Origin of the sequence: Chitinophaga sp. GbtcB8, from assembly GCF_019091455.1 — a bacterium.
GTDB lineage: Bacteria > Bacteroidota > Bacteroidia > Chitinophagales > Chitinophagaceae > Chitinophaga.
On the sequence record NZ_JAGXJN010000005.1, the window covers coordinates 115,343 to 173,013 of the forward strand.

The 57,671-nt window shown below is 47.0% G+C and carries 43 protein-coding genes (2 of these 43 running past the window's edge); 18 read left to right on the plus strand and 25 right to left on the minus strand.

Translation table 11 applies throughout. The features are described from left to right. Positions 1 to 810, plus strand: partial view of an FtsX-like permease family protein gene (locus KVT36_RS07985; RefSeq protein WP_217602963.1) — the final stretch only. 1,551 nt of this gene lie to the left of the window's left edge; the window shows 810 of its 2,361 coding nt (coding positions 1,552-2,361); its start codon lies off the left edge, out of view; its stop codon occupies positions 808 to 810. 108 nt (positions 811 to 918) lie between these two features. Here KVT36_RS07985 and KVT36_RS07990 read toward each other — a convergent pair whose 3' ends face one another. From KVT36_RS07990 to KVT36_RS08015, 6 genes are all read right to left on the minus strand, one after another. Continuing rightward, complete coding sequence (locus KVT36_RS07990) at positions 919 to 2,469, minus strand: RagB/SusD family nutrient uptake outer membrane protein (RefSeq protein WP_217602964.1); 1,551 nt, start codon at positions 2,467 to 2,469, stop codon at positions 919 to 921. 18 nt (positions 2,470 to 2,487) lie between these two features. Beyond that, complete coding sequence (locus KVT36_RS07995) at positions 2,488 to 5,532, minus strand: SusC/RagA family TonB-linked outer membrane protein (protein WP_217602965.1); 3,045 nt, start codon at positions 5,530 to 5,532, stop codon at positions 2,488 to 2,490. 530 nt (positions 5,533 to 6,062) lie between these two features. Beyond that, on the minus strand, positions 6,063 to 8,477 hold the full coding sequence (locus KVT36_RS08000) for a T9SS type A sorting domain-containing protein (RefSeq protein ID WP_217602966.1): 2,415 nt from the start codon (positions 8,475 to 8,477) through the stop codon (positions 6,063 to 6,065). 265 nt (positions 8,478 to 8,742) lie between these two features. After that, positions 8,743 to 10,299, minus strand: a complete 1,557-nt coding sequence (locus KVT36_RS08005; RefSeq protein WP_217602967.1) for a DUF6770 family protein — start codon at positions 10,297 to 10,299, stop codon at positions 8,743 to 8,745. Between the two features lie 36 nt (positions 10,300 to 10,335). Further along, complete coding sequence (locus KVT36_RS08010) at positions 10,336 to 11,739, minus strand: M48 family metalloprotease (RefSeq protein WP_217602968.1); 1,404 nt, start codon at positions 11,737 to 11,739, stop codon at positions 10,336 to 10,338. 331 nt (positions 11,740 to 12,070) lie between these two features. After that, positions 12,071 to 12,367: a hypothetical protein gene (locus KVT36_RS08015; RefSeq protein WP_217602969.1), complete on the minus strand. Its 297-nt coding sequence runs from the start codon at positions 12,365 to 12,367 to the stop codon at positions 12,071 to 12,073. A gap of 337 nt (positions 12,368 to 12,704) precedes the next feature. On the opposite strand from KVT36_RS08015, the gene KVT36_RS08020 reads away from it, so the two are divergent. After that, complete coding sequence (locus KVT36_RS08020) at positions 12,705 to 15,200, plus strand: family 43 glycosylhydrolase (protein ID WP_217602970.1); 2,496 nt, start codon at positions 12,705 to 12,707, stop codon at positions 15,198 to 15,200. Positions 15,201 to 15,248: 48 nt separating this feature from the next. Here the strand turns inward: KVT36_RS08020 and KVT36_RS08025 are convergent, their stop codons facing one another. Further along, positions 15,249 to 15,806: a hypothetical protein gene (locus KVT36_RS08025; RefSeq protein WP_217602971.1), complete on the minus strand. Its 558-nt coding sequence runs from the start codon at positions 15,804 to 15,806 to the stop codon at positions 15,249 to 15,251. A 104-nt stretch (positions 15,807 to 15,910) separates the two neighbouring features. Here KVT36_RS08025 and KVT36_RS08030 point away from each other — a divergent pair, with 104 nt between their 5' ends. The 6 genes from KVT36_RS08030 (at position 15,911) to KVT36_RS08055 (ending at position 20,365) form a co-directional block, all read left to right on the plus strand. Next, entirely contained in the window at positions 15,911 to 16,675 is a 765-nt protein-coding gene (locus KVT36_RS08030) for an NAD(P)-binding domain-containing protein (protein WP_217602972.1), read from the plus strand. 98 nt (positions 16,676 to 16,773) lie between these two features. Next, positions 16,774 to 17,106: a helix-turn-helix transcriptional regulator gene (locus KVT36_RS08035; protein WP_217602973.1), complete on the plus strand. Its 333-nt coding sequence runs from the start codon at positions 16,774 to 16,776 to the stop codon at positions 17,104 to 17,106. A gap of 60 nt (positions 17,107 to 17,166) precedes the next feature. After that, on the plus strand, positions 17,167 to 18,009 hold the full coding sequence (locus tag KVT36_RS08040; RefSeq protein WP_217602974.1) for an arsenite methyltransferase: 843 nt from the start codon (positions 17,167 to 17,169) through the stop codon (positions 18,007 to 18,009). Positions 18,010 to 18,016: 7 nt separating this feature from the next. After that, on the plus strand, positions 18,017 to 18,505 hold the full coding sequence (locus KVT36_RS08045; protein WP_217602975.1) for a GNAT family N-acetyltransferase: 489 nt from the start codon (positions 18,017 to 18,019) through the stop codon (positions 18,503 to 18,505). A 10-nt stretch (positions 18,506 to 18,515) separates the two neighbouring features. Further along, positions 18,516 to 19,595, plus strand: a complete 1,080-nt coding sequence (gene arsB, locus KVT36_RS08050; RefSeq protein WP_217602976.1) for an ACR3 family arsenite efflux transporter — start codon at positions 18,516 to 18,518, stop codon at positions 19,593 to 19,595. A 5-nt stretch (positions 19,596 to 19,600) separates the two neighbouring features. Next, entirely contained in the window at positions 19,601 to 20,365 is a 765-nt protein-coding gene (locus KVT36_RS08055; RefSeq protein WP_217602977.1) for a metallophosphoesterase, read from the plus strand. A 2-nt stretch (positions 20,366 to 20,367) separates the two neighbouring features. Here the strand turns inward: KVT36_RS08055 and KVT36_RS08060 are convergent, their stop codons facing one another. The 3 genes from KVT36_RS08060 to KVT36_RS08070 form a co-directional block, all read right to left on the minus strand. Next, on the minus strand, positions 20,368 to 21,075 hold the full coding sequence (locus tag KVT36_RS08060) for a DsbA family protein (protein ID WP_217602978.1): 708 nt from the start codon (positions 21,073 to 21,075) through the stop codon (positions 20,368 to 20,370). Further along, on the minus strand, positions 21,041 to 22,039 hold the full coding sequence (locus tag KVT36_RS08065; RefSeq protein WP_217602979.1) for a manganese catalase family protein: 999 nt from the start codon (positions 22,037 to 22,039) through the stop codon (positions 21,041 to 21,043). The genes KVT36_RS08060 and KVT36_RS08065 overlap by 35 nt, the downstream gene beginning before the upstream one ends. Positions 22,040 to 22,218: 179 nt before the next feature. Next, positions 22,219 to 24,288: a PAS domain-containing sensor histidine kinase gene (locus KVT36_RS08070; protein WP_217602980.1), complete on the minus strand. Its 2,070-nt coding sequence runs from the start codon at positions 24,286 to 24,288 to the stop codon at positions 22,219 to 22,221. Positions 24,289 to 24,534: 246 nt separating this feature from the next. Here KVT36_RS08070 and KVT36_RS08075 point away from each other — a divergent pair, with 246 nt between their 5' ends. From KVT36_RS08075 to KVT36_RS08085, 3 genes are all read left to right on the plus strand, one after another. After that, positions 24,535 to 24,732: a hypothetical protein gene (locus KVT36_RS08075; protein WP_217602981.1), complete on the plus strand. Its 198-nt coding sequence runs from the start codon at positions 24,535 to 24,537 to the stop codon at positions 24,730 to 24,732. A gap of 100 nt (positions 24,733 to 24,832) precedes the next feature. Next, positions 24,833 to 25,690, plus strand: a complete 858-nt coding sequence (locus KVT36_RS08080; protein ID WP_217602982.1) for an AraC family transcriptional regulator — start codon at positions 24,833 to 24,835, stop codon at positions 25,688 to 25,690. A gap of 265 nt (positions 25,691 to 25,955) precedes the next feature. Continuing rightward, positions 25,956 to 26,936, plus strand: a complete 981-nt coding sequence (locus KVT36_RS08085; protein ID WP_217602983.1) for an aldo/keto reductase — start codon at positions 25,956 to 25,958, stop codon at positions 26,934 to 26,936. Between the two features lie 267 nt (positions 26,937 to 27,203). Here KVT36_RS08085 and KVT36_RS08090 read toward each other — a convergent pair whose 3' ends face one another. The 11 genes from KVT36_RS08090 to KVT36_RS08140 all read right to left on the minus strand — a co-directional run bounded on the left by KVT36_RS08090 (position 27,204) and on the right by KVT36_RS08140 (position 47,422). After that, the gene (locus tag KVT36_RS08090; protein WP_217602984.1) at positions 27,204 to 28,934 is read right to left on the minus strand and encodes an alpha-L-arabinofuranosidase; all 1,731 of its coding nucleotides are present in this window, start codon (positions 28,932 to 28,934) and stop codon (positions 27,204 to 27,206) included. 38 nt (positions 28,935 to 28,972) lie between these two features. Further along, on the minus strand, positions 28,973 to 30,232 hold the full coding sequence (locus KVT36_RS08095) for a glycan-binding surface protein (protein WP_217602985.1): 1,260 nt from the start codon (positions 30,230 to 30,232) through the stop codon (positions 28,973 to 28,975). Positions 30,233 to 30,252: 20 nt separating this feature from the next. Beyond that, positions 30,253 to 31,905: a RagB/SusD family nutrient uptake outer membrane protein gene (locus KVT36_RS08100; RefSeq protein ID WP_217602986.1), complete on the minus strand. Its 1,653-nt coding sequence runs from the start codon at positions 31,903 to 31,905 to the stop codon at positions 30,253 to 30,255. 21 nt (positions 31,906 to 31,926) lie between these two features. After that, on the minus strand, positions 31,927 to 35,121 hold the full coding sequence (locus KVT36_RS08105) for a TonB-dependent receptor (RefSeq protein ID WP_217602987.1): 3,195 nt from the start codon (positions 35,119 to 35,121) through the stop codon (positions 31,927 to 31,929). A 288-nt stretch (positions 35,122 to 35,409) separates the two neighbouring features. Then, positions 35,410 to 39,498, minus strand: coding sequence for a two-component regulator propeller domain-containing protein (locus KVT36_RS08110; protein WP_217602988.1), 4,089 nt, complete (start codon positions 39,496 to 39,498; stop codon positions 35,410 to 35,412). Positions 39,499 to 39,707: 209 nt separating this feature from the next. Continuing rightward, entirely contained in the window at positions 39,708 to 40,280 is a 573-nt protein-coding gene (locus KVT36_RS08115; protein ID WP_217602989.1) for a toxin-antitoxin system YwqK family antitoxin, read from the minus strand. Between the two features lie 123 nt (positions 40,281 to 40,403). Continuing rightward, positions 40,404 to 41,228 (minus strand): AraC family transcriptional regulator, encoded by an 825-nt coding sequence (locus KVT36_RS08120; RefSeq protein ID WP_217602990.1) that lies wholly within the window; start codon positions 41,226 to 41,228, stop codon positions 40,404 to 40,406. A 62-nt stretch (positions 41,229 to 41,290) separates the two neighbouring features. Further along, on the minus strand, positions 41,291 to 42,322 hold the full coding sequence (locus tag KVT36_RS08125) for an SDR family NAD(P)-dependent oxidoreductase (protein ID WP_217602991.1): 1,032 nt from the start codon (positions 42,320 to 42,322) through the stop codon (positions 41,291 to 41,293). Positions 42,323 to 42,481: 159 nt separating this feature from the next. After that, on the minus strand, positions 42,482 to 44,893 hold the full coding sequence (locus KVT36_RS08130) for a discoidin domain-containing protein (protein WP_217602992.1): 2,412 nt from the start codon (positions 44,891 to 44,893) through the stop codon (positions 42,482 to 42,484). A gap of 551 nt (positions 44,894 to 45,444) precedes the next feature. Continuing rightward, positions 45,445 to 46,359 carry an AraC family transcriptional regulator gene (locus KVT36_RS08135; protein ID WP_217602993.1) on the minus strand — a complete coding sequence of 305 codons (915 nt, stop codon included), beginning with the start codon at positions 46,357 to 46,359 and terminating at the stop codon, positions 45,445 to 45,447. Between the two features lie 19 nt (positions 46,360 to 46,378). Next, on the minus strand, positions 46,379 to 47,422 hold the full coding sequence (locus KVT36_RS08140; protein WP_217602994.1) for an NAD(P)-dependent alcohol dehydrogenase: 1,044 nt from the start codon (positions 47,420 to 47,422) through the stop codon (positions 46,379 to 46,381). A 289-nt stretch (positions 47,423 to 47,711) separates the two neighbouring features. Between KVT36_RS08140 and KVT36_RS08145 the strand changes: the two genes are divergently transcribed. The 5 genes from KVT36_RS08145 to KVT36_RS08165 all read left to right on the plus strand — a co-directional run bounded on the left by KVT36_RS08145 (position 47,712) and on the right by KVT36_RS08165 (position 51,160). Continuing rightward, entirely contained in the window at positions 47,712 to 48,050 is a 339-nt protein-coding gene (locus KVT36_RS08145) for a helix-turn-helix transcriptional regulator (RefSeq protein WP_217602995.1), read from the plus strand. After that, complete coding sequence (locus KVT36_RS08150) at positions 48,044 to 48,553, plus strand: SRPBCC domain-containing protein (protein WP_217602996.1); 510 nt, start codon at positions 48,044 to 48,046, stop codon at positions 48,551 to 48,553. Before KVT36_RS08145 ends, KVT36_RS08150 begins: the two co-directional genes overlap by 7 nt. Positions 48,554 to 48,647: 94 nt before the next feature. Next, positions 48,648 to 49,691: an aldehyde reductase gene (locus KVT36_RS08155; RefSeq protein ID WP_217602997.1), complete on the plus strand. Its 1,044-nt coding sequence runs from the start codon at positions 48,648 to 48,650 to the stop codon at positions 49,689 to 49,691. Between the two features lie 128 nt (positions 49,692 to 49,819). Next, positions 49,820 to 50,641, plus strand: coding sequence for an AraC family transcriptional regulator (locus KVT36_RS08160; protein ID WP_217602998.1), 822 nt, complete (start codon positions 49,820 to 49,822; stop codon positions 50,639 to 50,641). Positions 50,642 to 50,809: 168 nt separating this feature from the next. Then, the gene (locus KVT36_RS08165; protein ID WP_217602999.1) at positions 50,810 to 51,160 is read left to right on the plus strand and encodes a hypothetical protein; all 351 of its coding nucleotides are present in this window, start codon (positions 50,810 to 50,812) and stop codon (positions 51,158 to 51,160) included. Positions 51,161 to 51,235: 75 nt separating this feature from the next. Here KVT36_RS08165 and KVT36_RS08170 read toward each other — a convergent pair whose 3' ends face one another. Continuing rightward, on the minus strand, positions 51,236 to 51,535 hold the full coding sequence (locus KVT36_RS08170; RefSeq protein WP_217603000.1) for a DUF1905 domain-containing protein: 300 nt from the start codon (positions 51,533 to 51,535) through the stop codon (positions 51,236 to 51,238). 238 nt (positions 51,536 to 51,773) lie between these two features. Between KVT36_RS08170 and KVT36_RS08175 the strand changes: the two genes are divergently transcribed. Further along, positions 51,774 to 52,196: a hypothetical protein gene (locus tag KVT36_RS08175; RefSeq protein ID WP_217603001.1), complete on the plus strand. Its 423-nt coding sequence runs from the start codon at positions 51,774 to 51,776 to the stop codon at positions 52,194 to 52,196. 211 nt (positions 52,197 to 52,407) lie between these two features. Here KVT36_RS08175 and KVT36_RS08180 read toward each other — a convergent pair whose 3' ends face one another. The 3 genes from KVT36_RS08180 to KVT36_RS08190 form a co-directional block, all read right to left on the minus strand. Further along, a complete protein-coding gene (locus KVT36_RS08180; protein WP_217603002.1) occupies positions 52,408 to 55,833 on the minus strand; it encodes a HEAT repeat domain-containing protein in 3,426 nt (1,141 codons plus the stop codon). Positions 55,834 to 56,038: 205 nt separating this feature from the next. Next, on the minus strand, positions 56,039 to 56,599 hold the full coding sequence (locus KVT36_RS08185) for a dihydrofolate reductase family protein (RefSeq protein WP_217603003.1): 561 nt from the start codon (positions 56,597 to 56,599) through the stop codon (positions 56,039 to 56,041). An 86-nt stretch (positions 56,600 to 56,685) separates the two neighbouring features. Continuing rightward, positions 56,686 to 57,459 carry a helix-turn-helix transcriptional regulator gene (locus tag KVT36_RS08190; protein ID WP_217603004.1) on the minus strand — a complete coding sequence of 258 codons (774 nt, stop codon included), beginning with the start codon at positions 57,457 to 57,459 and terminating at the stop codon, positions 56,686 to 56,688. A gap of 59 nt (positions 57,460 to 57,518) precedes the next feature. Here KVT36_RS08190 and KVT36_RS08195 point away from each other — a divergent pair, with 59 nt between their 5' ends. Beyond that, positions 57,519 to 57,671, plus strand: the 5' end (the start) of a protein-coding gene (locus KVT36_RS08195) for a Crp/Fnr family transcriptional regulator (RefSeq protein WP_217603005.1). The gene runs 432 nt beyond the window's last position; only the first 153 of its 585 coding nucleotides appear in the window; the start codon lies at positions 57,519 to 57,521; its stop codon lies off the right edge, out of view.

Genomic DNA, 57,671 nt, shown 5'->3' on the forward strand with positions numbered 1-57,671 from the left:
TTTAAATATTCGGTGGATGCTGCTTTTATTCAGAATATGCAGCTGCAATTTATTGCCGGTAATAATTTACCGGCGGCACAGGCAGATCATTTTGTAGTGATCAATGAAAAAGCCGTACTGGCATTGAGGTTAGGCCACCCTAAAGATGCGATCGGACAAATCATTTTACTGGACAGCACAGAGGTAACTGTCAGCGGCGTGGTAAAGAACTTCAGCTTTATGGCGTATGAGCTGCCGGTATCTCCACTGGTGCTGGCTTATGAGCCATCTGCCTTTAAGATGATGTCTGTTAAGGTAGCTGCCGGCGTAACACCAGATAAATTAACAACCTCGCTCACGCATACCTGGAAACGCTTTTACCCTGGCGAGGTCTTTGTATACTCATGGTACGCCCGGGAGCTGTATGAAGATTATCTTGAAAATGAGGACCTGAAACTATTTGCTGTGATCGTGTTCATTGTTTTTGTAATTGCCGCCCTGGGTTTGCTGGGCATGGTGAATTACAGCACGGGAAAACGTACCAGAGAAGTGGGCGTTCGCAAGGTAATGGGCGCCAATGTGCTGCAGATCATGACCCTGTTATCCTGGAGCTTTTTAAAACTAATATTGATAGCGGCTGCCATTGCCCTGCCCTTAGGCTATTTCCTGGGCGCACTGTTTCTGAACATTTTCACTTATCATCCGCGCCTGGGCCCCGGCCTGTTCCTGTTATGTGCAGGCCTGCTTTTCCTGGTAGGTATTTTAACTATTGGCATTCAGACTTACAGAACCGCCCTTACCAATCCGGCCCGCACCTTACGAACGGAATAGTTGTATGTGCCGCTCATAAATTATTTTATGCTGCTTAAAATTGAAAGAGGGCGCCACTTTTGCTGTGGCGCCCTCTTTTTACGTTTAATAACTGACATCCCTTAATATCTAATATCCAGGATTCTTTTTCAGATTTGAATTAACCGCCAGCTGTTGGCTGGGAATGGGGAAGATCAGGTTCCTTGGATCATCCGTAGGTTTCTCCTGCCAGGGTTGCAGGAACTTACCAAAGCGGATGAGGTCCAGCCGGCGTGAGCTCTCCCAGTAAAATTCCCTTCCTCTTTCATCCAGCAGCTGATCCAGTGTTACTGCAACCATGGGAGCTGCACCGCGGGCTGCGCGTACCTGGTTCACCAGCGGCAAGGCAGCACCTGCATTGCTCTGGCGCAGCAGGGCTTCGGCTTTCATCAGCAGCACATCCGGATAACGGTAGTATACAAAGTCATTATCTACTTTGCCGTTCCCGTCGTTCACATAATCAGGGCTGTATTTCAGCACCCTGATACCGGTTACTTCCAGGTTGGCGCCGGTTTCAATGCTGTTCACCTCCGGCGTAAATACCAGGGGAGCGCCGGTTCTGTCATCCAGGGGCGCATCGGTGGTAAGATTATACTGCTGTCCTATCAGGAAGCCCACGTTTACACGTTTGCCCGGGTTAGCAGGACCGCCGGTACCGGTAGGGTAAGCAACGCCTCTTCTCACATCGCCGGCTGTAAATTTGCCATAGAAATCTGAGAGTGTGGTCCATCCGTTCCAGCCGGGAGGCGACTGGTTGTAATGCATTACGGTATGCCAGATGGAGTTTAAACCGCCGGCATCCACCCCGCCCTGGTTCTCTGCAGTGAAAATATTTTCTTTGGATAAGCTGCCATTATTGGGCGAGAAATTATCAAAGTAATTAGTGCTGAATGTATAGCGGCCGCTGTTAATGATCTCGTCGGCCAGGGTTACTACCTTCGCCAGGTCTGCATTATCAAACGTAGGGGCGGCCCTGTTGGCAAATACGCCTTTGTTCAGGTAACACTTCATCAGCAACATTCTCGCCGCATCTTTATTAGCCTTGGTAATGTTATTCTTTGCAGTGGCTACATCCGGCAGGTTGGTCATTACATCATTCACTTCCGTGATAATATAATCCAGCGCTTCTGTACCTACTCTTACTCTTGCAGCCTGGGTTACTTTTTCCCCGGGATCGCGGTAAGGTACCTGGTCAAAAAGATCCAGCACGCTGAACATGGCAAAGGCCCGCAGGAACCTTGCTTCAGCTGCCTGTTGGGCAGATGGGTTAAACTGCAGGATGTTGGTAGCGGTATACACTACCCCGCCCAGGTTATTGAATGCATCACGAATGTGAATGTTATCGCCATCCCATTGGTGTGAATGTATTACACGCCATACACCATTATCGTCCCAGTCGCCGCCACGGGTGGGTGCTATCAGTTCATCGGTACTCATTTCAGAGAGGGCAAATACCTGGTCGTTACTCTGGTAAGGCAGGCGCATGGAATTATATACCCCTTTCAGCAAGGCATCTGCAGAGCCGCCGCTGCCGCCTACCTGCGAATCTGTTGCCTCACCCTTTAGTTTTTCATCCAGTTTGGTACATCCCGTCCATAACAGGATACCGGAAACCAGGAATAATATTTTGATATGTTTCATATAAGCCAGTTTTTTTGATTAAAGGGAAAAGTTAACACCAAGCGTAAACGTACGGGCAGAAGGATAAGGTTGATACTCGATACCTGCAGAGGGTACCCCTCCGGAAGTAGACATCCCGGTTTTGGAATCTGCGCCGGGCGCGCCACTGCTCTTATCTACGTTCACTTCAGGATCAAATCCTTTGAACTTGGTAATTACAAACAGGTTCTGCCCTGTTACATAAATATTCAGTCCCTTTACCACATGGCCAATATCGCCTAAGGCATAAGTAAGGGTAACGTTGGCCAGCTTCATATAATTCCCACTCTCAATAAAACGGGAGGAAGAAGTAACGCGGTTTGACAGGGATTCCTGCGGCGTTGCAGTAAAGAACTCTTCTGCAATGTTACGTGCGCCCCTGAGGTTACTTATATTCACTACGTTGTTAAAGGTATTGTTATAGATCTTATGCCCAAAAGCGCCGTTCATGTTGGCAGTGAGCGTTAATTTCTTATATGCAAGCGTAGTGCTGATACCCAGCAGCTTCGTGGGGTTCGGATTTCCCTGGTAGCTTAAGCTGTCGCCATTGGGGTAGATGGATTGTCCGTCTTTATCCATACCACCATAAGCCCTGGTGTAAAATCCGTTAATGGGCATATCATTGTAAATGATCTCTACCAGTGTTCCTGATACGCCCTGCCCGTTCAGCTGACCGGTGTAAATAGGCGCGGCCATCCCGGTAACATTATTCTTCAGGAAGGTAACATTCGCACCCAGATCCCAGCTGAAATCCTTACCCTGAACAATGCTGGCATTCACCATGGCTTCAAAACCTTTGTTCACGATCTTGCCATCCAGGTTCTTCCAGGTTACTACAGACTGTGATGCAGCCGGTTGTATGGCAGTAGTAGGATACAACAGGTCGGAGGTTGTTTTATGGAAATAGTCTACGGAACCTGTGATCCGGTCGTGTACCAAAGCAAAGTCAAGCCCTATATTATATTGCTTGTCTGACTGCCATTTGAGATCCGGGTTTGCATTGGACTGCTGCGATATAGCGCCATTGTTCTGGAAAGCCCACCTGGACTGTGAAGCGCCGGAAGGAAATTCCTGGTTACCGGTTTTACCCCAGCCGCCACGCAGCTTCAGGTTGGTAACCACTCCCTTGGTGAAGAAGCTTTCGTTGCTGATATTCCAGGCAGCTGCAAATGAAGGGAATACACCATAGCGGTTATTAGAACCGAATTTGGTGGAGCCATCTGTTCTGACAGTACCGGTTAACATGTAACGATCTTTGAGGTTCAGCGTTAACCTGCCGAAATAAGACTGCAATTCTGAAACCGGATCCGCAAATGAAGTAATGTTACGGCCTGCTGCGTTGGAGAACTGTATATAGTCTGTGAGATCCAGCCCATAGTTACCGAAACCGCCTGCCTGTGCAGGGCCCAGGCCGTTCATATAAGCGCCCTTGTTCGTGAACTTCAGGTATTCATAACCTACCAGCGCATTCAGGTGCAGGTCTTTGCTGATCTCTTTATTATAGGTCAGTGTATTGGTGAACTGCTGGGTGGCCAGCTCATTCTGACCAATGTTGGCCCAGCCCAATCCTGAAGGCGGGTTGGCATTTATACCGAAAGTGTTCAGATTAATATTGCCATCCACGGCTGTTCTCCTGATACCGCTGCTGTAGTTGATGCTGTATTGCATGCGGAATTCCAGGTCATCTGTGATCTTGTAATAAGGAGAGATGCTTCCCAGGATAGTGGTTACTCTTGACTTATCGTGATACACCTGTGACATGGCCACCGGGTTCACCGCAGCGCTTCCCTGTTTAATGTTCAGGGAACCATCTGCATTATACAATGATTCCGTAGGGTTCCATTGTAATGCCTGGCCTAAAAGGCTGTTGCCAAAACCGGCATCGTTGGTGATGGGCGGAATATTTTCCTGGTACTGGTTGGAGATCACATTCAGATCAACCCCCAGTCTTTTATTGTTCAGGAATTTAAACCCTGCGTTCAGGCCTACGGTGTATTTCTTAAAATCAGATTTTTTAACAATACCCTGCTGGTCCAGCATACCAGCTGATAAGCGGTATTTGGCATTATCGCTACCACCGCTAACGCCTATATTATAGTTCTGGGTTACAGCAGTACGCAATATGGCATCCAGCGCATTTACATTGGAGCCTTTATCGTTGGTATTACCCAGGTCCCATTTCTGTAATGCCTGGCGGTACTGGTCGCCATCCAGCACGTTAATGCGCCGCATAATATTGCTGACACCAACGGAAGCGCCTATATCCAGCTTAGGCTCGCCTGCCGTCCCTCTTTTGGTGGTGATGAGCACTACGCCGTAAGCCGCCCTGGAACCATAAATGGCGGTGGCGGATGCATCCTTCAATACATCAACGGAAGCGATGTCAAAGGGGTTAATAAAGTTCAGTGCATTACCTCCGGGAACGTTCCCAAGCTCAGGCACATTTAAGCCGGGCCGGGCGGAACGTCCATCCAGGGGTACCCCATCCACTACATACAGTGGCTGGCCGGTGCCTGTTAATGCGGCATTTCCCCTGATGCGTACCGTAGTGGCTGCGCCGGGCTGGCCGCTGTTTGAAACGATCTGTACGCCGGCTACCTTACCCTGGATAAGCTGGTCAGGAGCGGTGAATGTACCTTTATTAAAATCCTTGGCCTGAATGGAGGCAACGGAGCCGGTGAGATCTTTTTTACGAACGGTTCCATAACCCACTACCACTACATCTGTTAGCTGGGTGCTGCTTGTTTGTAAAATAACGCTTACGTTCGTTTTGCCGCTGATGCTCACTTCCTGGCTGGCAAACCCCACGTAGGTGATAACCAGCGTGGTGGCATTTTCAGGGGCATTTACTTTAAATGTACCATCCGGACCTGCTGCTGTGCCGCTATTGGTGCCCTTTATCTGAATGGTGGCGCCTGGTATTGGATCACCTTTTTCATCTGTTACCTTGCCGGTAACAGCTCGTGTCTGTGCGTTGGCCATACCTGTTATCAGCAATAATAACAAGCACAACGTACGCGCCCTGCGAAATAGATCTTTGTTCATAAGATGGATTTTATTTGTTTGTGGAATATTGACGTGTAAAGCAATAAGCTCAGAAGCTGCTTGCCTGTGATGAGGAAACCTTTTCCAAACGTGAATGACTATACCTTAACGGATATTTGTTTTAGTTTAAAAATGGATAAAGCGGCACTAATAAACATACGTGTATTTTCATAACGGATTATTTAAATTTAGCACTCAGATTTTGGTAAAACAACTTTTGCTATTGGTTCAAAATAAAATAGGTTTAAGCACGGTGGCAATTTATATCGTTAATATATAGAAAATATTGACAAAATCGCTGATTCATTATAAAAATTAATTCCTGACAATCAATATATAAATATTAATATTAACGATTTCCATATACAACGGCGATCAGGGCTAAGTATTGTTTGAGCCGGGCAGAACAGCAGCTTTATATTAAAGAGAATAATTGCCGGAAAGCCATTATTAGTGTAAATGCCAAGGGCCAGGAATATTTTTTCCCCGGCCCTTACTTTTAAGGCATCTTTATTTTTATGATATGGATCTTACAAACGAAGCAGCTTAATGGTTTTTACCACTGTTTTGCTTTGCATGTCATATACCTGTAAATAGTACCCCCCCTTTGTAACCGCGTAATTGCCTGCATTCAGCACTTTTTTGCTTTGATTAAAGGAACGGTCTGTAAATACCAGCTTGCCCTGTGCATCATACAAACGCAGCAGGTAGCTGCGGTCCCACGATAAGCCGCTGACGGTAAACTGCCCATTGAAAGGGTTAGGTAAAACCGTCAGCTCACCCGTAATATCATCCGCTGTTATGCCATGCCGGCCGGCGCCCACCATCAATGGGGCCGGCGCCCCGGTAATAGTAAAGTTTTGTATAAGGCTAATACTGTCCAGCTTATGCTTAAAAGTAACTTTTAGCTGGTGCGTGCCTGCGCTGTACATGGATGGCGACAGCACAAATGTTTTGTCGGCAGCAACAGGCAGCATTTGTGTACCGTCTATCCATACCCATACATCGGTATGCGCCTCCGGCCTGGGATAGTTGGCTATGAGAATGTTTTCCGGCTGGCCCCACTGGCTGTAGCTGGCTTTCAGCGTTCTTAAAACAGGCTGCGTATTCAGCTGCGGGTAAACCCGTAGTATTACGGGCGTATCATTTTTCGAAAGGGCGGTATCATTATAGGCCATCCATTGCAGGGTATCTACCCCTACAATATTGGGATAGGGCGTATAATACATGCTGTCAATTTCTTCCAGCGAAATGTCGCGGCTTCTTTCGTAAAATACCTGCTTACCCTGTATGGTCAGCTTGCCATATGCCGGCAGCCGGTTAACCCTTATGGCCTTTAGCTTACCTACATAGTTTTGTTTAAACTGGCTGGCCCAGAAACGGATGGGGGTACCTTCCAGCGTATTGCGCTCAAAAGGTTTAAGTGTGTCCGGGGCCTGCACAATGTTAATATAAATAGGGGCCACATTTGTCCAGGCAACACTATCAAACGCACGGTAGCTGAAAGTATCCCTGACCGGGAAGCTGCCGGCGCTGTATTTAAGGGTATCCAGGTCCTGCCTTGAAATTATTGTATGGTTGTAAATGGGCTTGTTGTTCTTATCCAGCAATACACCCTGGGATGGGCGCGTTATGATCTCTACGAACTGCAGCGAATAAGTTTTACTGGTATCTGTATTGATGGTGCCAATACTGTGTACAAAGTCCTGGGCCACTATAGGCGTTTTATTACGGGTATACCCCCTCTTTGAAATGGGGTTTGCATAGTGAACAACTGCGGTATCTGGTCTTATTATATATAAGGTGGGGCCAATAGCCGTGGTCCAGCTGCCGGTATCATTCCAGGTCCAATAGGTGCTGCTGTCCACCACTTTTTTATTGTAGCTTCCATCATGGCTTATAAGGTAAAGTGCCTCTTTTCCCTTTCCTTTTGTTTTTACTGCAATATCGCCATCTGGATTGACCGAAACCACCCTTGCAAATTCAATATCAGTACCTGTTTGTATATGCAGCACATTATGAAACCCAAGAATACGGTCTACCGCATATACATCACCCCGTGTGTTATTCCGGTAGGGAGAGGTGAGGTTAATACCTCCTATAGTGCCATAACGTCTGTTCATTACGGGGCTGGTAACTTCCATTGAAAAATCTGAATGTCCGTCAACATCGCCCTGTGTAAATAGAACCCGGCTTGAATCCGTATCAGAATAACTGGCATGTACCCTGGTTGGGCTGCCTTCCCGGTGGCTCAGGTAATAAGCGACTCCATCCCAACTCATTGAAATACCATAAAAATACCCCGGCTGGGTAGTATCACCATTAGATGGTGTCAAGTGGTCGGACAGGTATGTGTTGTTGTAGAATCTATAGCGATAAAAATTTTTGCCTGTAGAATATGCAGCATGTACAAACGTAGAAATAGCAGCGCCGTAAACGGGGTCTTTCGTAAGCATTGCCCCAGCTCCTGCACCTCCCAGGCTCCAGGTCGTCAGTCCTGAATTAGGGCCATCTTGCTTGAAAAAAATCACATTCAGCCAACCAACGTCTACATGGCTAACAGAATCCGCGATCTTGGTTAGAACATGCCCGTCCCATTCGTATAATGGCGACAGATCAGTGGTAGAATCCAGTGGTTCACCTTCTATTACTGCACCAGATGATGGTGCCACCCATATATGCGGGTGCTCATCGATTAAACCCTCTCTAAGACCACGATTAAATCCTTTGTGGTAGGGAATTATTTGTATAGTACCAGAGCCAATATTACTCAGGTAATAAGTGTAATAATCTCCCACTTGCTTATAAGACAGCAAATATTGGCCGTTATAATCCAGTATAATAGAGCTGTCGGGCGCTGTATAAAAAGGTATCAGAAAACGGTTTTGCGCAAAGGAACCTGTGCTGCATAACAGCAACAATAGAAAGAAGTAGATTTTTCCCATAAATAATATATTAAAGATCTGGTGTTATAATTTTATGAACACAGGAATTCATCATTCAAACACGGTTTAAATCACGGTATTAAGGCAACATGAAAACAAGGTATCTGTCAGTAATGTAGTGGTAATAGGGTTTTAAACAACCTGTGCGGCAAGTTACATTAAAAAAGTCTTTGTTGGGGCTAAATTTTTATTGACATCAGGCCTTCGTCGAAAAACAGCCGCCCCTGGGATAATCCCAGGGGCGGCTGTTTATAGAACGCTGCTATTACCCGATCTTCTCTAACCTGGATTCAAGGCGTTTGTCTTTTTTAAAGTATTCCAGGATCATAATGGAACCTGCTTTGGCCGGCAGCACCTGCATTCTGCTGGCTTTTGACTTCAATTCAATTTTATCCTTTGTGAATTTCGTGCCGTTATAACGAAGGGTATTAAAGGTTTGACCTTTGTAATTCGAGCTTCTCACCCAATCACCGTAACAGATGGAAAAGGTATTATTATCCGCATCACCGGTGGTAAACTCATAATCAAAACCACCCGTTGCTTTCAGGAGCAATGCAATGGCATGCTGGCTGTGGAAGTCGCTCAATAAAAGGTCTGCCGTGTTATTTGTTTTATCATAAATGGTCGCGTCGGTCACCTTATATTTATCATTAAACTCCATAACTACCATATCCGTCGTCACAATTTTGGTAGTGCTTGTACTACCATAAGAACCGGCTGCTGCGGAAAGTGCGGTTAAGGCAATACCACCGGCGCTGACCTGTCTTTTATAACCTTCCCCAACTGCAAAGATCTTACCATCATGGGTCCGGATCAATTTATGGATGAAGAGGAACCCAACTTTATCCAGCTTGCCTTTATTACCGGTAGGCAGGTATTTAGCGAAATCCTTACCCCAGGAGTTATAAGTTTTAGACAGCACATTCCCTTTGCCGTCAATCTCATAAATGGCCAGCCCTTTACTGAAATCTTTGGCCACATTATCATTCTTATCAAAGTAGCTTCCCATTACCAGTATCCGGCCGCTACCTTTTACGGGTATCACATTGGAAGGTACCAGCGTGTAGGTATCATCCTCTCCGTCCAGATCAAAAATTTTCTTTTTGCTGGTAATGTCGATGCCTACCAGGTGCGCCGTGATCTTACCGCTCATCATTCTGTTCCTTTTCATTACTTCCAGTATGATCAGGCTATCTGTGCTGCCCAGGAATTCAGCATTTGCATAACGTTCATCATCATCTGACGGAACATATGTCCAATATTTTTTTGAATTTGATGAATAATAGTCCACCTCATAGGTACGTGTTCTACCATCTCTCAGCGGCAGTACAGAGGCATACCCTTGCTCACCCAGGTCAAATACATTCTGATTGGTTCCTTCATCTGTGTGCATGGTCTCATACCTCTTCATGAGATCATCTGTTTTCTTGGTGTACTCCCGGCTGTATGTATATTTTAGCTTACCATCAATACCGTACACTTTCATGTCCAGTGTTTTGTTGTCCTCATTTTTGAAAAGAAAGGATATGCTGTTGCCATTATAAGCAGCTTCCAGCAAGCTTAATTTCTTTGAGTCCTGAAACTTAATATCTTTCACCTTATTCAGGTTTTCGTCCACTATCTGCAAGGTATATTCATTGGTGCGTCTGTCTATCTTATCGCTTTGATAAAGGAAAAAATATCCTTTTATCTGGTTATTTTCCATAATAGTGCCGCTGTTTTGCAGGTATGCGGCATAAACATTCTCTACGCTTAATTTACTTTGGGCATACAATGATGATGTAAAAAAGAAGAATGCAACAATAAGCAGATGCTTAATCATAATTTCAATGTTTAGGGATCAGTTAAAAATAATTTGTTATTGTTTTATCAATTGACTACTTGTGATATACTCTTTTTTAAAGTCCGGATAATAGCTAAGCTGAGGGGAATATTGATGCAAATAATGATAGCTGATGGATGAAAACTCTTCCAGGTAAAGGTTTTGTATAAATTGTAATAACAGGTTGTAACCGGAAGAAAAACCCGGCGATGGCAGCTCTACCTGCCTGCCGAGCGTATGCGCTTTCTGAGCGGCATAACAACTATTCAATATTCTTCCCACCTGGGTTATCAGCCAGGGATCTGCAGGATGCTTCTCCAGCAGGACCATTGTATAATAGAGGCTCCGGGTATAGTTATTTGACGTGTAGGCATACTCTACTATCTCGTATTGAAAATTGGCTTTCAATACTTCAAATTCCGTTTTATTGACTACAAAGCCTGACTTACCGGAAGCCTTATACCTGGTTATCAGGGGCGCCAGCAGCTGTACTCTTAATTTACAGTCAGGATGTGTTTTCAGGGAATCCTCCGGTTTGTCGTCCTCTTTCAATTGTGCATGCCCGCCCAGGAGGCCTTCCTGTCTGGCGATCCATCTTTTCTGAAAGGGATATGCTTTTGCATTGAACAGGCGCTCCAGGCATGCACTGGTGTTCAGGGTATCAGCATCAATATTGTCGAGCAGGTCCAATGCAGTAGTTGCACCAGTAATGTCAAACCTGGTATTGTGCAGGAACTCAACCGCCATTGAATCAGCCTGCGCTTCATGATCCCTGCTATGCCGGCGGCTATTGAAGGTGATGCCTTTCACCAGATTTTCCAGCTGCGCGCGCTTCCTGTATTCAGAACCTTTTATTTTACGCAGCTCTTGCTGTACAGCCTTACTATTGATCGTAGTTACATACTTTGAAATACTATTCTCGCTATGTTGCAAAAAGTAGTGTGCAATTTCATGACAAATAACAAAAGCTGCCTGACTTTCATCCTCCAGCTGCCGGAACAGCCCCATATTGAAAAGGATCATGCCTTCACCAATATAGCTGGCATTGGGAACACCGGAACGCGAAAAATAGCAATGGAAAGTACGGTCCTGCAGTAAAGGATTTGTTTTCACAATTTCCTCCACCAGAGCATCCAGATATTGCTGGGCTTCAGGGGCAGTATAAAGCTCCTTGTTATCAAACACCTCCTTTATATGATCCCAGCGCAGCTGATAGATCTCTTCATAACTCTTTTTATTTTCAGCGGGAAGTTTGGTTAACCCACTCTGGTAATGCTGTTCATACTTTGTGAACAGGGATGATAGCAGCTGCTTATCTTCAGCAGCAGGGCTGAATACCATTGATTGTCCGGCTGTTATGCTGGTAAGTGTAAAAACAAATAGTCCGGTCAACAGCAATAGACGTATAAGCAATGACAGCTTGGGTAAATGAACTGGCATAAGGAACATGACGGTATAGGAAGTTGCAAGAAAGGAAAAATTCTTGTAAAAAACAAATAACCCAGCTCAATTTACCTTGATTAATTAACCCTTACGAATTAAATTCAATCATAATAACACGTTCAGTTCCGGGTTTCGGCATAAAGACTGCTTTGAATATTATGATAAAACCAGGCTTCCGGAGATGCCCTTCCGGAAGAGTTTTGTTTTATTCAATTGGACAAACCATGCGAATAATGCGCATCTGTAAAAAAGATCTCCCGCGTCACAGAAAGAGATACTTCCTGCGCACGAACATCGTTAACAATACTCATGTAGAATTAAATTGTAGCTATTCAGCTGATACTTTAACCTTTTGCAATAGTTTCCTGCTTTCCTTACTCACAAATGTGATCGGCACAAACTTGTCGGTTGGTGCGCCAATATAATATACCATCCATTCCGGATCATGGTGCGACAGCATTTCGCTGATGCAATCTGCCCGGTGCCCCATGGGATTAGAACACTCGTCCCAGTAAAACAGCTCTACCCGGTAGTGCAGCTGTTGCTTCTGGTTGTTGATCGTTACTTCAACTTCTATTTCCTGCTTACCTGGTAATGGTGGAATAGGAATAACAATGTGGCTCATAATCTTGGCATTATACAGGAGCTGCTACAAGAAGGCTGCCATATATGGGCAGTGTGCAAGATGCATCACTTATATATTATATTTTTTCATACTTGTTCAAATGTAAGCAGCTGGCGTCCGGAAACGGACAACGGTGAATACCAGGAGAGAAATTGTGAATGCTTTCATGATACCTTGAAGCCTTGAACGTGGAAGATAGTATTTTGTGAAAAGCCAGCAAAATTGTTGTTATTTTATAATCATTGTTTCCCGGTTTATCTATCCACTAAATCACATTGTTATGAAAACCATTTCTACAATCCCTCCTTCTCTCCTTAGCCAACTTCTGAAAAAAAACATGCTTTTAAAATCATTGCCTGCCCTGTTATTAGGTACCCTGCTGTATTCCCTGCCAGCTTTCAGCCAGGTTACCAATCCCCGCACGCTTCCGCAGGAATGGGGAGAATATGGTATTGGAGATCCTTACATCCTTAAGTTCAGGGGCAAATATTATTTATACTGCAGCACACGTGATGACCAGGCAGGCGTTAAATGCTGGAGCAGCTGGGACCTGGCTACCTGGAGCTATGAAGGACTGTGTGTAGCCGGCACCGTTACCATATCCCAGGGAGCCTATGCGCCTGAAGTAATTTACTGGAACGGCAAATTTTATATGTATACATCACCGGCGGGTAATGGCCACTACATCCTGTCGGCCGACAGCCCCACAGGTCCATTCACTGTGCAAACAGGCAACCTTGGCCACAGTATTGATGGTTCTGTATTTACAGATGATAATGGACAGATGTATTTCACCAATGCAGGCGGCAGCGGCATACAAGGCGCTGCCATGAGCGGGCCTTTATCCATCGGCACAGGCAACACGCTAAGCGGTACATCGCTCCACGGCTGGACAGAAGGCTCCACCATTTTTAAACGCAATGGGGTTTACTACATTACCTATACCGGTAATCATGTTTTCAGCAGGGGATACCGGGTTAACTATGCTACGGCCACTGCTCCATTAGGCAGTTATACTTCAGGCGCTGACAATCCCATTTTACTCAATACGGAAGGCGCTTTCTTTGGCCTGGGCCATAGCGGCGCTGTTATAGGCCCTGACCTGGATACCTGGTTCATTGCCTATCATAACCTGCTAGGGCCCAGCACTATCGTGGGGCCTAATAGAAAATTGAATATTGATCCCATGGGTTTTAACGGCAGTAAGCTACTTGTATACGGCCCTACAAACTGGACCCAGCCCTCTCCTGCCTTACCTACTTTTTATGACCGTTTTGACCGGACGGCTATTGGCAGCAGCTGGACAAACATCAATGGTGGCAACTGGGGAATATACAACCAGGAATTGATGTGGCAGGATAATAAAGCCACTCTGCAATGGTACCGGCAGGTTACAACGGCTACCGCTGCGGCCAACTATACGGCAGAATTTAACATGAAAGAAATGAGCCGGGGCGGAAATGATGCGCGCTTCGGAGCTGTGTTTTCCTATATCGATGAAAATACTTTTGGATCGGCATTGCTGAGCAGCTTTAATAACACACTGGAAACAGATATAAAAGTGAATGGAGCATCTATCGGTGTAAATTCCATTCCGCTGCCTGCCGGGTGGGATTATCAGAAATGGCATGTAATACGGGTAGAAAAAGAAGGCGCCACCTTCAGGATCTATGTAGATGGCATGCTGAAATCTACCCGTACAGCCAACATTACAGCAGCAGGCAAGATCGGGGTAACTACCTATAACGATCACGCTGATTTCGGGTACACGGCCTTCAGCAACCGGGTAAATGGAAGCGGGGTATTTAGCTTTAATAAACCCATTCCCGGAACCATTCCTGCGGTTCATTATAACGAAGGAGGCGAAGGAGTTGGCTATCACGATCTCACCAACGAAAACACCGGCGGAAAATACCGGTTAGACAAGGTAGATATACGTGACTGTGAAGAAGGCGGGGAAAATATAGGCTGGAACCAAACCGGTGAATGGTACCAGTACAATGTAAATGTACAATCAACAGGCGCGTATCATTTGGGTTTGAGATATGCTACTACTTTCACATCCTGTAAAGTACGCGTTTACTGCGACGGAGCGGATGTTTCCGGAATTGTTGCTATCCCTGCTACAGGCGCCTGGAGCGCCTGGCGTACGGCAGTCTTAAAAAATTTAAATCTTCCCGCAGGCAATCACAGCATCCGGTTGGAAACTGTTGAAGGTGAGTTTGATTTCTCCATCCTGAAATTTGAATCGGGGACCACTACCCTGCCCAATGGTTCAGATAATTTTGATTCCGGCAGCTTCTCTGGTTTATGGAATTATGACAACGGAGACTTCTCTATCTCGTCCGGCAGGGCTGTTATTAATGGTTTTGGCAAACGGGCCATGGGAAATGCTGGCTGGACGGATTATACCGTTGAAGCAGATGTGCAATGTCCTTCAGGGGGAAATGGCGGGTTGATCTTCCGCGTGCGTAACCCGGCCGCAGGAGAATTTGGTACATCCAACGCCGTTAGCTCTGATTACCTGCAGGGTTACTACGCAGGTATAGAAGCCGGTGGCATTGTGCTGGGCAAACAGAACTACAACTGGACCACTCTTGCCTATAAGGCGCAAGCGCTTAGCGCCGGGCAATCCTATAAGCTCAGGGCTGTATTAAATGGCGCTAACATAAAGATCTATCTGAATGATATGATAACGCCGGTTATTGACTATACCGATCCCGCGCCCATCATAAGTGGTAAAGCCGGTATCCGGGCGCATGCTGCTGATATGTCGTTTGATAATTTCCTGATCTCTTCAGGAACGGGAATGACTTTGGTGTTTGTTAAATAAAAGAGCACAACCCGCGTGGAGCTATTGCTTACGCGGGTGGTGCTTTACCTAGATCCTTACTATTAATTTTAATGTCTTTAAGTCGTAAAGTAATATTTCACTTTTGTCTGTCCGATCGTATTTGCCATTATTATTGGTGTCGGTATGTCCTGTAATAACAATCGTTCCTGTTTGGCTATTGATTAACCAGGTTCTTGCAAAAAAATTATCTTTGGTTAATTGTGTTTTTTCCTGTCCGTCTGTTGAGAGAATAATGATCTGGGTGGGATCTCCCCAATCAATTCTTTTGTCATTATCAAGGTTCACAGTGTGCGCTGTTACCATTACCTTATTAATTTGAAAACTATCTATGTTGATCTGCTCGATCTTCTGGATATAAGCACCATTAGGAAAATCAATTTGTTTTGACTGCCCGTTCCTGGTATTCAGGAATAAAAGAGAAGTACTGTTTACATTAAACATTTTTCCGGCACTTTCAATGGTTGCCAGAACGTAATCTGTTCCACTGAGTTCTGTCAGCTTGTTATAATAAGTATGATTGTATTTGTCTTGCCCGTAAGCAGAGATTGTGAGTACGGAGAGGAATAGGATGGTGATATGCTTCATTTTATGGATTTTGTGTGATCAGATAGTTAGCTAAGACGACTGCGCGGGGGAAAAGTTGCAGGTAGGGGGAAAATTAATCAGATAACAATAACTTTAACACAAAAATGCAGATCGGTTTTATTGGTGTTGGCAAGATCACCAACGCTATCGTAGAAGGATTATGCACTTCTTCCATCGCAAACACGCAAATATATCTTTCACCCCGCAATGAGGCCAATGCACGGCATTTGGCGGAAAAATACCCGCAGGTACAGCGGCTGGAAAGCAATCAGCAGGTGATCGATCAATCGGATATTGTTTTTGTTGCCGTGAGGCCTGCTGTTGCAGTGGAAGTGCTGCGCACACTGGTGTTCCGGGAAGAACAGACTGTGGTATCGCTGGTGCCCCTGCTGAAAAAAGCTGAGCTGCTTAATGCGGTAGCACCAGCCACCTGGGTGGCCCGCGCTGTTCCCACGCCAACCGTTATGCAACATATGGGGCCTATCCTTCTCTTTCAGGCTAATGATACGGTAACACAGCTGTTTAGCTATTTAGGCCAGCCATTGCAGGTAGCTAATGAACATCAGCTGCATGCATTGTGGACACTCACAGGGCTCATTACCCCGTTTTATGACCTGCTGCATGAGCTTAGCAGCTGGACTATTGCCAATGGTGTAGATGTCACAACTGCCAATCAATACATTGCAGGACTGTTCCAGGCGCTCTGCTTTGCAGCACAGCAGGACAGCACCATTAATTTTAAAGAGCTGGCGCAGCATGCTGAAACGCCCAACGGAATGAATGAACAAGCCGGCAGGGAGATCAGGAAAAAAGGCGCACATGAAGCCTACAGGATTGCTGCGGATAATTTGTTGAAGTGGTTTGAATAAGTAGTGGTGCAGATAGATGAAGATTTCCAATGCTATAAATTTTTATTTGGTGATCTCAATCACACATCGTAATATTGCGATATTACAATAAGGGACCAATGGGAGCTACTAAAACAGACCTTTTCACGAAACAACAGAATGATATAGCCATCATGGCCAAAGCGCTGGCCCATCCGGCCCGTATTGCCATTTTGCAATACCTTGTTAAAAAGAACGCCTGCGTTTGCGGCGACCTGGTGGATGAGCTGGGACTGGCACAAGCCACTACCTCCCAACATTTAAAAGAGCTGAAAACAGCCGGTTTAATACAGGGCACCATTGAAGGCGCCAGCGTTTGCTATTGTATTAATCCCAAAGTATGGAAACAATACCAGCAGCTGTTTGCAGGCTTCTTTAAAGAAGTTGATCTCAACGGCCCCACCTGCTGCTAAAAAATTTTACCGATATTAATCGCAATATTGCAATAATAAGATAATAAAACAGTATCTTTTATGACTACAGATGATCAAATAAAGGAAATGGTGCAACAGAAATACAGTGAGATCGCCTTGCAGGAAAAAGACGTTAACCAGGCTTCCTGCTGCGGTTCCGGCTGCTGCTCTACAGAAGTATATAACATCATGAGTGATGACTATTCCAACCTGGAAGGTTACAATCCTGATGCAGACCTGGGCCTGGGCTGCGGCCTGCCCACGCAGTTTGCCCGGATACAAAAAGGCAACACCGTTATTGACCTGGGATCAGGAGCCGGTAACGATTGCTTTATAGCCCGGCAGGAAACCGGCGAAGCGGGGAAAGTGATCGGCATAGATTTTACGTCGGCCATGATAGAGAAGGCCCGCGCAAACGCTGAAAAGCTGCAGTTCAATAATGTGGAGTTCCGCCAGGGCGATATTGAGCGCATGCCGGTTACCGCCAGCACAGCCGATGTAATTGTAAGCAACTGCGTATTAAATTTGGTTCCTAATAAGGATGGTGTTTTTAAAGAGATCTTCCGGGTGCTGAAACCCGGTGGCCACTTCAGTATTTCCGATATTGTGCTGGATGGCAACCTGCCGCCCAAAATACAGGCAGCAGCTGAAATGTACGCCGGCTGCGTATCCGGGGCTATACAAAAGCAGGATTACCTGGAGCTGATAACAAACAATGGTTTTACCGGCATCACCATTCAAAAGGAAAAAGTAATTGCTATTCCTGATGATATACTGGCCCAATATTTAACCATGGATGAAATAGCGCAATTTAAAACCAGCCATACCGGCATTTATAGTATTACGGTTTATGCCGAAAAACCGGCCGCTGCCAGCTGCTGCGGTCCCGATTGTTGTAAATAATAACACTATGCAGATCATACCAATGACAGCGGATCACTGGCCGCAGGTAAAAGCAATTTATGAAAGTGGTATTGCTACCGGCAATGCCACTTTCCAAACCGCTGCACCGGAATGGGAAGAGTGGGATAAGACCCATGTAAAAACCTGCCGGCTGGTAGCCGTTGAAAACAACCAGGTAATAGGCTGGGCGGCCCTTACAGCGGTATCCGGCAGATGTGTGTACGCCGGTGTAGGAGAAGTAAGCGTATATATTCATCCTGATGCCCGTGGTAAAAATGCCGGCACACAGCTGCTGCAGGCCTTAATAACAGCAAGCGAAGCCAATGGCTTCTGGACATTGCAGGCCGGTATATTTCCTGAAAACATTGCCAGTATAAAAGTGCATGAGAAATGCGGGTTCCGTTTAGTGGGGCGCCGGGAAAAAATAGGGCAAATGAATGGCCTGTGGCGGGATACGCTGTTGCTGGAACGCAGAAGCCTTACAACGGGCAATTAAAATAAAATGCATGAGCAATCAAAATTGCAACCCGGCACAAAGGAAAAAATTAGGTTTCCTGGATAGGTACTTAACCCTGTGGATCTTCCTGGCAATGGCAGCAGGGATCGGTTTAGGTTATTTCTTTCCGTCATCCGCTACCTTTATCAATTCCTTTTCCACCGGCACTACTAATATACCGCTGGCAGCAGGCCTCATTCTCATGATGTATCCCCCGCTGGCAAAGGTCCGGTATGAGAACATGGGAGAAGTATTTAAGAACACCCGCATACTATCTGTATCCCTTGTATTAAACTGGATCATTGGCCCCATCCTCATGTTTGGCCTGGCAGTATTATTCCTGCATGGTTATCCCGAATACATGACCGGCTTAATACTTATAGGGCTTGCCCGTTGTATTGCGATGGTTATTGTGTGGAATGAGCTGGCAGATGGTAACCGGGAATATGCCGCTGGCCTGGTGGCATTAAACAGTATTTTCCAGGTGTTGTTATATAGCGTATACGCATACGTGTTCATCACCTGGCTGCCCACTGTTTTTGGTATGAAAGGCATTACCGTTCCGGTAACCATTGCTGCAATAGCCAAAAGCGTAGCCATATACCTGGGCATTCCTTTCCTGGCGGGTATTGTAAGCCGTTACAGTCTTATAGCCATAAAAGGTGAAACATGGTTCAGGGAAAAATATGTGCCGCTCATCTCCCCTGTTACACTCATAGCTCTGCTGTTTACCATTATGGTTATGTTCAGCCTGAAGGGAGAGCTGATCGTACAGATCCCGCTGGATGTATTAAGAATAGCAGCACCACTGGTAATATACTTTGCCATCATGTTCCTGGTTAGCTTCCTGTTAGGGAAAGCTATGGGGGCAAACTATTCCCAAAATGCTTCCATTGCTTTTACAGCAGCTGGTAACAACTTTGAGCTGGACATTGCCGTAGCCATTGGTGTATTTGGCATCAACTCCGGCCAGGCATTCGTAGGAGTAATTGGGCCCTTGGTAGAAGTGCCCGCCCTTATAGCGCTGGTAAACGTTGCATTCTGGTTAAGGAAAAAATATTATAACAATCAAACATTACAAAGCGCCTGATTAAAATGAAAATTGCACTCTTCAGCGACATTCACGCAAACCTGCCTGCGCTCGAGGCATTCTTTAAAGATGTGGAGAGCCGTAAACCCGACGCCATCTATTGCCTGGGCGACCTGGTAGGCTACAACATCTGGCCTAATGAAGTGATACAGGAGATCCGCAAACGCGGCATTCCCACTATTGCCGGTAATTATGATTTTGGTATTGGCCGCAGCAGTAATGACTGCGGCTGCGCGTATAAAACAGACGATGAAAAGGCAAACGGCGCCATTTCCATATCATTCACCAATGAAATTGTAAAAGACGAAGAACGCCAATACCTCCGTACGTTACCGGCCCACATCAAAGTAATGTTCCAGCTAAACAATGATCAGCTGAACCTGTTGCTGGTGCACGGCAGCCCTCGGAAAATAAACGAGTATTTATTTGAGGACCGGGACGAAAAAAGCCTGCTCCGGATCATGCAGGATGCGGATGCAGATGTGATGTGTTTTGGCCATACCCATAAACCTTATCATAGGGTCATTGCCGGAGGAGAAAACCATTTCCGCCATGCCATTAACATTGGTTCTGTTGGCAAACCCAAAGATGGTGATCCCAGGGGTGGTTATGTTTTACTGCATATCAATGAGCACAGCAGCATTTTAAACAAAGCAGCTGTGCAGGCAGAATTTATCCGTTTTACTTATGATGTTGAAAAAGCAGCAAAAGCCGTAGAGGCCAGCCCGTTACCAAATGCATATGCGGAAAGCCTGCGCAAAGGCGTATAACATCAGGAGCCTAACAACTTTATAATGCTGGATTCCAGCACGTCATAGGGCCGGTAACCGGTTAGCAGCAGCTGGCTGGTACTATTTGCAGACCTGATCAGTAAAGCAGGAAAACGGGATATATTCCGTGCCTTTACTTCTTCCAGGTCCTTTTTAAAGCTTTCCAGCACCGCTGGCAGCTCCAATCCCTGCTCAAAAGCAGCTGCATTAAACAGCTGTGGATCTGCGGCATCCGTTTCCCTGGCAATTGCTATCAATACTTCCTTGCGGGCAATGTTCCGCCCATGGATCATAACAGCAGCCCTTACGTTTTCAAGGTAGCGCTCAGCGGCCAATGCCGACTGCTGTTCCGCACATTTAACTGCCAGGCAGGCCGGGTACGATGATGCAGGCGGATCTGTAAACCAGATCCTGTCATTTAAAGAACAGCCGGTGAGCTGCCTTACCTCTGACCACACCGGGCCCATTTGAACCGGCTTACTAACAGAGCGGATAACATCATGATAATGCTCCCAGCTGGAGAGCATGCCACCCATACAATAGCGGATAGTCAGCTGGTAGCGCGGATCTGCGCGCAGCTGCTTCCAGACAGGCTCAAATGCCCAGCTCCAGCAGCAAAGCGGATCGGTATAATAAGTGATGTCCAATCTGCTCTGCTGCTGCAGGGTTTCAGTATTATTTTTTGGTTGAAGTCTTTTTACGGCTGCCACTGCTTTTAGATTGATCTTCTAATTCCTTCTCTGACTGGCTCCATACATTTACACCTATCGGCACTGCCATTTTTATTTCTTCACTGCGTTCCTGGCTCAGGTCCTGGTCCAGCTGGCTTACGCCTTCCAATGTTCTTTCTGTTCCTTCCGGCTGCACATTCAGCAATCCATTTGTTTCAAGCACATATTTTACAGGATCATTAATGAACTGCCAGGTTTCACCGAACTGGGTGCTTTCGCCCTCATTCCATGGCCCCTTTACATCGGCGCCGCTGGACATGTTAAAATACAGGTTACTGTAGCGTGGATCAGATTGTAACACACCCGGCGGGAAGTTAGGCTGAATGGAATCCAGCGCTGCTTCAAACATTTGAAAGTGGGCCACTTCGCGTGTCATTAAAAAATTCAGCGTGTCTTTTACATAAGGATCATCTGTGAACTGCAACAGGTATTCGTAGGTTATTTTTGCCCTGGATTCTGCTGCTATGTTAGAACGCAGGTCAACGGTCAGATCCCCGTTACAGTCGCCATTGATATAGGCTGCGCTCCAGGGCACGCCCTGGCTGTTGGTGTATGCCGGTCCTCCCCCGCTGGTTGTTAAGAACTGCGGAGCAATCAGGGCCTGGTGTATGAATTGCTCTTTGGCTTTTTTACCATCCAGCATCTGCATGATCTCTGATTCATCTGCCGCTTTCTTCAGATCGCCATTGATACCTTGCAGCAGCATTTGAATAGTGGCGCCAACAATTTCCAGGTGGGTAAACTCCTCAGTGGCAATATCCATTAAAAGGTCGTACTTGTCGGGAAACGGGCTCCTGGCGCCAAAAGCCTGGCCAAAGTACCTTAACGCGGCTGCTAACTCTCCATTAGCACCGCCAAATTGTTCTAATAATAAAGTAGCAAAAGCTGGGTCGGGCTTGCTAACCCTTGCATTATACTGCAGGTCTTTTACGTGGTAAAACATATAACTGGATTTAGTTGCGAAAAAAGATTTTCTTACAGTGTCAGGTATACAAATAATGTTCCTGCACAGATCTTAGTTACAACGTTTCTAATTCATGTATAAGCTACGTGGAAATACTTTCCCAGATAAGGCATTACTTACCCGGTTAACATTGCCTCAATGCCTCATAAGATTAGTAATTACCCGGTTGCGGCTGCTTCCTTGTTCATGGAATACACCGGATAGCTTACGGGGAAATAGGTGTAAAAGCAGGCGCCTTTGCCCGGCTCGCCGGTTGCCCGCATAAATCCCGAATGGTTTTTCATTATTCTTTTACACATGGCCAGCCCAATACCGGTGCCTTCATATTTATCCCTTGCATGTAATCTTTGAAAAATAGCAAAGATCACCTCTGCGTACTGCTGCTCAAAGCCAATACCATTGTCCTGGAACGATAATTCAAGAAAATATTCGTGCTCAAGATCAGCGGGCGGGTTTTTAATATCTTCTTTCCTCACAAACGTTGAAGCGATCTTAACTACCGGTTGTTTATCACAATACTTTAAGGCATTGCCCAGGATGTTTGTAAACAGCTGGGTTACCTGGTCAGGGTAAACATCAATAGCAGGAAGCGGCTCATGCAGGATGACCGCATGCCGTTCCTGGATCAGCAATTCCAGGTCAAAACGTACGGACTCCAATACCATATTCAGATCCGTATGTACCTTGTGCTTTACTTTATCCAAACGGCTGTAATCCAGTATGGATTTGATGAGCATGCTCATCCTTTTAGCGGAAGTATTGATCTTTGGAAAATACTTGTCTATAACTGCCTGGTTATTGGGATTGCTCTGGATGATGTCTGTGAAGGTTTGAATTTTCCGTAATGGTTCCTGCATGTCATGTGAGGCAACATAGGCAAATTGTTCCAGCTCCCAGTTCTTGTTCTCCAGCTGCATTACATAATCCTTCATCTTGTCTTCTGTAAACTTCCGCTCCGTAAGGTCGCGGGTAACCTTTGAAAATCCAATGATCGAATTATCCCCGCCATGAAGGGCGGTTATGGTAATGCTTCCCCAGAACCGGCTACCGTCTTTCCGTACGCGCCATCCCTCATGGGTGGCTTTTCCATTTTTAACTGCAATCTCGATCAGCTTTTCAGGCAAGCCGGCCTCTTTGTCCCTGGGTGGGTAAAAGATACGGAAATTTACCCCTATGATCTCTTTTGCCTGGTAACCTTTGATCCTTTCTGCTCCTATATTCCAGCTGATCACATTTCCCTGCTCATCCAGCATAATGATTGCATAGTCCTGTACTTCCTGCACCATTTTATGATAGCGTTCCTCACTCTTCCGTAGCTCAGCAATACTAATTTTCAATTCTTCAGATGAACGTTTCAGCTCATCATCAATTAATTTCTTTTCAGTAAGATCGCGGGTTACCTTTGTAAAACCTATAACATCCCCATTGCCGGCATGCAGTGCAGTTATTACAATGCTTCCCCAAAAACGGCTGCCATCCTTTCTTACGCGCCACCCTTCATGTTTTGCGCTTCCGGTATGTCTTGCGCACTCAATTAATTTCTGCGGCAGGCCGTTTGCCTGATCAGGGGCCTCATAAAATATTGAGAAATGCTTTCCGAGTATTTCTTCAGCTTTATATCCTTTGATCTTTTCGGCGCCTAAGTTCCAGCTTTTGATCACGCCATTTACATCCAGCCTGATGATCGCATAATCCTGGATCTCTGCAATCATCCCCTGGTACATTTCACCACTTTCATTAAGGGCCTGGTTAGCATTGCGCAGCTGCGTGGCGCCGGATTCCGAACGTTCCGCTGCTGCTCTTTCCAGGCTCAGGTCCAGCGCCAGTTCAGAAAACCCCAGCAGCTGTCCTTTTTCATTGTAAAGGGCCTTCAATGAGATCTGGCCCCAGTATGTTGAGGCGTCTTTACGTATACACCATCCTTCATAAACGGCTTTACCATCCAGCATAGATACTTTCAGCAGGTTAGCCGGAATGTCCGCAGCCCGGTCCTCCGGTAAAAAGCTTATGTCAAAATGCTTGCCTATGGCCTCTGACCTGCTGTATCCCTTAATGATCCCGGCTCCTTTGTTCCAGCTTTTTATAATACCTTCCTTATCAAGAAATATAAGGGCACACGTTTCCTGCTCCTCTACAATTTTTTGAAAAAGCCGTTCTTCATTTGTCTGACCGGCCGGTTCATCCTGAAAAGCTCCTGTATTTTCTGGTTTAGTGTTTATGGTACCCATCTGTAGTCTATACTAAAGCGCTTTATCGTATTTGAAGGGGGCTGTAAGTCAACAAGCTGGATGTTTTCCCCTTTATATCAATATACCATTTGGAATTCTAGCAGAATCAAATATAGTGAAAATAAAGAATAGCATCTAACTCCGATCCACAGTAGTATTGCATTGTTTAACTATTTAAAGCAGCACTATGCGCGATACTTTAGTGGCCCGGATTTGGCTGTAAGCCAAGATATCAAAACATATTTTATGCCATGGTATAATGGAGATTATCCGCCGTCCTATAAAAATCAGCCGGTGATATTACGCAAAAAGGCTGTTGAGATCGCTAATAGGCTCCTGGAAAACGGCGTTGATGAAGGCGTTGCAATTGCCACCGGTTTAAAGCAGGCGCGGGCGCAATTAAAAAAAGAAAAACAATCGCCGAAAAAAGATCTTCAGAAATGAACCTGGGGTACTGTTCCTGCAGGCAATGATACTTTACAATGCAGCATCCCGGTAACCTTTATCGTTTTTATTTAAGGTTTGATTTACTTAATTTTGCCGGATGATTACCCGGCACCTGACTGATATAAGCTCCAAAGGTTTTAAGGTCCACGAGATCTCAGGGGCTGTAGATACCCTGCATAATCATAACAGGCGGGATTATTATAAAATAGTGCTGGTAACCGGCGACATGATCCTTACCTACGGTGATCAAACCATCGAAATAAACGGTACTATCTTATTCTTCGCCAATCCCCGTGTACCCCATACTGTAGTGCACCGCTCCAAAGAGAAAAAAGGTTATGCCTGTCTTTTTACCGAAGCTTTTATTGCAGGCAGGGAACGCGCGGAGATCTTACAAAGCTCCCCCCTGTTCCGTACGGACGCCAATCCTGTGATCCCCGTTAACAGCGAACAGGCGGCATTTTTGGGCAGCCTTTACCGGGAAATGCTGTCTGTGCACCGTAGTGATTATGATTACAGGAACCAGCTGCTCAGGAGCTGCGTAGAGCTTATCATTCACGAGGCATTGAAGATCCAGCCATCCCCAAACGGGTTACAGCAAAAAAATGCAGCTACCCGGATCACCCATTTATTTATGGAATTACTGGAAAGGCAATTTCCGGTAGAAAGCACCGGAGATCCGCTCAGGTTAAGAACCGCACAGGATTTTGCCGGCGCGCTCTCTGTACACGTAAACTACCTTAACCGGGCCGTAAAAGGGTTTACCGGCAAACCCACCTCGGTACATATTGCGGAACGTATTGCCGCAGAAGCAAAAGCCCTTTTGCAGCATAGCAACTGGAGCATTGCAGACATTGCCTATGGCCTGGGTTTTGAATACCCCACGTATTTTAATAACTACTTCAAACGGGTAACCGGCGCTACGCCAAAATCCTTCAGGAAAAGGAAAGTTTGAAAATCATACTTTTTGGTTTGATTCTCTTTCAAAAATGAGCCCTCTTTAATTGAAACTTTGTACGCATAAAATTGGATGCTGACGGTCATGAAGACTGCGCTGAGGCCCTGCTTCGTCATTGCGAAGCAGCGCGCGGGTTTGTGCGCAGCACGCTGAAGCAATCTCCCGCCATTCATGCACAAGATTGCTTCGGCGCCCACGCACAATCGCTTTACACTGCGCCTCGCAATGACGGCAATCATTAATTATCATAAATACAAGCATCATGAAAAAGAGAAAATTGAACGGACTGGAAGTATCTGCAATTGGCTATGGCTGTATGGGGCTTAGCATGGGATATGGCACTGCCCCGGAAAAAGAAGAAGCTATCCGGCTTATTCACCAGGCCTTTGAGCTGGGCTGCACCTTCTTTGATACCGCTGAGCTATATGCCATGGGCGCCAATGAGCAATTGGTTGGTGAAGCATTAAAAGATATCCGCGGCCAGGTAGTTATTGCAACAAAGTTCTTATTTCAAAAAGACTGGAAAGGCAATTCCCGCACGCATTTAATGCAGGAGCTCAGGAGCCGCTTAGAGGGTTCTTTAAAAAGATTAGGTACTGACCATGTTGAGCTCTATTACCAGCACAGGGTGAATAAAGATATCCCGGTTGAAGATATTGCATACTGCATGGGCGAGTTGATCAGAGAAGGCAAGATCCTTGGCTGGGGCCAGTCAGAGGCCACTGCAGAAGAAATAAGGCGTGCGCATGCCGTTACCCCCCTGACCGCCATACAGAACGAATACTCTGTCATGGAGCGCAGTTCTGAAAAAGAGGTGATCCCCCTGTGTCAGGAGCTGGGCATTGGTTTCGTACCCTTTTCCCCGTTAGCAAACGGATTTTTGTCCGGGAAAGTTGATCCGGAAACCCAATATACCGGGCTGGACGCACGGAGAGTGATCACCCGCTTTGATAAGGATAATATGATTGCCAACCAGCCGCTGCTGGATCTGCTGCATCAGGTTGCAGCAGCAAAGCATGCTACACCGGCGCAGATCTCACTGGCATGGATGTTACATAAAAAGGATTTTATTGTGCCTATTCCCGGTTCGCGGAAGCCGGCACGCATGGAGGAAAATTTTGGGGCAGCAGCCGTAATACTCACTGACCGGGAGTTTGCTGAGATTGAGACTGCGCTTGGAAAGATTGAAATTCATGGTAACCGCAGGGATGAAGATATTGCCAAGCTAAGATCACTTCAATAAAAAGGAAAACAAAAGAGGGCGTACGATACGCCCTCTCTGATACATCCTCTTAGTCATTCCATTGGTTCCAAACAGGGCCTGGCAAAACGATCTGCCTGGCCCGTGTAAAACTGGCCAACGCTCACGCATAAACTTTTACTGCAGAGCTTGTTGCTTTAGCGTTAGCATTTTTTTTAATAACTTATAGCTTCCTTATTAATTTAAGGAGTATAAGGATAGCTATCATGCTCAGATATCAACCTGGGCACTTTTAAACTAACCCGTCCTTCATTTCTTATCAATCACCATACATACTACACCCATGGCAGGGACCTTAACCCTAACACCATTTGCGGCTGCAGCGGAATATGGTTTTAAAGCAGCATAGTTTTCAGGCCCGCCAATTTCGCCGGCAGGCCCCTGGCCATTTACCAGCACCTTTCTTGAAAAGTTACCGGCTCCGCCTGCCAGCTCATACCAATAGTAACGGCTGCCGGCAATAAAGTTCTTAAAGGACAGCTGAATGTCCTGCGCAGCAGATGACTTGTTAACCAGGGTTACTGCAATCTCCCCTGAGCTAAAGGTGGATGCGTAGCTTTCAACATCTGTACTGCCGGAAACCGTTGAGTTAATAAAGCGGTCGCCCAGGCAGTGCTGAAAAAAATACAGGTAATAAAACGCCGGCCGCGGCGCCCATTTAGCCTCCCCGGAAGCCCCTTCGCCCTGGCTGAACAGGCCATGATCATTCCCGTTATCCCAGCCATTGGCAAGGTCCCAGCGGCTGGCCATCCCAAATTTATTTTTCAGTAATTCCCCCAGTACCATAATGGCGTGTATACCGCTCACCTGCGATACCATTTGCTGTGAGCCGGTAGCAAAAATATTCCATTCCGTTAAGGCCAGCGGCTTCATGGGAACGCCGGCATTAGCCACAGAAGTGCTTACATGCTGTATCATTTCAGCCGTCACTGAATGGGCGGATGCCAGGATCTCAGCAGGTGAGGAATTGGTTTGAAAGGGCGTATAATAGCTGTGCACAATAAAAAAATCAGCCGCGTTACCTGCCTGGGCCAGCACGCCTGTATTCCAGGTTTGATCTGTTGGGGTTTGCCAGGTTGCTGCCGGTTTTTCCAGCAGCTGCGCACCCACAAAGATGGTTTTCCCGGTGGCTGCTGCCGCCTTGTGCATGGAATCTGCAAAAACTTTAAAATGCTTTCCATACAGCTCCCCGGTGATCAGCTGCGGCTGCCCGTCTTTATTCTGCGACAGGTCTATCCGGTAGCCGGCCTGCCAGGTGCCGTTGCTCTCATTGCCTACTTCCCAGTATTTCGTACGCCCGTTATCGTAGCGCACCCATTCTGCGGCAAGGTGCGCTGCTGCAGCCACCGGGTCATTTGATTTCCCATAACGTGCATAGCTGTAGTTAACGGTGATGATGCCCTGGTTGCCTGTTTGCGCCAGCATGCTGTAATAGCTGCTGAGGGATAGTGTCCAGTCAACGGTGTTACCGCCATACCAGTATCCTGCATCACTGCTTACCCCATCTGCATTCAGCAGGTTTGCAGGCGCATCAGCCGGCGGGTTGCCCGGTGCCCGGTCCCAGAAATAAACACTGCTGATGTTGCCGCCAGGAAAACGTATAATGCCGGGATGCAGCCTGGTTATATGGTTGAGCAGCGTGGGCTGGTTAACCATCTGCGACATATATGGATTGCTATTGTTGCCAAACAGCGCCGGTGATATTTTTGTAACCACCGCAGAGGCATCCAGCATTACATTAACGGAAGCGGCAGCCGGAATCCCCGTTTCCGTATAAGCGCCGGCTGTAAAGTTTTTGGGTGCCCATTCATTCAAAAAGAAACCAATAGACTTTTCTGTTTCAGGATCCGGGGGAGTAACCACCTTTGTGGTGGTAGTATCCGTATCTGTTTTAGTGCTGTTGCTGCCGGTGGTGCGTTTACTGCAGGCAGCAGCCGGCAGCAGCACTGATAAGAGTATCAGCCGTGAAGAAATGCTCATGTTTAACCTTGCTGTTTTAAATAAATGCCTGTTTTATGTTACCTTATTTTTACTATCCTGAAATTGTCAAAGGCAGCGTTAAACACATCTACCGGGTCAGTTTCCGTAACAAAGCGGTAGCCGAATGAAACCACGCCGCCTGCGCCCAGCACATCGCCCATAACAGCCGCGCTGGCGCCGGTACCTTCTACGCCGCTGTCAGCTTTTTTAAAGGCGTTGATCGATATGGTCACGGTCAGCCACTGGCCATCTGTACTAAAAACCTTGTCTGTAGTACTTTGCCAGGGCATAAAACGAAAAGCATAACCGCCATCTCCTTTCAGCCGTATAATGCAAATGCCGGCCTTCCAGGCTTCTTTTGTATTTATTTCAAACTTCAGCGCATAATTGGCAGCCGGCTCGCTCATAACTGCAGCGGTGAACAGCGGCACATCATTGAAATTACCTGAACGGTTACCATTCCACCAGCCACCATCATTGGCCCCTACCCCGCCAAAAATATTCTGCAGGTAATAACCGCGTGTGCCTGGGAACAGGCCAGCATCGTTGGTTCTGTTGGCGCCCCACCAGGCCCAGTTGAAAACACCGTTCTCCCCGGCTTCCCCTGATGCGGTAAGGTTGCTGATCACATCCCCGCTTTGGTAATCGTTTAAAGGGCCGTTAGACATAGCTGTTCCATATTTGCCCTGGATCACTAAGCGGCCTGTATCCGAACCCAGGCTGGGCATTACAAATGCCACGCGTGTGCCCTGCTCATTTGCGTTAAAGTCTTTGATCTCCCGGTTACCGGGCAGCATAATTTTTTCAATCAGCCAAAGGCTGGATCCCCACACAATTACCGAATCCCCGGCCAGCGCATTTTCATTGGAAACAACTTCAATGGACGGCGGAGGAATATCAATGACAAATGCGTAGGAGGTTTGCCCATGCGTGGTAACGATCCGGATGGTATTAGGCACCTTCGGATCCGTTGCTTCTGTAGGCGCATTTGCCGGGATGTTTACGATCAGGTGTGTGGAGGTGTTATAGGTAGGGTTAAAGTACGCGGACACTTCGTTAAAGAAAATATTGGTAATGCCGTCCAGGTTTTTCCCTGTGATCAGCAGCTGGGTATATGGCAGCGCTTTTGTGAAGGCGCTGTCTACCTTTGAAGAATCCAGCAGGCTTACCTTTTCAATAATGGGCGGTCCTGAAACATTATCTTTTTTACAAGCCCCTATCAGCAGGCAGCCAGCTAACAGTGTAAGCATTAACGTTAGCAGCCGGCCTTTGAATATATTTGAATTATAACGTGTCATATTATTGCTTTTATGCTTGGTTAAAACTGGTAAGGAACCGGTGGTTTCCTTAAGTTCGGTGCTGCTGACAGTTCAGCGGCAGGATAAGGCAGATAGAAATTGCTTTCCGTTACCGGGTAAAAGGCCGGCGTATCGGAGGTAATGGACCAGAGAATAGCATTCTGCGCTGCATTTGGCACTATGCGGTAAGTGCCTTTATCCTGGTTATTCATAATGGAAAGCGCTTTGGCCGGATCAAAATAGTGCAGGCGTACCAGGTCGTACCAGGCCTGCCCTTCCATGGCAAATTCCAGCCGGCGCTCATTATAAATATCATCCAGCGTAATGGTTGTTTTGGCGGGTAAGCCGGCCCGGGTGCGTATAGCGTTAAAATACGTCAGTGCCTGCGCATCAGCTGTAGCGGCCTGGTTAGCCAGCAGACCTTCTGCGTAGGTAAGATAAACGTCGGCCAGGCGCAGCATGTAGGTATTCATTTCCGTATGCTGCTGGGTTACTTTCCCATCATTATCCTCAGGACGGCCTACTACATACTTTTTCACCCATGCCCTTGTATTATACCGCTCATTGCCAACTGAGTTCCAGGGCACCTGCAGCTGCTGGGTTATTTTTTTACCGGGATTATTAGGATCATCTATCTGCTGGGTAATATAGCTGTAATGATCACCAGGATACATAAATGTTGCCTTGCGCCGTTTATCCAGGGGAGAATATTTTTTCATGATGTCGAGCGATGCGCCCAGGTCGCCGCCCCAGCCATCTGCAAAACCTGTGATCTCAGAGCCATATGCCAGGAACGCCTGTACGCTGTTCTGGGTACCCCAATCGCCGTCATACTTCCATTGCAGGGAAAATAAGCTTTCCGGGTTGTTATTATTCTTCATCAGGTACAGATCCTCATAGTTGCTCATTAAGCTGGCGCCGCTGTTCTCAATTACTCGTTGGGCAAAATAGGCTGCGCTGTCAAGATCTGTTTTGCGGCGTGCGCCGGCACTGGTGCCTACCCCTGCCCTGGTCAGGAACATTTTTGCCAGCATGCCTTCTGCAGACCAGCGGGTGATCCTGCCTTTCTGCAGCGGTGCATTGGGTAAATTATCCGCCGCATAATGCAGGTCGCGTATAATAAATTCCCATACGGTTTCCACGGTGTTACGTGAAATGCTGGTATCATTCAGCAGCGCGTTATTATTGGTTATAACGGGAACGGGTCCCCAGTTCTGCACCAGGAAGCTGTAGGCAACAGCCCGCATAAAACGGCCTTCTGCAATGCCTGCTTTTTTAACTGTTTCAGAAACGGCCGGACCTGCGTATTTTTCTATATTGTTAATGGCCAGGTTAGCCTGTGCTATTACGCTGAAAAAGGAAGTCCAGGAGCTATATACCTCACCGGTAACATCCGTTGTTTGCAAGCGGATATTTTCCACCTGGTAAGAGCCTGACATCAGGTTACCGCCCCTGCCATCGCCAATGCCATGGGATGCCTTATCATTGTAGGCAAACCACACAATGTTATACAGCGGTGCAGTACCTGCCAGTATCTGATCATCACTTTTATAAAAATTGGCATCCACAATCGCATCTTCCGGCGGGCGTTCCAGGAAGCTCTTGCTGCATCCCGTTAAAATACCCAGCAGCGCAAGGTTTATAATTATTAATCTATGAGTAAGCGTTTTCATTGACCTGATAATTTAAGTTGATTAAAAATCCACCCCAATGTTAAAGGTGTAATACCGGGTAAGCGGATATCTGCCGGCATCTACCCCTATGAACTGGCTGCTGACCTGCACTTCTTTTCCCAGGTAAGCGCCTACTTCCGGGTCATAACCCTTGTATTTGGTAAAGGTGGCCAGGTTCTGCACCCCTGCTGCCAGCCGTATTGCTTTCACAACATTCTGGGCCCTCAGCCAACGGGCAGGTATGTTATACCCCAGCTGCACATTCTTGATCCTTACATAGGAGCCATCTTCCACATAGATATCTGTGAACCGGTTGGCGTTGCCATTCACATCCGACCCTACAATGCGAGGAATATCCGTACCGGGATTCAGGAGGGTTGCTTTGCCATCGGCGCTGCTGGATACCCTTGCAAAACCAAAAGATTCGCTGAACAGGTTACGTCCAAGATTGATATTGTTGGGATTTGAATTCTGGTAACGCAGGTAATTATAAATATCATTTCCCTGTGCGCCGGTGATCAGTATGCTCAGATCAAATCCTTTAAAGGCAAACGCATTGGTGAAGCCAAAGGTGAGCTTGGGCCAGGGGTTGCCAATAAAGGTCTGATCCCGGGAGTCAATCACGTTATCGCCATTCAGGTCTTTATATTTACGGTCGCCTACCCAAACGCCGCCATCCTGCTGCACGGGCAGCCTGCTGCCATCGGATTGCGTGGGTATGGCGCTGTTATTGATCTCATCCACCGACTTAAAGATGCCTTCAGAGATGTAGCCATACATGAGCCAGGGCGCCTGGCCTACTACAGAGCGCTCTTCAAAATTATCCATATACCAGGCAGATTTCCGAAGGAATGTGTTATCCGAATTTAACTTGGTGATCTTTGTTCTGAAAGAGGAAATATTGAAATTAGTTCTCCAGGAAAAGCCGGCCTTGTTATCGATGTTCACGGTATTCAGGGTAATGCCAAAACCTTTATTCTGCAGGCTGCCGATGTTCACGTTCGGCGCTCCTATAGCCCCTTCCCCGGAAGTGCCCATGTACGCAGGCAGGCCAAGCAACATCAAAAGATTTTTGGTATGCTTTATATAATAATCGCCTTCCAGCTGTATACGGTTCTGTAAAATGCTGAGGTTAAAACCAATGTTCTTCGTGGCGGTAACCTCCCACTCAATATTGGAATTGCCATATTGTGTAGTACGGAAGCCTGTGCCAAGGGGGGTGGTTACAGGGCCCAGCGGTGAGTATTGTCCGCCATTGCCATTGTTACCTGTTTTACCCCATTCTGCGCGCAGCTTTAATTCGTTTATAAAATCGATCCCGTTCATAAAGGGTTCTTCTGTTACGCGCCATGCGGCTGATACAGAGGGGAAATATCCCCAGCGGTTGCCAGCCCCGAAGTTGGAGGAAGCATCTGCCCTTCCGGCCAGCTGCAGTATATATTTACTGTTATAGGTGTAGTTGATGCGGCTCAGGTAAGACTCCATGGCCCAGGAACCTTTAAAGCTGCCGGTTGTTTGCCCCTCTGCATCGCCCAGGTTAAAGGAAGGAATATCATTGCTCACAAACCCGGTCCTGGTACCGGAATAACCCTGGTAGCTGCCGGATTGCGCTTCATGGCTTACCATAGCGCCTATGCTATGGCGGCCTATATCCGTATTATACTGTAACAGCTGGTTCAGGTTCCAGTAGTAGTTCTTTGAAGTATTAAAAGAAAGACTTGCTTTTTCGTTACTGATATATCCCAAACGGTAGGTGGGCGTAAATTTGGCGCCTTCCCCGGTCTCAAAGTTACCATTGAAGCTACCGCGGAATACCAGGCCTTTAAACAGGTTCACTTCTGCACTTAATGAACCCAGGCCGCCTACCTTTTTAAAATCGTTATTAATAAGGTTGGCAATGGCAATGGGATTTACAGGCGCATACTTTGCATTACCGCCATATTCATTTTCAGTGGCGCCGCCCCAGGTGCCATCCGGGTTTTTTACCGCTATGTTGGGCGCCAGGGTGATGGCGTTCCGGATCACATCTTCACTGGTGGAGGCCAGCTTTTCTTTCGTTTGATAGTAGTTAAGGCTGGTGCTCAGCTTCAGCCATTTAAAAGCCTGGTTATCTAAGTTCAGCCTGAAGGAGTACCGGTTAAATTTAGAGCCGATAGCTACCCCTTCCTGGTTGAAATATTCTCCCGACATATAATAAGTAGTATTTGTAAGCCCGCCGCTCATTGTAACCTGGTGCTTTTGAAGGGGCGCGGCTTTAAACATGGCTTCCTGCCAGTTAGTGCCTTCACCCAGCACAGATGGGTTTTTAAATTCATCATTGGGCGTGCGGTTCAGCTGCGTGGCAATTTCATTATTCATGATGGCAAACTGCTGCAGGTTCAGTGTTGGCAGCGCCTCGGGTTTACCCTGTATGGAGTACATATAGTTATAGCCAACCTTCACCTGCCCTGCTTTCCCCCTTTTGGTGCTTACCAGCACCACCCCGTTGGTAGCCCTGGACCCGTAAACCGCTGTGGCGGAAGGGCCTTGCAATACTTCCATTGATTCAATGTCGGCAGGGTTAATACCGGCCAGCGGGTTGGTGGAGCTGGTATTGCCGTAGCTTACAAGGGCCGGCTGGATCTGCACCCCATCAATCACATACAATGGTTCAGTAGTACCGGTAAGGGAGTTCACCCCGCGGATATTCACAGAAATGCCCCCACCCGGCTGGCCGGAGTTCTGGGTTACATACACACCTGCAGCCCGGCCCTGCAGGGCCTGATCAATGGTAGTATTTACCGTTCTGTTTATATCCGCAGAGGAAATAGATACCTGGGCGCTGCTTTGATCTGTTTTCTTCATTTTCCCATAGCCAACCACCACTATATCATTCAGCGTGCTGTAATCTTCTTCCATCACAATGGTTACTGTTGGCGAGCTGCCAACGGTTACATGCGCTTTGGCAAAGCCAATAAAAGAAGCATCAATCTCCTGACCTGGCTGGGCCAGTATGGCAAACTTTCCCTCCCCATTGGTGGATGCCATAATTTTTGTACCCCGTACTGTCAGGTTTGCCCCCAGTATGGGCTGTCCTGATTTTTTTGAAATAACAGTACCTGTGATCTTGCCGGGGCCATTTTGCTGGCAATACCCGGCCATAGGAAGCACAATAGCCCAGCACCCCAGTAACAGAAGGAGGTGCCAGCGCTTTACCCTTGCTTTTGAATGTCTCATACACAAACAGTTAAACAGTTTTGGTTTGGAAATTTTCTGTCCGGAATTTTGGTTGAATGACAAGATTTGTGGATTTTGGTATAGTTGCCGGCAAAAAGGAAGTGCACGGCTCTCCATTTCAGGCATAGCAATCAATTTTCATCGTGGAACCAGTGGTTTGATAGTCTGCCTAAAAGTATGGCTGTTAATTATGTTTGGGGGGAGTAAAACGTATCTCTATATGGATATAATGTTAAGCAACCGGTATGTTTTGTACAAATGAAGGGTATGTTTGGTTAACCCCTGGCCTTAAAGGCTGGCCTCTTTCCTTTTTTCCGCTGCAAAAACAGAGGGCAGCATGTGGAACATTTCCTTAAAATAGCGCGTAAAATATTTAGGATTGTTATAGCCCACCTCATAAGCCACCTCCGCTACGGTCATTTTTGTTTTTTCCAGCAGCTCTGCTGCCCGCTGTAACCTGGTAGAGCGTATAAACTCACCCGGCGTTTTCCCGGTAAGCGCAAACAGCTTTTTGTATACGGAAACCCGGCTCATACACATCTCCCGGCTCAGGTCCTCCACTGAAAAATCGGCATTGGAAAGGTTCTTTTCCACTACGGTGATCACCTGGTGAATGAACTTGTCATCAACAGACTCGATCTTTAAGGGATGCGTTTTAATGTCTACCTGGCGGGCAAAGGTTTTCTTCAGCGCTTTTTGCTGGGTGAGTATATTCCGTATGCGCGACAGCATGATCTCGAAATTAAAAGGTTTTACCAGGTAGTCTGTGGCGCCTGTTTCAAGCGCCTTTAGCTGGTTCTCCTCACTTACAAGCGCCGTAAGCAGAATAACAGGGATATGCCTGGTGCGCTGGTCTGCCTTGATCTTACGGCAAAGCTCAATGCCATCCATTACCGGCATGCTTACATCGCTCACCACAAGATCCGGGTGAACAGCCAGTGTTTTTTGCCAGCCGTTCTTTCCATCTGCGGCTTCTGCTATCTCAAAAAACTCTTTCAGGTTATCTTTCAGGTAAAAGCGGAAGTCTTCATTGTCCTCCACGATCAGTATTACCGGCTTTGTGCCGGCGGCCTTATCCTCTGCCACGGCGGTAGAAAAAATGTTGCGGTCTTTTTCCACTGTTCTTTCTGCTGCTGCCGCAGGGGCTATTGCCGACTGCGTGTCTTCCATGATCCGGAAGGGAATAAGGATGGTAAAGCAGCTGCCTTTGTCTACCTCACTCTCCACCTTTATAAGGCCATTATGCATTTTTATAAATTCGCGGGTAATGGCCAGGCCAATGCCGCTGCCCTGGTTCACCAGCGTACCCGGTATCTCGCTCTGGAAGAACCGTTCAAAGATCCTGTCCAGCTTATCCTCCGGTATGCCTATGCCGGTATCCTGCACTTTTATTTCCAGCACGGCCTCTGCGCCTTTGATGCTGGCATCTACTTCTACAGACACCTGGCCGTTTTCCGGTGTGAACTTAAAGGCGTTGGATAACAGGTTAAAGAGAATGCGCTCTATTTTGTCGTGATCAAAAGGGGTATACAGCCGCTGGCTGATGCTGTTATAGGAAAACCGGATGTTCTTTTTTTCTGCAAGGTCTGAGAACGAATAGGATACTTCTTCTATAAACCGGATAATATCATCCGGCACAGGATTCAGCTTCAGCTCATTGACCTCCATTTTCCTGAAATCCATCAGCTGGTTCACCAGGTTAAGCACCCGCCTGCCATTGCGGTGTATCAGCTCTAATTGCGCTCTTTCCTCATTGCTGCCGGCATTCTTAATAAATTTTTCCAGCGGTGTAAGGATCAGGGAAAGGGGTGTGCGGAACTCATGGCTTACATTGGTGAAGAATTTTATTTTCATAAGGTCCAGGTCATGCAGGCGCTGCGCTTCCAGGCGCTCCTGGGCAAGTGCAAAGCGTGCATGCGCCCTGCGGATGGTGAGCCGCCTGGCTATGAAAAGCACCACAACGGCAAAAACAATGTAACACAGGTAAGCCAGCGGGGTTTTCCAGAATGGCGGCAGTATTGTGATCTGTAAACGGATGCCTTCATTATTCCATACCCCATCTTCATTGGCTGCTTTTACATGCAGCACATAGGTGCCCGGATCCAGGTTAGTATACGTAGCGCGCCGGGTGGTGGCATCGCTGAAAAGCCAGTCTTTATTAAACCCTTCCAGCCGGTAAGCATACTTGTTCTTACCGGTATTGATATAGCTCAGGGCTGCAAAACCTACAGAAAAGTCGTTTTGATTGTACCTGATCACTATTTGCTTAGTGGTGGCTATGGCTTCTTTCAGAATAATATGCTTGCCGATCTTTTGATTAATGCCCACGGCTTTATTAAATACCTGCAGGCCGGTGAACACAATGACAGGCGGTGTATTATTCCGGCCAATAGCTGCCGGGTTAAATAAATTAAAACCATTGGCGCCGCCAAAGGCCAGCTCGCCGGAAGCGGTGCGGAACCCCGCATTATCATTAAATACATTTCCCTGCAGGCCATCTGCCTCATCAAAATTCCGGCAGGAAACCGTGATATTGTTCTGATGGTTCAACACGCTTATTTGGCTAAGACCATTGGCGGTGCAGATCCACAAACAATGTTCCTTATCTTCCACGATTGAAAAAATGGTATTATCCGGCAAACCATCTGCTACCTTAAAAGCTTTAAAGGTTTGGGTTTGCTCATCAAATACACAAAGCCCTTCCCGGGTGCCAATCCACATCAGGCCCCTGCTGTCGCGGAGCATGGCATTTACATTATCATTGCTTAGCTTATGCGTACTGCTCAAAAAGTGTATAAAGGCGCCCTTTGCTTTATCAAACAGGTCAATGCCGTAGGCAGTGCCTATCCACAGGTTGCCGCCCCGGTCTTCTGCTAATGCAGAGATAAAATTGGAGTGAATGGAATTAGGCATATCTACCTTGTTATGGTAGAACACTTTCTTTTCAGGATCAAACCGGTCAAGCCCGCCGCCCAGCGTGCCTACCCATAAATTACGCTGGCTATCTTCATAGATCTCCCAAACGCTGTTATCCGCAAGGCTATGCGGGTCTGCATCATTGTGCCGGTAATGGGTGAACTTCCCATTTTGATAACAATCCATGCCGCCATAAAAATAACCGATCCAGAGTTTGTCCTGGCGGTCCAGGTACAGGCTCACCACAACATCGGTGCTAATGCTGTTATCATTATCCTGCTGGTGCCGGTAGCTGGTAAAGCGGTTTGCCCGGCGGTCATAATACATGAGCCCTCCCCCGTTGGTACCGATCCAGAGATTGCCTTTTTTATCTTCTGCAAAACAGTTAACATCATCATATCCCGGGCCGTTTGCACCCGGCTGCTTCCGGTGAAAGTGCTGAAACCTTGCCAGGCTTTCCGCGTAATAGCTGATACCGGTTTTAAAGGTGCCGGCCCACATAATGCCCACATCATCTTTATACAGGCAGTACACGGCATTTTCTCCCAGGCTGCTTTTATCATCATCCCGGTGCGTAATAAAAGTGCTGCTGAAATCTTTTTTGTTGATGATGTTAATGCCGCCATGATCTGTTCCTATCCAGATAAGGCTGTCGTTATATTGTGAGATCGTACGTACGAGATCGTTATTCAAGATGTTGTTCTTTTTAGAGAGCTGGCGCAGTGCCCCTGTTAAGGGGTTAAAGTAGGTTACGCCCATGCCGGCTGAGTATACCCAGATACCATCCTGCGCGTCATTAAACATGTTCAGGATCCCTGGTTTGCCGCCAAGCAGGTCCCGCACAGCTATAGAGCGGTAAGTGATACGGGCGGTTGCCGGGTCTATTTTTTCAATGCCGCCATTATCATACAACAGCACCAGCCGGCCCCCTGCATCTGTTTTCATGTCTGCAATTTTCCCGGGGTGCAGCTTTATTTTACGGCTGCTGCCCTGCCGGTCTACCCGGTATAATCCTGAATCAGCATGTGCAAACCAATAAGCGCCGCCTGCTTCCGCAATAAAAAGCGCTCCAAAGGTGGGCATGCTCCGTTGATACAGCCAGGAGGCTGCATTGGTAAAAGTTTCTGTACGCGGATCGTAAAAGTTATTCCCGTTCCTGGTTTGTACAAAAAGCTTATCCCCCGGCGCAGGTGATATGGCAATAATGTAGTCATCTGTGAGGCTGAGCGAATCGGCTGTATTGTGGTGAAATACTTTACAGGAATACCCATCATACCGGTTTAGCCCATTCATTGTGCCAAACCACATGAATCCCATTTTGTCTTTGTAAATGCAGTTCATCTGGTTACTGGAAAGCCCCTGCCCTATTCCGATGGTATTAAACCGGTAATTAAACTGGCGTGCAAAAGAAATCTTTGAGCTGGCAAAGAAGAGGATTATAAAGCACAATCGTGGAAACATGCAGTCAAACTGGATTTTGGTCAATAACAAGTCGTACCGGGAGGAAGATGGTTGTTCATTATTACTGTTCTGTTCTATACTCTCTACGTGCAATCGGTATGATAAATGGCTATGTGGAACCCCTGGTATATCTGTTCCCTCCCTGCAAGGAAAGGTAGGTTTTTTCCCCCTTTATTACAACAAACCGGTAAAATGGCCTTCCGGCGCTTCTAATTCTTTTTACGTTTCTTATCTGCTGCCTGCTGCAGCTCATGCGGCAAAGGCGCTGCATTGGCTTTCCGCTGGTTATCTGATGCCCCGGTAACAATTTCCCCGCGGCTGTAAGTTTCCTTTATCATCACCCCGTCCTCATCATACAGGCGCCATTCACCATGGCGTACGGAGTTGCCTTTGCGCACTACTTCTACCCGGGATTCATCCTGGGTAACAGGATCTATTACCAGCACGGTATCTATTTCCCCTTCAATATCCATGGCCAGCATATTACCGGCAGCACTGAGCTTGCCGTTGTCATAAAAATATTTGCAGGGGCCATCCAGCACCCCGTTATGGTAGGTTTCCTCAGCAATAAGATCGCCGGTAACGTTATACTTTCTCCAGATGCCTTCCTTACGGTCAGTCTTATACGTACCTTCCCAGCTGTAGCCGGGCTCTCCACGCAAAGGCTCCACCTGTTCAACCCAGGGGCCCTGCTTGCGTTTCTTGGCATCCCGCTGGTTGGTTTGGGCCTGTGCATACAGTGCAAAACAGCTGATGGTGATAAGCAGAACGATCTTTTTCATAGGTTCCTGGTTTGTGGTTCGTATGCAAAATAACAATTTAGGCCAGCTTAACCAATAACACGGTTATGTACCTAAAATGGGGTTGATAACGATGCTGTTATGCGTGGGGCAGCCAGGTCTGCTCTATAAACAGCTCTTCTTTTGCGCAGTTAATTCAGTGGGTGTATAACCAAAATGCTTTTTAAAAATGTAGGTAAAATGTGACAGGTTCTCAAAACCCGCCTCTACATATACTTCGGAAGGTTTTCTCTTTTTTTCGCTGAGCTGGTAATGGGCCAGCTCCAGCCGCTTTTGCGTAAGCCATTTTTGCGGCGTTGTGTGGTACAGGTTCTTAAAATCGCGTTTAAAAGTGGTGAGGCTGCGCCCGCTGAGGTAGCTGAATTTATCGATGGTCATATTGAACATATAGTTCTGCTCCATAAAACTGGCCAGGTCTATTTTGCCCGGCTTATCAAAATTGGCCAGCAAACCATCAATATTTTTATCAATTAAACGAAGGATGTTAACGGCTTCTTCAATCTTTATAGTGATCAGGTTTTCCGGCACCAGCACTTTCAGATCAAAATAAGGCAGCATGGATGCCAGGCAGTTTTCCAGCAGCGGATGTTTATCAAAAATGCGGATCTTATGCGGGTACACCTGGCCCGGTGCAGGTTTGTTCTTAGCATAAAAATCCTGCAAACGCTTTATGGTAAAGTGCATGGCAATGGCCTTATGGGGCAAGCCATTCTTTGCATAATTAATGTTGGTGGCTAGCTGGTTGCGCGGAAATAAAAAGATATCGCCGGCTTTGAATATATAAGTACTGTCTGCCAGCACGATCTTTGTTTCACCTGAAATGATCCATACCAGGGAATGATGTTCCAGCTGCACTTCTGCTCTGAAAGTTTTTTCTTCTATGCAGGACAGCTTAATGTCGGTGCTTAAATAACGCGTTTTATCAATCATAACGGATCCACCTCTAAGCTACAAAAAACAAAGGGCTTGCTAATCATTTATGCCGGCAGGTTTCAATCTGCCGTAAACGTTAGCCCGGTCAGCTCCTCGCTCAATGTCCACAATTTTTTTGCATTTTCTGCACTTACCGAATAAGGCATTACCCCACGCAGGGTTAACGGCTCATTATACTGATGCTCAATATTGCCAAGGTCCGGCTCCGCCACATCCGCATTTTCACAATACACACCGCCAATGTTCTTTAACAACGAGCTGGTAGCGCACCAAAGGGTGGTGGCAGCTCCCTGTGGAATGGTCTTTAGCTTCTTTGCCACTTCCGGGAATATATTTCCATCTGCATCAAACATTCCCATTTGCTGAAACAGCGCTATGGGCGCATCTCTTCCCAGGTCAGTGCCATTTACTGAACCGGGGTGCAGTGAATAGGCCCGCACACCAGATGCCTGCCCGCGATGATCCAGCTCCACGGCAAAAAGATTATTGGCGGTTTTAGATTGTCCATAGGCTGATAACGTTTCATATTCCCGGTGCTCAAAATTGGGATCCTCAAAATTGAACGGCGCTATCTGGTGCCCATAGGACGATACATTGACAACCCTTGCGCCACGGGCCTTTTTCAGGGCAGGCCAAAGCCTGGCAGTGAGCTGGAAATGGCCCAAATGATTGGTGGCTAATTGCGATTCATAGCCCCGCGCATCGCGCTGTAAAGGTACCCACATAATACCTGCATTATTAATGAGCAAATGAAGCGGGCTGCCGGTGGCCAGGAATTGCGCTGCAAATGCATCGATCGATACCGGATCCATGAGGTCCATTACTGCAATGGTAACCTGCCCTATGCCTGCCAGGTTCTTTGCGGCCTTGTTGCGGTCGCGTGCAGGCACTATTACCTTAGCGCCTGCTGCTGCCAGCTGGCTAACGGTTTCCAGCCCTATGCCGGCATAACCGCCGGTTACGATGGCTGTTTTGCCAGTAAGGTCCATTCCCTTCATAACATCTGTTGAAGTTGAAGTGGCTGCAAACCCGGATCCGGTGGGCTTTTGCAGGGCTCCATTATAGTTGCTTGTGTTTGTTAGCTGTTCCATGAGTGTAGTATTATTTTTACTGCAACAAAGGTAGCACGGGCAGGATTTGAGGGTTTTGTTTTAAAGGCCTATTTCTTTTGTTTTAAAGACCGGCTTTTTACAAAAAAAAGGCCGCCTCAAAATGAGACGGCCCATAAAACTTCAATGGAATAAGGCTGCTTATTCTACCACCACTTTCTTAGTAGTGTTACCTAATGAAATAATATAAATGCCTTTAGGCCATTTGGAAATATCTATCTGCAGCTGGTTAGCATTGCCGCCAAGCCTTGACTGGTATACTTCACGGCCGGTAAGGCTATAAACCTTTAATAAGGATTGTGCAGCAGCACCTTTATACTGCACGGTAAGGATGTTGGTAGCCGGGTTAGGAGAAACGCCTAAGCTGAACTGGGATTTACCATTCGTACCATCTGTTACCGTGTTAGGCAGGGCAGCTGTTTTCCGGGCTGCCAGTGCAGGAGCGGCTGTATACACTTCAAACTCCCAGATAGAATAACCATACGGCGTAGCTCTTTGCACCCCCTGCATTCTTACATAACGGGCGTTAACAGCCGGGAAGCTAAGATCTTCCGTACCACCGGCGCCGGCGGTTACTGCTTTCTGAGCCGTCCAGGTTACATTATCCGTAGAGGTTTCAATGCGATAAGCGGTAGCATATGCATTCTCCCATTTCAGCACCACTCTTGAAACAGATTGTACACTACCCAGGTCAGCGGCTATCCATTCATTATCCGTATAGGCGGATGACCAGCGGGTGGTAGCAGCATCACCATCAAAAGCTTTGGATGCTTCAAAACCGGCTTCTTCTACAGAAGATGCAGAGATGGTTTTGTTAAGGGCAATGTTATCTGCTGCTAATGCGAAGTTGATCCAGTTAAGGTTAAATTCAGCATTATCAACCACAATGCGCAATACCTTGGTACCAGCGGTTAAAGCCGGTGTGGTTACGCTAACGGTTGACCAGGTTTGCCAGTCGCCGGTATTGGGTATGGCAATGGTGCCAATGGTTTGACCATCCAGCTCAACATGGAATGACTTGCCGGCAGCATTGGCAGCTACCCTGGCCTGCAGGGTGTAAGCGCCTGCTGTGGCCACATTCACTGTGTATTCAAACCATTCGCCCGCCTGTACATAACCCAGGTTATAACCGCCTTCTGTGCAGGTTTCAACATCCACCGCTTCAGTAGTGCGGTACTGGCCGCCCATATTGGTGGGTGTTAAGTCGTGATAAGCCACACCTTCGCCGCCATTATCATAATTCTCTGCTTCTATTTTGCCGGGAACAGCCCATTTGGTGCCACCATAAGGCGTTTGAGCAACAGCGGTTGCGCCATATACTTCCAGCTCATAAATAGAAATGCCATAGGTAGTAGCCCTTGTTACGCCAAAGATCCTTACATAACGGCCGCTGGCAGTTAAGCCGGTGTTGTCATTCACCAGGGAAGTATTACCGGTAACGGATTTAACGCGGTTCCATACACTACCGTCTGCTGATACTTCAATACGGTAAGCGCTGGCATAAGCAGCCTCCCAGGTAATTTTAACGCGGTTAATATCATATACAGCGCCCAGGTCAACAGATACCCATTGTGAATCTGCAAATGTAGATGACCAGCGGGTGCCATAGCTGCCATCTGTAACGTTGGCGGCTACTACGCTGGTAGTGGTATTGGCTTCTGTAGTGGAAGCAGTGGCAGGCTTGCCGCTGGCCAGGTTCTGTGGCACAGGATTATTGCCGCCACCCTGGCATACGTTGCCTAAGGTGTTGTAAATAGCATTGATATCGCCATACTCAGAAGCAATATCCCAGATCATGATACCACCTGCGGTTGTTTTAGCCAGGTTAGCTTTGCGGATATGCTCTGCGCTGTTATTATCTGCGCTGTAAAAAGGCACACCCAGCATTCTTTTGTTCTGCGGTACGCCGCGTGAGGTCCAGTAAGCCATGGAGCTGCTGGCCAGCGCATCGCCACCGTAACACATAATGTTCACCAGGTCTAACATGGTTACGTTATCATAGTTGTTGCCATTGTTATTGGCGCTTTCTGATACCGCTGCGGTGAACAGCTTACCCATGCTATGCAAACGATTGCCTAAAGGGACAGCCAAAGCATTCCACCTTGCTTTTGTAGTGGGATATTCCCAATCCAGGTCAATACCATCCAGGTTGTACTGCGTAACCAGGTTGGCGCAGGCATTTACCATGTTGTTGATGGAGGTTGAATTAGTGGAGATGGCTTCAAAAGGCGTATTGCTGGGTGAAGAGCTTAACCAGCCGCCGATTGACAACAGTATTTTCACATTGGCTGCATGGCCGCGGGTTACCAGATCCCGCAGCGTGGAAGCGCCGTCCACACCGCCAATATTACCATCGCTGCCAGGAATGGCAAATGCATAACAGATGTGCGTGTACTTGCTGTAATCAACTTTTGATGGTGAGTTAATGTAATAATTACCACCGGCTACCCAGGATGGATAATACCCTACTATGTTATAGCAGGATACCTGTGCAAAGGTAGCTCCTGATAAAGTCAGGAGGGCAAAGAGAAAGAGTAGTTTAATTTTTTGCATGATGACATTTGTTTTTGTGAATGTTACGGTTCGTGTTTGTATCAGCATTTTGCTGATGATGTATAAGAAGAAGTTTTGTGCAATAAACGGCCGGCACCAACGGCGGAGCGTTGATGAATAAAATCCGGATGTGCAGTGATAAGGAAGCGGCAGATCCCTGCCGGGGACAATACATTGCCCTATTGCCGGTCTTCCCCATTGATGAAATGCGGAGCCGTTAATAGATGACGTGGTCCATAAGATCCATGTAAATGCCCTGCGCAGAACTACTGTCCTAAAGCAGCTGCCAGGATTAATGTACGATGGCTAATGCCGGTTTTTCACATTGGCTATTTTAAATGAAAGTTTAGGTTTTCAAAAAGTACAGGACATGATTTATGAGAGCAACAAATCCTATTTCGTACTAATTTATGGTTTTCATATTATAAAAATATACCTAATCTGTATGCTTTACAATACGACATATATCCTATAACAAGATCTCTTTACAAAAAGGGAAAATGGCTGCAGGGGCTTATTTTGCAGAACTTATTGAGGAAGCGGGGGTTATGCTAATTAAAGGATTGCCGGAACGCAACCGGCGATACATTTGTTTTTTGCTTAAACAGCTTATTGAATGATTGCGGATGCTCAAACCCAAGCTGGTACGCTATTTCAGCAACCGTTTGATCACTGGTGCTGAGTACTTCCTTGGCTTTTTCAATGAGCTTACTGTGTATATGCTGTTGCGCGTTTTGGCCGGTAAGCTGCCGCAGCGTATCACTTAAATAACCCGGTGACACATTGAGCTGCGCAGCCAGGCTTTTTACGGTTGGCAGGCCCTGCCCGTTTGCATTATTAAAATGCGCATTTAGCAGCTCCTCCATTTTTGAAAGCAAACCGGTACCGGCGCTTTTGCGGGTAATAAACTGCCGGTTGTAAAAACGGTTACTATAGGTTAACAGCAGCTCTATATGGGATACCATTACATCCTGGCTGAACGGATCAATATTCAACCGGTATTCCTGCTGTATGCTGCTAAAGATATTTTCAATAGTGGCTTCTTCCTTTTGGGAAAGATACAGCGCCTCATTGCTGGCATAGTTGAAAAATTCAAAATCCTTTATGTGCTTACCCAGCGGGTAATTGCGTATAAAATCAGGATGGAACAGGATCATGCAGCCGGAACGTGGCCGGTCCGAAGGTTCCTCCTCATAACACAGCTGGCCGGGTGCAATGAAGGTCATAACCCCTTCATCAAAATCATAATACTGCTGGCCATAACGCATTTTACCATTAAAGTCTTTCTTAATGGCTACCATATAAAAATTAAAAATAAACCCCGTACTATAGTCGATAGCATCATTACTGAGATCACTAAAGCGTACAATGCTCACCAGCGGATGCTCCGGGCCCGGAAGCCCCAGGCCGCGGTGCAGCTCACTGATGGAATTGAGTATGGCCACCTGTTTATTTCCCTTTTTCATTTTATTAAAATTAGCGCAATTATTTTAACGTGGCCATATCTATTACAAACCGGTAACGTACATCGCCTTTCAGCATTCTTTCATAAGCAGTTTGAATGTCTTTAATATCTATGAGCTCTATATCAGATACAATATTGTTTTCAGCGCAGAAGTCCAGCATTTCCTGGGTTTCAGGTATGCCACCTGCGCCGGAACCGGCTACTACCTTATTACCGGTGGCCAGTGTAAAGGACGATAGCTGCCACGGCTCCACAGGCATGCCTACATTCATATACACGCCATTGGTTTTCAGCAAAGCCAGGTAGGGATTAATATCGTGACCGGCAGCAACCGTATCAATTATATGCGTGAAAGAACGCTGTGCAGCCTTCAGCTCCTCCTCATTTTTGGTAACTATAAAATGATGGGCGCCCAGCGCTTTTGCCGCTTCCTTTTTGTTGGCGGAGGTGCTGAGCACTGTAACTTCCGCACCAAAAGCTACCCCAAACTTCACCGCCATATGGCCTAAGCCGCCCAGGCCTACCACTGCCAGCTTGTGCCCCTTGCCTACCCCCCATTTGCGCAGGGGCGAATAGGTAGTAATGCCTGCACACAGCAAAGGCGCAGTGGCGGCAAGGTCCATGTTATCCGATACATGCAGCGCAAAATGCTCCGGCGCCACAATATTGTTGGCATAACCGCCATAGGCTGGTTTGCCGCTATGATCCAGGTTATTGTAAGTAAGCACCGGGCTTACATTGCAAAACTGCTCCTGCCCGTTGTGGCAATCTTCACATTCCATACAGGAATCCACCATTACGCCAATAGCGGCCCGCTGGCCCACCCTGAACTTTTTTACATGGCTACCCACAGCGGCAATCTTACCAACTATTTCATGGCCGGGCACCATGGGGAAAATACCGGGAAACCACTCATTGCGGGTAAGGTGAATATCTGTATGGCAAACACCGCAATATTCAATTGCTATCAGCACATCATGCGGGCCAAGATCCCTGCGTTCAAAATTCCAGGGGCCCAGGGGGCTTTCCGCTGTTTGCGCTGCATATCCTTTAGAGGTTATCATAATCTTTATAGTTTTTGATGATTGTTATTAACGCTACAAAGTTGGCTATAAGCCGCTAAGTGCAATTAGCCATTTTAACGGAATGTGTAGCCAGATTGCGGTAAAAATGCTGAACGCTGAATGCTAAATGCCGCGAAGCTGTTGCCGCTACTGCGTGAGGGATTGCAGCGGTAGCCCGCAGCGCAGCGAGGACTACAAGCGGAAAGCCCGGCCCGGAGGGCACGCCAAAAAAAAGATTTGCAATTGAATGATTGCGTATCTATATTTGCAATCAAATGGTTGCATACTGATGGAAATAAGACGCGATGTTTTTCAGGCAATTGCCGACCCTACCCGCCGGCAGATCATAGAGATGCTGGCGCAGCGATCCCTGAACCTTAACGAGATTGCAGAGAACTTTGAAGTGAGCCGCCAGGCAGTATCCGTGCATGTAAGGATCCTGACGGAGTGCGGTTTGATCCTGATTAAAAAACAGGGCCGGGAAAGATACTGTGAAGCAAAGCTGGACAAGCTAAACGAAGTGGCTGCCTGGGTAGATCACTGCAAGCAATTCTGGACCACACAATTTAACTCACTGGATAAATACCTGGAAAAAGTACAAACACCTAAAAAACCAAAAAAATGTTAGCTCATTCAACAAACGAAAAAAAAGCTTTTGTATATGTGCGTGAATTTGATGCACCCAAAGAGCTGGTGTTTAACGCCTTTAGCACTGCAGAAGCATTAAATGCTTGGTGGGGACCTGTGGAAACCCGTAACAGCGTTATAAAGCTGGACTTTAGGCCGGGCGGCATTTTCCATTTCAAAATGGAAGCGCCCGGCGGCGGCGTTAGTTATGGCCGCTTTTTATTTGGCAACATTCAGCCGCATGATCTGCTGGAATTTACCAACGCATTTGCAGATGAACAGGCCAGGGTGGTGAAAGCACCGTTTGATATTCCGCTGCCTTTAGAGATCTTTTACCGGCTTATTTTCACTGAGCAAAATGGCAAAACCACTATTACCCTTACCGGGCAGCCGGTGAATGCCAGCCCTGAAGAAACCGCGGCCTTCCATTCTATTAACGATGGTATGGAACAAGGCTTTGGTGGCACGTTTGATAAATTGGCTGCGTACCTGGGGGGAATGTAAAATCATGGCCTGTTTAACAAAGTAAGTTCGGACTATACAGCAAAGTAGTTTGCTAACTTTCTGCGGAATTTTGCTGCATAAAGTTTAACAGCAAATGACAAGCTCAAACAAAGAAAAAACAGTACTGGTAACCGGCGGCACCGGCTTTGCAGGCGTACATTGTATTTTACAGCTTTTAAATGCAGGTTATAAGGTAAAAACCACCTTACGATCCCTGCAGCGGAAGCAGGAAGTGATTGGAATGTTGCGCCATGGCGGGGCCACAGCCACTGACAATGTATCCTTTATTGTAACAGACCTGAGCAATGATGCCAATTGGGACCTTGCTGCTGAAAATTGTGAATACGTGCTGCATGTGGCCTCCCCTATTCTTTTAACCATTCCAAAACATGAAGATGAGGTGATACGGCCTGCCGTAGAAGGCACCCTGCGTGTATTAAAAGCGGCAAAAAATGCAGGCGTAAAACGGGTGGTGCTCACCTCCTCATTCGGGGCAGTGGGCTATAGCCACACGGACGCAAGCAAACCCATTACAGAAGAAGACTGGACCAACCCGAACGACAAACACCTTTCCGCTTATTTAAAGTCAAAAACCCTGGCCGAAAAAGCCGCATGGGATTTTATAACCCGGCAAGGGAACGGCCTGGAGCTGGCTGTTATTAACCCTGTAGCCATTTTTGGTCCCACGCTTGGGCCGGATATGTCAACCGGTTTTGAGATCCTGCGGCGATTGCTGAACGGCTCTATGAAAGCAATACCTAACATTACCTTTGGCATTGTGGATGTACGGGATGTGGCCGACCTGCATATACGCGCTATGACAAACCCCGCTGCAAAGGGACAGCGCTTTTTAGCCGTTGCCGGTGAAACTATGCAGCTGCCCGAAGTAGCGGCATTAATAAAAAACAAAATGGGCGCTGTGGCCCAAAAGGTACCCACCAGGACCTTACCCGACTGGGTAGTTCGTATAGCCGCACTATTTAGCCCGGTGGCAAAAAATATAGCGCCCCAGCTAAGCAGGAATAAAAAAACCAGCAATCAAAAAGCAAAAACCCTGCTGGGCTGGCAGCCCCGTTGCAATGAAGAAGCCATCCTATCCGCCGTTAAAAGCATGGTAGAATTTGGATTGATAAAATAAATGATGCGCACAAACCGTCCATACTGAATGAAACGATTGCTCCGCATTTCGGAATGGTGGGTGGGGATGCAATAGGGATACACCTGGCAACGCTTAATTGGTTAAATTTATTAAAAGGTATCGGGCATATGGAAAAAACCGGTTTTAGTGCAAAGGCAGAAATATTCTTAAGCTGCGCCACGGAAAAACATACTATAAAAGAGCTGGTGCTGAATGAACATGCGCTGTTTATAATCCTTTCAGGGGAAAGCAAAATTGTTCATGCAGACCAGACCTATGTTTTCCGGGCCGGCGATATTATGCTATGCCCCCGCAACCAGGTAGCAAGGGTTACCAAATGCCCTGCAGAGGGGCAGCCCTGCAAATCCATTTCCATTGTATTTACACAAAGCTTTCTGCAAAAATATTATGCAGCCCATGCTGCTGTTCCCAGCCCTCCGGCGGATACGCCGCGCATAAGGGCTTACGGGCCACACCCTTTGCTGGACAGCTTATTGAGCTCCCTGCTGCCTTATTTTACCCTCTCCGGCGAGCTGCCGGCCGATCTTGCAGCCATCAAAGTACAGGAAGCCATTACGGTGCTGCGTGTTATAGATAAAACGGTAGACAGCATACTGGGAAATTTTGAGAAACCGGGCAAGATAGACCTGGCCGGCTTTATGGAAAGGAACTACATGTTTAATATGAGCCTGGAACGCTTTGGTTTCTTAACCGGCAGAAGCCTGACCACTTTTAAAAGGGATTTTAAGAAAGCATTCAATACCAACCCGCAAACCTGGTTAAAACAAAAGCGCCTGGAAACTGCCTATTACGAGATCTTTGAGAAAAAGCGGAAACCCATTGATGTTTATTTTGAAGTAGGCTTTGAAAACCTTTCCCATTTTTCCTTTGCCTTTAAGCAGAAATATGGCTTGTCGCCCAAACAGTTAGCAAAGGCCCATGCCGGTTAAATTTTACGGCCGATACCTGGCCCAAGGGAAATTATTCCACAAAACGCCCTTTTACCTTAGCTTATAATTAACTACCTGTATGCATATACGGTTAATTTAGCATCAATTTACATTTTGATTACAGCCGGTCTGATTATTGAATATGAAGGGGTACGAATTGAAATGTACATGGAGTATTTATCATTTATAAAGCAACGCCTGGAAAATGCAGGATGTATAGACACTGACAGTCTACCGGAACTCAGGGCCCTGTTATTGGATACTGCTACCTTTCTTACCTGCCAGTACAGGGCTTGCCTGGCTACTAAAGGCGACCGTACCAAATCGCAAAAACTGCTGCACGCTTTTCAAAATATAAAAGAGTACTATCACATTCTTACCAATGCCAGGGCAAATGATGTAAGCCTTTTAAAACAGGTGAGATCACTTTTCATAAATGACCTGGACGACCTGCAAAATCATGCTAAGAGTAACGTGTATATTATGCAGCAACCCGCTTCACTGAGTATTGCCCGCTAATGGCCGCTGATTATGGTGGTATGCCTCATTATGGTAAGCATGCCTTTTCAACAAGGGCAGATGCGGCGCAGTGGCTTATAACCGTTGTTCCAGCTTGACTGTTACCGTTGCGCCTTCCTCTTTCCCGATCAGCTTACGTAAAGCAGCTTTTACCGGTAGCTTATGGGTGCCGTTCCCTAATGCCATAAATGCGCTGGTAAAGGGATGGCCTTCAATAGTACCCTGCACTTTTACCAGCCCGCGGGTACCAAAAAATGCTACTGATCCGGGCCATACCAGGTAGGTCCAGCCACCTTTGGCGCCGCTTTTCTGCAGTGTAGCCTTAAAAGTTTTATTTAATGCTTCTTTTGCCAGCTGGCTTTGGATGTTTGCCATGGTGATGGTTTTTATAAAGTAAAGTTAGCCCCGGTTATGCAAAACAAGCGTGTGTGAATGCGTCTTTTATAAGGGTTAAACGCGACATGGGGGCGGAAAGCAGAAAGCAGAAAGCAGAAAGCTTTCCCACCGTATCTCCTTGTTTTTTGCTTCAGGCTTTATGCTTTAGGCTTTTTGCTTCATGCATTAATCTTTCGGCTTTATATTTGGTCAAATAAAACCATAAAACAGCTCATTTATGAAGCATATTTACTCTTTACTTTTTTTACTCATTACCAGCTACTGTGCGCACGCGCAAGAGGAGCCCCTGCAGGAAGGCGTACATAACTTTACCCTGCAATGGATAGGCTGGAATACGCCGGGGAAAGTGCAGATAGACAAAAAGGAGAATAATATTTATACCATAAAGGGAGAACAGCGCAGTGTAGATAAAACTGAATTTGCCACTATTACCGGTACCCTGCAGGTACTCTCTGCACGTGAGCTGCTTTTTGAAGGTAAGATCCAGACCAGGACCAATGATAATAACAATGGAGAAGTTTGTGATAAAACCGGCACTTATCATTTTTTAGCTAAAGGCGACCGCAAATACTGGCGCTTACAGGAAATGGATAATTGTGAAGGCAATAATGTAGTGGATTATGTAGATATCTATTTTTGATAAGAATGTAAAATCATAAATGTAAAATTTCAAACCGACGAAGGAGGTTCATAGAGACCGTTAAAGACTTTATGAACGGAATGGGATAACTGTAAAAGTAAAATGCCGCGAAGCCAAGTAGGCTTATGTTCGCGGCATTTTACTTTTACAGTTATGATTTAAAATTTTACATTTTACATTCTTTTAGGTCACGCCTTTTTGCGATGATTTGTTATTCTCCTTTTTGTTCGGCCAGGAAGCTCACCACATCGCGGATCTCCTTTTTGGAAAGGATCAATTTCATATCCGGCATGCTGGATTGCGCATATTCCTTTTTCACGATCTGGTCGCTGGGTATAGTACGCACCGGCTCTAAGCCTTCTTTTACTTTTAAGCCGGCCTTATTTTCCTCCTGTAAGATGGCGGTTAGCTTTTTACCGTCCTTCAGCTCAAGGGTTACCATGCCAAAACCAGGCGCCAGCCGCGCGCTGGGCGATATGAGCGCCTGCAGGATCTGCTCCCTTGAAATGCGGTTGGCTACCCCGTTCAAACGCGGGCCGGCATTGCCTCCCCTATCGTCGTAAGAATGGCAGCGCATACACTGTGAGTTCTGGTTATTGAAAAAGATCTGCCGGCCCCTGTGAGGATCACCGCCCAGCAGGCAGCTGTTGTATGAGGCCATCAGGTCATTAGCTGATAGCTTGCTGCTGATCTCTTTATAACGTGCTATTAAAGGTTGTGAGCGGGTGCTGTCAATAGCTTCACCCAGCTCCAGGTAAATGTCCGGGCTTAATTTTCCGGTACCCATTTTATTCAGCAGGTCTTCAAACGTTTTGCCGGAATAGGTAAGCGGTAATTTGCCAAGCGTTAATAAAGCGGCCTGTTTTTCTTCCATTGTTTTGGAGCTGATCACATCTGTGAGCAGGGTTACCATCAGCTCTTTGGGGATGTTCATTTTCTCCAGCAGGTCCAGCCCGGCTACCCGTACTGTTTTTTCTTTATCAGCTATGGCCAGCTTAATGGCCTGTTCTGCAGCCGGGTCCTGTAAGGTTACCAGCGCCTGCAGCACTTCTACCCGCATGGCAGGCTCACGGTCGGTTTTCAGTACGGCCAGCAATTCCGGTGCAGCCTGTTTAATATTTAGCTTGCTGATGGCTTTTGCAGCGCTTAGCCTCACCGGCAGCTCTTTATTCTTTAATAAGCCTGTAAGCGCGTTTGCAGATACATTTACCACTGGTGCTGCATCTCTTTTGATCTCCCCTCTCAAACGTCCGTCTACCCGGTCCAGCACAGAAGGTTTGGCCCATACGCTTAATGCATCAATAGCCTCTGCGCGCATAGCTGCAGGGCCGCCTTCTTTAAGCGCGTAATGCACCAGCGTTTTCATAGCAGTATCGGTACCTACGCGCAGGTTGGCATTGATCACACGGCGCAGCAAGGCTTCATTGGTGAAGCGGGTGGTGTTCAGTAAACCTGCCAGGGCCGGCAATGCATCTTTAATGGAAAGATCATCATTAATAGCGCGGGCCGCTTCTGTTACTACAAATTCATCCTGGTCGTTCAGGAAGCTGGTTATGCCGGGGTTAGCCATTCTGCGCAGCGTTACCACGGCGGCTATACGTAATGCACGGGAAGGGTTGGCGGATAATGCTATTACCGGCTCCGCCTTGCCAATACGGGCTAAAGCCAGGCAGCCTGCGTGCCGCAGGTAGGTATCTGCATCATTATTATCGGCCAGCATCCCGATAATGGGCTGTATAGCCGGTTCATACTTAATTCTGCCCAATGCCTCTGCTGCAAAAAAACGTACGCGGCTGGCCGTGTCTTTTAATAACGGTACCAGCGCGGCGCCGGCATCCGTGTAGCGGATATCTCCCAGCCATTTTGCCGCCTGTGCCCTGATCTCGGGATCATTATCTTTCAGCACCGGCACCAGTACAGCAGCATATTTTTTATCCTGCCGGCCCAGCTGGCTAATGCCCCAGATAGCGTGTACCCGTGCCAGTTGGTTATCAGTTTGTTTAAGCGCCTGCTCAAATATGGCCTGGCCCTTATCCTTACGTTTTACCAGCTCAAACTGTGCTTTCAACCGCACCCGCATATCGGGGTTCTTCAGAATGCTTGCTAATTCGGCGTCTCCACGTTTGCTGAAATCTTCTGCCAGCAAAGCCTTTACTTCTTTACGTATGGCCGTGGATGCGGCATTGTTATCGTCCAGCTTCCAGATGCGGCCGTAGTTATGCGTATCCCATCCATCGATCCAGTCCGCTACGTACAGCGCGCCATCCGGGCCAAAATCCAGTCCGGTGGCCAGTATGCCGCCTAAAACCTTTTTATGTTCGCCCAGCTCAAAGGTGGCGCCTTTGGGGTTCAGTTTAAAACCGTGTATGCCGGAACCAGCGGGGTTACCCACAAATTCTGCTACAAAAAAGGTGTTCTTATATGCTGCTCCCAAAGCAGTGCCGGGGTTATATACAAAACCTGCGGGCCCGCTTACAAAATTGCTGATGCAAGGGGTAATGTAAGCTGCCTGTCCTTCAAAATGGGGCAGGTACATTTTTTCATCCATCCATACCTTATAGGTATTATTATCCTGGTCGCGGTATTTACCGTATTGCCAGTTGCTGCGCCAGCCGGCATCGGAGCCGTTCACAATGTATACCAGGCGCTCTTTTTCACCGGGGTGGTCGCCGTCATTATCTTCACTGATCAGGTTTCCGTATTCATCAAATGCAAATTCGTGGGTATTACGCACGCCGTAGGCAAAGATCTCAAAGTCGCTGCCATCGGGGTTGGAGCGGGCTATTACCCCGCTGTTGGGGTGTTCCCATTTTTGCCCGTCGGGGCCTTTGCCGTTAAAGCCAATATCGCCTATCTGCCAGTAGATACGGCCATCCGGGCCCATTTCAACGCCTGACATGCCATGCCCGCTAAAGCCTACGTGTATGCCATAACCGTGCGAGATGGATGTTTTTTCATCTTCTATGCCATCATGGTCCTTATCTTTCATACGCCACAGGTCCGGCGCTACGGCCACGTACAGATCGTCCCCGTCACTTAACACGCCGCCGGCAACATCGGTCACCTCATCATGAAAATCATCTACTACCAGCTGCGACAGGTCGGCTACCCCATCGCCGGAAACATCTTCCATCCGGTATACATTTTCTTTTTCCACGGTCAGGTCGCGCCAGTCATGGGAGCTATCGCCGTTCAGGTCATCCAGCCAAAGGTTCTTTTTGCTATTCTCCGGCGACAGCTCTTTATGCAGGAAGGCGCGCCGGTCCTCTACCGTTTGCAGGCTAATGGAAGGTATTTCCCAGTCCCGGTGGCCACGGATATCAAATTCAGAATGCTTTTGCCGGTTGGTGGTAGTATAGTATAATTTGCCCTGATCATCAATATCAATAGCAATCGGGGAGATCACCAGCGAATCAATACCCCATAACTTCAGGCTGAGCCCTTCTGCCAGCTCAGGTTTTACAGCAGCGGTAATGGAATCTGCCAAATGTGCGGTTAAGGCAGTGTCCATTTTTTTGATCCGTTTGTCAACAGGGCCCTGCTGCTGCTGGCAGCCGGGCATAATTGTTCCGGCGACAATTAAGGCGCCCAGTGCAAGATTTTCAATTTTTCCAGGCAAAGCGATCAGTATTTTCATTTTAGTGGATTAAAATATAAGTTGGGTCTTTACATAATAATCGCATAAAATAATATTTTCTATTTATACACTGGAAAGAAAATGATGAATGGAGCGTCTTGCGCCGTACCGGCGCAAGGCAAAAAGCGGAAAGCAGAAAGCATAAAGCTTTCCTGCCTTATCTTCCTGCTTTATGCTTTATGCTTTCTGCTTTGAGCTTTATGCTTTATGCTTTCTGCTTTCCCGGGCGGTAATACAATACCAGCACGCCGTGGTCCAGGGTTTTGGTGTCTATCAGCTCAAGGCCCTGGAACAGGCCATCCTGGAAAAAACGCTTTCCCTTGCCCACTATAACCGGGTGCACCAGGAAACGGTATTCATCCACCAAACCGGCTTCTGCCAGGGACCTTACCAGGGTGGCGCTTCCTTCTACCTGGATCTCATTGCCCGGCTGCTGTTTTAATTGCGTGATGGCTGCTGCCAGGTTATCTTTGATAATAGTGGAGTTTTCCCATTCCGCTTTTTCCAGGGTGGCAGATACTACGTATTTATCCACGCTGTTCAGCTTAGCGGCTACGCCCATTTCATTATTCTTTTGTGCAGACCAGTAAGGGGCCAGCATTTCAAAGGTTTTACGGCCAAAGAGGATGGCATCGCTGCCCAGGATGCCCTCACGGATATACGTTTGCCGGCTTTCACTGTCATAAGGATTAAACCATTGTGCCATTGTTTCTGCGTCAAAAATACCGTCCAGCGACATCCAGGTTGATACTACTAATTTTCTCATATACTTCGTTGTTTTATGCATACAAAGTAACTGTACCCTGCGCCCATGGGATAGAACAAACCCGACATTTTTGGAAAGAGGGATCTTCAGCCGGCAAAATCGCTGGCTTCCTTTAAATATTCCAGGGGGGTATGGTTGGTGAATTCTTTAAATGCGCGGATCAGGTGACTCTGGTCTGCATAGCCATTTGCATAAGCTACATCCGCCATGCCGGAGAACTGGCCCCGGCTCAATTGCTGCAGCGCTGAATGAAACTGGCAAATGCGGCTGAAGGTTTTGGGAGACACGCCTACATGCAGCTCAAACATACGCTGCAAGGTACGTTCTGTTACATACAGCTCCTTCTGTACATTTGTGAGGGATACCAGCCCCTTGCTTTGCTGGATCACCTGTGTGGCAAAGGAAATGGAGTTATTTACATCAGGACTGTTAATGCCGGTAAGCTTTAACACATAGCTATCCATTAGCTGTAAACGCTGCTTTAAAGTTGTGGCATTCAGCAGCTGTTCTTTGAGGCGCATGCCCCTGGCAGGTTCTGAAAGGCTCAGGTCAATACCCAGGTCAGTAAGCTCCCGGGCATGCCATCCGAATAACGGCTTTAATACAAAGGGGTACAGGAAATAGGCAATCACGGTCACCTGTCCGGCTATATGTAATTCAATGGGTTTAATATTCTGCCCGTACAATACCAGGTTATCCGGCTGCCTGCGGCCGCCCGTAAGCTGGAAGGTGATGCTGGGGTACCCTCTGGCAATAAGCGGCAGCACGGTTTCATGCAGCACATGATCATGTTCAATGACCACAATATCACTTACATAACGGGTAATAGAAGGAGGAGGAAGCAGGGTTTGTATATTCATCCCCGGTTACATTTATAATTTTCACTAATTTAAACATATCAGCCGAAAAAAGATAGCGAATGAACACCGATCCTTACGCAATTTTACAAACACACCTGCAATCCAGGGCGCCTTTAACCACGGAGGAATGCGAAACTATGCTTTCCAGGTTCCGGTTAAAAAAGGTGAAAAGGAAACAGTTCATCATTCAGCCGGAGTATGTGGCTAAATAC

Excerpts from the sequence above, each read along its gene's own strand:
- KVT36_RS08030 (WP_217602972.1), top strand. The coding sequence starts at position 15,911 with ATGCAGATCGGTTTTATTGGTGTTGGCAAGATCACCAACGCTATCGTA.
- KVT36_RS08095 (WP_217602985.1), bottom strand. The coding sequence starts at position 30,232 with ATGACACGTTATAATTCAAATATATTCAAAGGCCGGCTGCTAACGTTA.
- KVT36_RS08160 (WP_217602998.1), top strand. The coding sequence starts at position 49,820 with ATGGAAAAAACCGGTTTTAGTGCAAAGGCAGAAATATTCTTAAGCTGC.
- KVT36_RS08190 (WP_217603004.1), bottom strand. The coding sequence starts at position 57,459 with ATGAATATACAAACCCTGCTTCCTCCTCCTTCTATTACCCGTTATGTA.
- KVT36_RS08040 (WP_217602974.1), top strand. The coding sequence starts at position 17,167 with ATGACTACAGATGATCAAATAAAGGAAATGGTGCAACAGAAATACAGT.
- arsB (WP_217602976.1), top strand. The coding sequence starts at position 18,516 with ATGAGCAATCAAAATTGCAACCCGGCACAAAGGAAAAAATTAGGTTTC.
- KVT36_RS08090 (WP_217602984.1), bottom strand. The coding sequence starts at position 28,934 with ATGAGCATTTCTTCACGGCTGATACTCTTATCAGTGCTGCTGCCGGCT.
- KVT36_RS08135 (WP_217602993.1), bottom strand. The coding sequence starts at position 46,359 with ATGAAAAAGGGAAATAAACAGGTGGCCATACTCAATTCCATCAGTGAG.
- KVT36_RS08015 (WP_217602969.1), bottom strand. The coding sequence starts at position 12,367 with ATGAGCCACATTGTTATTCCTATTCCACCATTACCAGGTAAGCAGGAA.
- KVT36_RS08005 (WP_217602967.1), bottom strand. The coding sequence starts at position 10,299 with ATGATTAAGCATCTGCTTATTGTTGCATTCTTCTTTTTTACATCATCA.
- KVT36_RS08130 (WP_217602992.1), bottom strand. The coding sequence starts at position 44,893 with ATGCAAAAAATTAAACTACTCTTTCTCTTTGCCCTCCTGACTTTATCA.
- KVT36_RS08035 (WP_217602973.1), top strand. The coding sequence starts at position 16,774 with ATGGGAGCTACTAAAACAGACCTTTTCACGAAACAACAGAATGATATA.
- KVT36_RS08150 (WP_217602996.1), top strand. The coding sequence starts at position 48,044 with ATGTTAGCTCATTCAACAAACGAAAAAAAAGCTTTTGTATATGTGCGT.
- KVT36_RS08170 (WP_217603000.1), bottom strand. The coding sequence starts at position 51,535 with ATGGCAAACATCCAAAGCCAGCTGGCAAAAGAAGCATTAAATAAAACT.
- KVT36_RS08085 (WP_217602983.1), top strand. The coding sequence starts at position 25,956 with ATGAAAAAGAGAAAATTGAACGGACTGGAAGTATCTGCAATTGGCTAT.
- KVT36_RS08010 (WP_217602968.1), bottom strand. The coding sequence starts at position 11,739 with ATGCCAGTTCATTTACCCAAGCTGTCATTGCTTATACGTCTATTGCTG.
- KVT36_RS08100 (WP_217602986.1), bottom strand. The coding sequence starts at position 31,905 with ATGAAAACGCTTACTCATAGATTAATAATTATAAACCTTGCGCTGCTG.
- KVT36_RS08065 (WP_217602979.1), bottom strand. The coding sequence starts at position 22,039 with ATGTTTTACCACGTAAAAGACCTGCAGTATAATGCAAGGGTTAGCAAG.
- KVT36_RS08145 (WP_217602995.1), top strand. The coding sequence starts at position 47,712 with ATGGAAATAAGACGCGATGTTTTTCAGGCAATTGCCGACCCTACCCGC.
- KVT36_RS08070 (WP_217602980.1), bottom strand. The coding sequence starts at position 24,288 with ATGGGTACCATAAACACTAAACCAGAAAATACAGGAGCTTTTCAGGAT.
- KVT36_RS08025 (WP_217602971.1), bottom strand. The coding sequence starts at position 15,806 with ATGAAGCATATCACCATCCTATTCCTCTCCGTACTCACAATCTCTGCT.
- KVT36_RS08055 (WP_217602977.1), top strand. The coding sequence starts at position 19,601 with ATGAAAATTGCACTCTTCAGCGACATTCACGCAAACCTGCCTGCGCTC.
- KVT36_RS08000 (WP_217602966.1), bottom strand. The coding sequence starts at position 8,477 with ATGGGAAAAATCTACTTCTTTCTATTGTTGCTGTTATGCAGCACAGGT.
- KVT36_RS08120 (WP_217602990.1), bottom strand. The coding sequence starts at position 41,228 with ATGATTGATAAAACGCGTTATTTAAGCACCGACATTAAGCTGTCCTGC.
- KVT36_RS08155 (WP_217602997.1), top strand. The coding sequence starts at position 48,648 with ATGACAAGCTCAAACAAAGAAAAAACAGTACTGGTAACCGGCGGCACC.
- KVT36_RS08175 (WP_217603001.1), top strand. The coding sequence starts at position 51,774 with ATGAAGCATATTTACTCTTTACTTTTTTTACTCATTACCAGCTACTGT.
- KVT36_RS08080 (WP_217602982.1), top strand. The coding sequence starts at position 24,833 with ATGATTACCCGGCACCTGACTGATATAAGCTCCAAAGGTTTTAAGGTC.
- KVT36_RS08115 (WP_217602989.1), bottom strand. The coding sequence starts at position 40,280 with ATGAAAAAGATCGTTCTGCTTATCACCATCAGCTGTTTTGCACTGTAT.
- KVT36_RS08045 (WP_217602975.1), top strand. The coding sequence starts at position 18,017 with ATGCAGATCATACCAATGACAGCGGATCACTGGCCGCAGGTAAAAGCA.
- KVT36_RS08110 (WP_217602988.1), bottom strand. The coding sequence starts at position 39,498 with ATGTTTCCACGATTGTGCTTTATAATCCTCTTCTTTGCCAGCTCAAAG.
- KVT36_RS08020 (WP_217602970.1), top strand. The coding sequence starts at position 12,705 with ATGCTTTTAAAATCATTGCCTGCCCTGTTATTAGGTACCCTGCTGTAT.
- KVT36_RS07990 (WP_217602964.1), bottom strand. The coding sequence starts at position 2,469 with ATGAAACATATCAAAATATTATTCCTGGTTTCCGGTATCCTGTTATGG.
- KVT36_RS08185 (WP_217603003.1), bottom strand. The coding sequence starts at position 56,599 with ATGAGAAAATTAGTAGTATCAACCTGGATGTCGCTGGACGGTATTTTT.
- KVT36_RS08165 (WP_217602999.1), top strand. The coding sequence starts at position 50,810 with ATGGAGTATTTATCATTTATAAAGCAACGCCTGGAAAATGCAGGATGT.
- KVT36_RS07995 (WP_217602965.1), bottom strand. The coding sequence starts at position 5,532 with ATGAACAAAGATCTATTTCGCAGGGCGCGTACGTTGTGCTTGTTATTA.
- KVT36_RS08180 (WP_217603002.1), bottom strand. The coding sequence starts at position 55,833 with ATGAAAATACTGATCGCTTTGCCTGGAAAAATTGAAAATCTTGCACTG.
- KVT36_RS08125 (WP_217602991.1), bottom strand. The coding sequence starts at position 42,322 with ATGGAACAGCTAACAAACACAAGCAACTATAATGGAGCCCTGCAAAAG.
- KVT36_RS08105 (WP_217602987.1), bottom strand. The coding sequence starts at position 35,121 with ATGAGACATTCAAAAGCAAGGGTAAAGCGCTGGCACCTCCTTCTGTTA.
- KVT36_RS08140 (WP_217602994.1), bottom strand. The coding sequence starts at position 47,422 with ATGATAACCTCTAAAGGATATGCAGCGCAAACAGCGGAAAGCCCCCTG.
- KVT36_RS08075 (WP_217602981.1), top strand. The coding sequence starts at position 24,535 with ATGCCATGGTATAATGGAGATTATCCGCCGTCCTATAAAAATCAGCCG.